Annotated in this window: 47 protein-coding genes and 1 tRNA gene (2 of these 48 running past the window's edge); 22 read left to right on the top strand and 26 right to left on the bottom strand. The window is 36.2% G+C overall.

What is annotated here, in order from left to right; all coding sequences use genetic code 11:
* Together ACU8DI_RS12950 and ACU8DI_RS12945 are read right to left on the bottom strand one after the other, a co-directional pair.
* On the bottom strand, positions 1–398 hold the beginning of the coding sequence (locus ACU8DI_RS12950) for a tetratricopeptide repeat-containing sensor histidine kinase (protein WP_447113206.1). 1,588 nt of this gene lie to the left of the window's left edge; the window shows 398 of its 1,986 coding nt (coding positions 1–398); the start codon lies at positions 396–398; the stop codon falls past the left edge of the window.
* Positions 398–1,132 carry a LytR/AlgR family response regulator transcription factor gene (locus ACU8DI_RS12945; RefSeq protein WP_447113205.1) on the bottom strand — a complete coding sequence of 245 codons (735 nt, stop codon included), beginning with the start codon at positions 1,130–1,132 and terminating at the stop codon, positions 398–400. The genes ACU8DI_RS12950 and ACU8DI_RS12945 overlap by 1 nt, the downstream gene beginning before the upstream one ends.
* A gap of 708 nt (positions 1,133–1,840) precedes the next feature.
* On the opposite strand from ACU8DI_RS12945, the gene ACU8DI_RS12940 reads away from it, so the two are divergent.
* The 3 genes from ACU8DI_RS12940 to ACU8DI_RS12930 all read left to right on the top strand — a co-directional run bounded on the left by ACU8DI_RS12940 (position 1,841) and on the right by ACU8DI_RS12930 (position 6,141).
* Positions 1,841–2,830 (top strand): ribonucleotide-diphosphate reductase subunit beta, encoded by a 990-nt coding sequence (locus ACU8DI_RS12940; protein WP_447113204.1) that lies wholly within the window; start codon positions 1,841–1,843, stop codon positions 2,828–2,830.
* 210 nt (positions 2,831–3,040) lie between these two features.
* Positions 3,041–5,518, top strand: a complete 2,478-nt coding sequence (locus ACU8DI_RS12935; RefSeq protein ID WP_447113203.1) for a ribonucleoside-diphosphate reductase subunit alpha — start codon at positions 3,041–3,043, stop codon at positions 5,516–5,518.
* Positions 5,519–5,628: 110 nt separating this feature from the next.
* A complete protein-coding gene (locus tag ACU8DI_RS12930; protein WP_447113202.1) occupies positions 5,629–6,141 on the top strand; it encodes an RDD family protein in 513 nt (170 codons plus the stop codon).
* Here ACU8DI_RS12930 and ACU8DI_RS12925 read toward each other — a convergent pair.
* Positions 6,131–6,853 carry a DUF6503 family protein gene (locus tag ACU8DI_RS12925; RefSeq protein ID WP_447113201.1) on the bottom strand — a complete coding sequence of 241 codons (723 nt, stop codon included), beginning with the start codon at positions 6,851–6,853 and terminating at the stop codon, positions 6,131–6,133. The two genes, ACU8DI_RS12930 and ACU8DI_RS12925, sit on opposite strands and share 11 nt — an antisense overlap.
* 87 nt (positions 6,854–6,940) lie before the next feature.
* Between ACU8DI_RS12925 and ACU8DI_RS12920 the strand changes: the two genes are divergently transcribed.
* The gene (locus tag ACU8DI_RS12920; RefSeq protein ID WP_447113200.1) at positions 6,941–7,462 is read left to right on the top strand and encodes an RDD family protein; all 522 of its coding nucleotides are present in this window, start codon (positions 6,941–6,943) and stop codon (positions 7,460–7,462) included.
* A gap of 47 nt (positions 7,463–7,509) precedes the next feature.
* Here ACU8DI_RS12920 and ACU8DI_RS12915 read toward each other — a convergent pair whose 3' ends face one another.
* The gene (locus tag ACU8DI_RS12915) at positions 7,510–9,798 is read right to left on the bottom strand and encodes an inorganic phosphate transporter (protein ID WP_447113199.1); all 2,289 of its coding nucleotides are present in this window, start codon (positions 9,796–9,798) and stop codon (positions 7,510–7,512) included.
* 294 nt (positions 9,799–10,092) lie between these two features.
* Between ACU8DI_RS12915 and ACU8DI_RS12910 the strand changes: the two genes are divergently transcribed.
* Positions 10,093–10,449 carry a toxin-antitoxin system YwqK family antitoxin gene (locus tag ACU8DI_RS12910; RefSeq protein WP_447113198.1) on the top strand — a complete coding sequence of 119 codons (357 nt, stop codon included), beginning with the start codon at positions 10,093–10,095 and terminating at the stop codon, positions 10,447–10,449.
* Positions 10,450–10,529: 80 nt separating this feature from the next.
* Here ACU8DI_RS12910 and ACU8DI_RS12905 read toward each other — a convergent pair whose 3' ends face one another.
* Entirely contained in the window at positions 10,530–13,358 is a 2,829-nt protein-coding gene (locus tag ACU8DI_RS12905; RefSeq protein ID WP_447113197.1) for a TonB-dependent receptor domain-containing protein, read from the bottom strand.
* 115 nt (positions 13,359–13,473) lie between these two features.
* Positions 13,474–14,748 (bottom strand): hypothetical protein, encoded by a 1,275-nt coding sequence (locus tag ACU8DI_RS12900; RefSeq protein ID WP_447113196.1) that lies wholly within the window; start codon positions 14,746–14,748, stop codon positions 13,474–13,476.
* Positions 14,749–14,946: 198 nt separating this feature from the next.
* On the opposite strand from ACU8DI_RS12900, the gene ACU8DI_RS12895 reads away from it, so the two are divergent.
* The 3 genes from ACU8DI_RS12895 to ACU8DI_RS12885 all read left to right on the top strand — a co-directional run bounded on the left by ACU8DI_RS12895 (position 14,947) and on the right by ACU8DI_RS12885 (position 19,383).
* Positions 14,947–16,290 carry a deoxyguanosinetriphosphate triphosphohydrolase gene (locus tag ACU8DI_RS12895; protein ID WP_447113195.1) on the top strand — a complete coding sequence of 448 codons (1,344 nt, stop codon included), beginning with the start codon at positions 14,947–14,949 and terminating at the stop codon, positions 16,288–16,290.
* 14 nt (positions 16,291–16,304) lie between these two features.
* Complete coding sequence (locus ACU8DI_RS12890) at positions 16,305–19,073, top strand: T9SS type A sorting domain-containing protein (protein ID WP_447113194.1); 2,769 nt, start codon at positions 16,305–16,307, stop codon at positions 19,071–19,073.
* 130 nt (positions 19,074–19,203) lie between these two features.
* Positions 19,204–19,383: a hypothetical protein gene (locus ACU8DI_RS12885; RefSeq protein WP_447113193.1), complete on the top strand. Its 180-nt coding sequence runs from the start codon at positions 19,204–19,206 to the stop codon at positions 19,381–19,383.
* On the opposite strand, the gene ACU8DI_RS12880 is transcribed toward ACU8DI_RS12885, so the two are convergent.
* Both ACU8DI_RS12880 and ACU8DI_RS12875 read right to left on the bottom strand, forming a co-directional pair.
* Complete coding sequence (locus tag ACU8DI_RS12880; RefSeq protein WP_447113192.1) at positions 19,361–21,139, bottom strand: 1-deoxy-D-xylulose-5-phosphate synthase; 1,779 nt, start codon at positions 21,137–21,139, stop codon at positions 19,361–19,363. The two genes, ACU8DI_RS12885 and ACU8DI_RS12880, sit on opposite strands and share 23 nt — an antisense overlap.
* Before the next feature lie 22 nt (positions 21,140–21,161).
* Positions 21,162–22,073 carry an energy transducer TonB gene (locus ACU8DI_RS12875; RefSeq protein ID WP_447113191.1) on the bottom strand — a complete coding sequence of 304 codons (912 nt, stop codon included), beginning with the start codon at positions 22,071–22,073 and terminating at the stop codon, positions 21,162–21,164.
* 79 nt (positions 22,074–22,152) lie between these two features.
* Here ACU8DI_RS12875 and ACU8DI_RS12870 point away from each other — a divergent pair, with 79 nt between their 5' ends.
* Positions 22,153–22,602: a nucleoside deaminase gene (locus tag ACU8DI_RS12870; RefSeq protein ID WP_447113190.1), complete on the top strand. Its 450-nt coding sequence runs from the start codon at positions 22,153–22,155 to the stop codon at positions 22,600–22,602.
* Between the two features lie 163 nt (positions 22,603–22,765).
* On the opposite strand, the gene ACU8DI_RS12865 is transcribed toward ACU8DI_RS12870, so the two are convergent.
* From ACU8DI_RS12865 to ACU8DI_RS12830, 8 genes are all read right to left on the bottom strand, one after another.
* Positions 22,766–22,957: a cold-shock protein gene (locus ACU8DI_RS12865; RefSeq protein WP_008269621.1), complete on the bottom strand. Its 192-nt coding sequence runs from the start codon at positions 22,955–22,957 to the stop codon at positions 22,766–22,768.
* Positions 22,958–23,109: 152 nt separating this feature from the next.
* Positions 23,110–23,346, bottom strand: coding sequence for a hypothetical protein (locus ACU8DI_RS12860; RefSeq protein ID WP_447113189.1), 237 nt, complete (start codon positions 23,344–23,346; stop codon positions 23,110–23,112).
* A gap of 20 nt (positions 23,347–23,366) precedes the next feature.
* Entirely contained in the window at positions 23,367–25,145 is a 1,779-nt protein-coding gene (locus ACU8DI_RS12855) for a chloride channel protein (RefSeq protein WP_447113188.1), read from the bottom strand.
* A 45-nt stretch (positions 25,146–25,190) separates the two neighbouring features.
* The gene (gene aspS, locus ACU8DI_RS12850) at positions 25,191–26,945 is read right to left on the bottom strand and encodes an aspartate--tRNA ligase (protein WP_447113187.1); all 1,755 of its coding nucleotides are present in this window, start codon (positions 26,943–26,945) and stop codon (positions 25,191–25,193) included.
* A gap of 162 nt (positions 26,946–27,107) precedes the next feature.
* Entirely contained in the window at positions 27,108–30,638 is a 3,531-nt protein-coding gene (locus ACU8DI_RS12845) for an efflux RND transporter permease subunit (protein WP_447113186.1), read from the bottom strand.
* The gene (locus tag ACU8DI_RS12840) at positions 30,628–31,818 is read right to left on the bottom strand and encodes an efflux RND transporter periplasmic adaptor subunit (RefSeq protein WP_447113185.1); all 1,191 of its coding nucleotides are present in this window, start codon (positions 31,816–31,818) and stop codon (positions 30,628–30,630) included. Before ACU8DI_RS12840 ends, ACU8DI_RS12845 begins: the two co-directional genes overlap by 11 nt.
* A gap of 13 nt (positions 31,819–31,831) precedes the next feature.
* The gene (locus tag ACU8DI_RS12835) at positions 31,832–33,250 is read right to left on the bottom strand and encodes a TolC family protein (protein WP_447113184.1); all 1,419 of its coding nucleotides are present in this window, start codon (positions 33,248–33,250) and stop codon (positions 31,832–31,834) included.
* Positions 33,251–33,253: 3 nt separating this feature from the next.
* Positions 33,254–33,859, bottom strand: a complete 606-nt coding sequence (locus ACU8DI_RS12830) for a TetR/AcrR family transcriptional regulator (protein ID WP_447113183.1) — start codon at positions 33,857–33,859, stop codon at positions 33,254–33,256.
* Positions 33,860–33,983: 124 nt separating this feature from the next.
* Here ACU8DI_RS12830 and ACU8DI_RS12825 point away from each other — a divergent pair, with 124 nt between their 5' ends.
* Positions 33,984–34,958 (top strand): polyprenyl synthetase family protein, encoded by a 975-nt coding sequence (locus ACU8DI_RS12825; RefSeq protein WP_447113182.1) that lies wholly within the window; start codon positions 33,984–33,986, stop codon positions 34,956–34,958.
* The gene (locus tag ACU8DI_RS12820) at positions 34,958–35,311 is read left to right on the top strand and encodes a hypothetical protein (RefSeq protein WP_447113181.1); all 354 of its coding nucleotides are present in this window, start codon (positions 34,958–34,960) and stop codon (positions 35,309–35,311) included. The genes ACU8DI_RS12825 and ACU8DI_RS12820 overlap by 1 nt, the downstream gene beginning before the upstream one ends.
* A 9-nt stretch (positions 35,312–35,320) precedes the next feature.
* Here ACU8DI_RS12820 and ACU8DI_RS12815 read toward each other — a convergent pair whose 3' ends face one another.
* Positions 35,321–35,854, bottom strand: a complete 534-nt coding sequence (locus ACU8DI_RS12815; RefSeq protein ID WP_447113180.1) for an alpha-ketoglutarate decarboxylase — start codon at positions 35,852–35,854, stop codon at positions 35,321–35,323.
* A gap of 115 nt (positions 35,855–35,969) precedes the next feature.
* Here ACU8DI_RS12815 and ACU8DI_RS12810 point away from each other — a divergent pair, with 115 nt between their 5' ends.
* On the top strand, positions 35,970–38,726 hold the full coding sequence (locus ACU8DI_RS12810) for a 2-oxoglutarate dehydrogenase E1 component (protein ID WP_447113179.1): 2,757 nt from the start codon (positions 35,970–35,972) through the stop codon (positions 38,724–38,726).
* A gap of 71 nt (positions 38,727–38,797) precedes the next feature.
* Positions 38,798–40,072, top strand: coding sequence for a 2-oxoglutarate dehydrogenase complex dihydrolipoyllysine-residue succinyltransferase (gene odhB / locus ACU8DI_RS12805; protein WP_447113178.1), 1,275 nt, complete (start codon positions 38,798–38,800; stop codon positions 40,070–40,072).
* A 719-nt stretch (positions 40,073–40,791) separates the two neighbouring features.
* On the opposite strand, the gene ACU8DI_RS12800 is transcribed toward odhB, so the two are convergent.
* Positions 40,792–41,427, bottom strand: coding sequence for a response regulator (locus ACU8DI_RS12800; protein ID WP_447113177.1), 636 nt, complete (start codon positions 41,425–41,427; stop codon positions 40,792–40,794).
* A 65-nt stretch (positions 41,428–41,492) separates the two neighbouring features.
* Entirely contained in the window at positions 41,493–41,933 is a 441-nt protein-coding gene (locus tag ACU8DI_RS12795; RefSeq protein WP_447113176.1) for a retropepsin-like aspartic protease, read from the bottom strand.
* A gap of 52 nt (positions 41,934–41,985) precedes the next feature.
* Between ACU8DI_RS12795 and ACU8DI_RS12790 the strand changes: the two genes are divergently transcribed.
* The 8 genes from ACU8DI_RS12790 (at position 41,986) to ACU8DI_RS12755 (ending at position 47,524) form a co-directional block, all read left to right on the top strand.
* Positions 41,986–42,753, top strand: coding sequence for a TatD family hydrolase (locus ACU8DI_RS12790; protein ID WP_447113175.1), 768 nt, complete (start codon positions 41,986–41,988; stop codon positions 42,751–42,753).
* Position 42,754: 1 nt separating this feature from the next.
* Positions 42,755–43,786 carry an asparaginase gene (locus tag ACU8DI_RS12785; RefSeq protein ID WP_447113174.1) on the top strand — a complete coding sequence of 344 codons (1,032 nt, stop codon included), beginning with the start codon at positions 42,755–42,757 and terminating at the stop codon, positions 43,784–43,786.
* A 61-nt stretch (positions 43,787–43,847) separates the two neighbouring features.
* Positions 43,848–43,935: transfer RNA gene (locus ACU8DI_RS12780), tRNA-Ser, on the top strand.
* 412 nt (positions 43,936–44,347) lie between these two features.
* Positions 44,348–45,127, top strand: coding sequence for a MotA/TolQ/ExbB proton channel family protein (locus ACU8DI_RS12775; protein WP_447113173.1), 780 nt, complete (start codon positions 44,348–44,350; stop codon positions 45,125–45,127).
* 27 nt (positions 45,128–45,154) lie between these two features.
* On the top strand, positions 45,155–45,598 hold the full coding sequence (locus tag ACU8DI_RS12770; protein ID WP_447113172.1) for a hypothetical protein: 444 nt from the start codon (positions 45,155–45,157) through the stop codon (positions 45,596–45,598).
* Between the two features lie 8 nt (positions 45,599–45,606).
* A complete protein-coding gene (locus ACU8DI_RS12765; protein ID WP_447113171.1) occupies positions 45,607–46,215 on the top strand; it encodes an ExbD/TolR family protein in 609 nt (202 codons plus the stop codon).
* Positions 46,216–46,235: 20 nt separating this feature from the next.
* Positions 46,236–46,712 (top strand): ExbD/TolR family protein, encoded by a 477-nt coding sequence (locus tag ACU8DI_RS12760; RefSeq protein ID WP_447113170.1) that lies wholly within the window; start codon positions 46,236–46,238, stop codon positions 46,710–46,712.
* Between the two features lie 116 nt (positions 46,713–46,828).
* Positions 46,829–47,524 (top strand): porin family protein, encoded by a 696-nt coding sequence (locus tag ACU8DI_RS12755; RefSeq protein ID WP_447113169.1) that lies wholly within the window; start codon positions 46,829–46,831, stop codon positions 47,522–47,524.
* Positions 47,525–47,528: 4 nt separating this feature from the next.
* Here the strand turns inward: ACU8DI_RS12755 and ACU8DI_RS12750 are convergent, their stop codons facing one another.
* Together ACU8DI_RS12750 and ACU8DI_RS12745 are read right to left on the bottom strand one after the other, a co-directional pair.
* Entirely contained in the window at positions 47,529–48,134 is a 606-nt protein-coding gene (locus tag ACU8DI_RS12750) for a hypothetical protein (protein WP_447113168.1), read from the bottom strand.
* A gap of 11 nt (positions 48,135–48,145) precedes the next feature.
* Positions 48,146–48,475, bottom strand: a complete 330-nt coding sequence (locus ACU8DI_RS12745) for a helix-turn-helix domain-containing protein (RefSeq protein ID WP_447113167.1) — start codon at positions 48,473–48,475, stop codon at positions 48,146–48,148.
* Positions 48,476–48,661: 186 nt separating this feature from the next.
* Between ACU8DI_RS12745 and ACU8DI_RS12740 the strand changes: the two genes are divergently transcribed.
* Positions 48,662–50,254 (top strand): hypothetical protein, encoded by a 1,593-nt coding sequence (locus tag ACU8DI_RS12740; RefSeq protein ID WP_447113166.1) that lies wholly within the window; start codon positions 48,662–48,664, stop codon positions 50,252–50,254.
* 176 nt (positions 50,255–50,430) lie between these two features.
* Here the strand turns inward: ACU8DI_RS12740 and rpoN are convergent, their stop codons facing one another.
* From rpoN to frr, 5 genes are all read right to left on the bottom strand, one after another.
* Positions 50,431–51,891 carry an RNA polymerase factor sigma-54 gene (gene rpoN, locus ACU8DI_RS12735; RefSeq protein ID WP_447113165.1) on the bottom strand — a complete coding sequence of 487 codons (1,461 nt, stop codon included), beginning with the start codon at positions 51,889–51,891 and terminating at the stop codon, positions 50,431–50,433.
* A gap of 137 nt (positions 51,892–52,028) precedes the next feature.
* Positions 52,029–53,459 (bottom strand): asparagine--tRNA ligase, encoded by a 1,431-nt coding sequence (asnS, locus tag ACU8DI_RS12730; protein WP_447113164.1) that lies wholly within the window; start codon positions 53,457–53,459, stop codon positions 52,029–52,031.
* Positions 53,460–53,492: 33 nt separating this feature from the next.
* Positions 53,493–55,898, bottom strand: a complete 2,406-nt coding sequence (locus ACU8DI_RS12725) for an efflux RND transporter permease subunit (protein ID WP_447113163.1) — start codon at positions 55,896–55,898, stop codon at positions 53,493–53,495.
* Positions 55,899–55,968: 70 nt separating this feature from the next.
* Positions 55,969–57,201 (bottom strand): hypothetical protein, encoded by a 1,233-nt coding sequence (locus ACU8DI_RS12720; RefSeq protein WP_447113162.1) that lies wholly within the window; start codon positions 57,199–57,201, stop codon positions 55,969–55,971.
* A gap of 111 nt (positions 57,202–57,312) precedes the next feature.
* Positions 57,313–57,671 carry the 3' portion of a ribosome recycling factor gene (gene frr, locus ACU8DI_RS12715; RefSeq protein ID WP_447113161.1) on the bottom strand. Its footprint extends 199 nt past the window's final position, so only the last 359 of its 558 coding nucleotides appear in the window; its start codon lies beyond the right edge, outside the window — the gene reads right to left on this strand; its stop codon occupies positions 57,313–57,315.

Below are 57,671 nucleotides of genomic sequence, written 5' to 3'. Positions count from 1 at the left end.
TTTAAGCTAATAATTTTAAGCTCTTCATCATTGATCTGATCGGCAATGGTTTTAGCTTGTTCGTGTGTAGCAATAGATTGTTCGTAAAGAGAGACATTTCTGTAAATCACACCCAAAGCATTAAGCGCATAACTTTCAGCAGCTAAAGCATTCATAGTTCTTGACGTGCTTATGAGGGATTTCATTTTAATACTATCTCTATCAAAACGACGAAACAAGGAATCTAATGTTGAAAAACGATTTGGTTTAAATTGTTTTAAATAGCTCATATGAGCTTCAAAATCTGAAGCGTTGTTGGTTTGCGACCAAACAGGTAGCCATAACATGAGACTAATGAGTACTACCAACAATGTTGGCGTTGGGATTTTCTTTTTGTTATGTGATATGGTAGTAGTCACTATAATTTTTCTAGAAAGTCAGACTTGCGTTGTCGAGCAACAGGGATTTTATGATTAGACTCCATGATAACATAACCTTCACTTTTAATAAACTCTTTAATTTTGTTCAAGTTAACGATAAATGAATTATGAATTCTAAAAAAATAGTGATCCGGTAAAATGGCGTCCACTTCTTTGAGTTTTTTGGTAATCACAATGTTTTGATTGTTATTGGTCACTATGGTGCTGTAATTACCATCAGACTCTACAAATAAAATATCTTCTATATTGAGAAAGATAAGTTTACCATCCGTATTGATTGTGATTTTCTTCTTGTCAAACTTTTCATTAAAACTCAAGAGCGCTTCTTCAATTTTTGAGGAATTGATCACTCTTGAATTAAACTTATTAATCTTTAATATGGTGTCTTGAAGATCATCTGAATCAATAGGCTTTAATAAATAATCAATCGCTTCATGTTTTAGTGCTTTAATAGCATACTCGTCATAAGCAGTTGTAATGACAACCGCAAAATCCTTATTCGGTAACTTTTCAAGAAATTGAAACCCGTCCATGGTGGGCATCTGAATATCCAAGAACAAACAATCGGGCGGATTTGTTGTTAAATAGACAATTGCTTCCTCAGGGTTGGAGAAGGTTTCGACAATTTCAATGTCTTTACTAAAATTAGTGAGTTCCCATGATAAGCCTTGGATGGCTTTTGGTTCATCATCTACAATTACTGCTTTAATCATACGATAAATATAGAATTTAATACCATATACTGCTTATAAGTATGTATAATTAGCATCATTTCCTGTGTAGTGTGTTTTAAAGTACGTATGAAATAAGAGCTATAGATTTTTTAAATGCCAGTTATACATTATTTATTACCAACCATACAAATAGGAACGTGTGGGAGCATATAATTTTTGATATTTGAACCGTAGTTAAGATGACCAAATCTTATTAATAGATTAAAAATAAAGTGATCGTGGGGATTCACTAATTTGATTAAATGCTATTAATCAATAAAAAAGTCAGGGTCACACCTGACTTTTTTTAATGGTATTTTAGTTATAGCGACTACATGTTAGCAAATAGTTTTAGTTAGTTAATTATTAGGGATGAAAAGAGAGTGAATTTCGCTCTCTTTTCTTATTTGAAACTATCCCTTTTTTTGAACGAAGAAAGACCTAGTAAAAATCACTTGCGACTGCTTATTTAATAGGATATTACTTACTTTTTTTGAGAAGCACAAAAGTTTTTAAATAATTGAATATCAAGTAATTAAAAATATTTTTAACAATTCTTTAGTTTTTTTGTGAAATCACCAATTGTTAAAAACTTGTTGAAAAGCTTTCGGTTAAATCTTCGAATTATCTCTTACATTTTTCAATCTTTGTTAGTCCCGAATCACACGAAATTTTTCAGCTAATTTTTAAATAAAAAAACCAATTATTATGTCTCAAGTTGTAGAACCAATTTTGCAAGAAAACAAAGATCGATTTGTAATATTCCCAATTCAACATCACGATTTGTGGGAGTGGTATAAGAAATCTGAGGCAAGTATGTGGACTGCAGAAGAGATTGATTTACATCAAGATTTAACAGATTGGACGGATAAATTAAATGATGATGAGCGCTATTTTATCAAGCATGTATTGGCGTTTTTTGCAGCAAGTGATGGCATCGTTAATGAAAATTTAGCTGAAAACTTTGTCAATGAAGTACAATACAGTGAAGCCAAGTTCTTTTATGGTTTTCAAATCATGATGGAGAACATTCATAGTGAAACCTATTCCTTGTTAATTGACACTTATGTAAAAGACGAAAAGGAAAAAAATAAGTTATTCCATGCCATTGAAACATTTCCTGCAATTAAGAAAAAAGCAGAATGGGCATTGAAATGGATAGAATCACCAAGCTTTGCAGAACGATTGATTGCTTTTGCAGCAGTGGAAGGAATCTTCTTTTCAGGGTCGTTTTGTTCTATCTTCTGGCTGAAGAAACGTGGTTTAATGCCAGGACTTACCTTCTCGAATGAGTTAATTTCACGTGATGAAGGGATGCATTGTGACTTTGCCGTGCACCTGCATGAAAATCACTTAGTGAATAAAGTGTCGAAAGAACGTATTAAGGAAATTATCATAGATGCTTTAAATATTGAAAGAGAGTTTATTACCGAATCACTTCCAGTGAGTTTAATTGGAATGAATGCGAAGCTAATGTCACAATATCTAGAGTTTGTAACAGATGGTTTGCTCGCTGATTTAGGTTGTGAAAAGGTATACAACACAGCAAATCCTTTTGATTTCATGGATATGATATCATTGCAAGGAAAAACAAACTTCTTCGAAAAACGTGTTTCCGAATACCAAAAAGCAGGTGTTCTTAATAAGGAAGAAGAAGAAAACAAATACGACTTTGGTTCAGATAGTTTCGATTTCTAACACCAAAGCAACCAAGACAAAATTATTTTAATTGACGTGTTTGCTAAAGTGGTCTTTGCACTATAGACAAAGTGTTGACCGTCAATTTTAATTTCAGAATAAACCTAATAATTAATCCTTTGTTAATCAGATGTCTATTTGATTAACGATAACTAACTAACCCTTTTTCTGAAAGGTAGCTTCAGAAAAAAACTAAAAAATGTGTAACGTATGTATGTATTAAAAAGAGATGGAAGAAAAGAGCCGATAATGTTTGACAAAATTACGGCTAGAGTTCGTAAACTATGCTATGGTCTTAATGAACTTGTAGACCCAATTAAAGTGGCCATGCGAGTTATTGATGGTCTATACGATGGTGTTACCACCAGCGAATTGGATAATTTAGCAGCCGAACAGGCAGCAACCATGACGACTGCGCATCCCGATTATGCGCGTTTGGCAGCTCGTATATCGGTATCGAACTTACATAAAAATACAAAGAAGACCTTTAGTGAGGTCATGACTGATCTCTATACATACGTCAACCCAAGAACAGGGAAGAAAGCACCTCTATTGAGCGATGAGGTTTATAAAGTCATTACCGATAATAAAGATAAACTGGACTCCGCGATTATTTATAATCGTGATTTTGGATATGACTATTTTGGATTTAAAACCTTAGAGAGATCTTACCTTTTGAAATTGAATGGTAAAATTGCGGAACGCCCTCAGCACATGTTGATGAGAGTTTCTATTGGGATTCACTTAAATGATTTGGACGCTGCTATTGAGACTTATGAATTGATGTCCAAGAAATATTTTACACACGCTACACCTACATTATTTAACTCTGGAACACCAAAACCTCAAATGTCATCTTGTTTCTTATTAACCATGAAAGATGACAGTATTGATGGGATTTACGATACACTAAAACAAACAGCAAAGATTTCGCAATCGGCTGGTGGTATAGGATTGTCTATCCACAATATTCGTGCAACAGGGAGTTATATCGCTGGAACCAATGGTACGAGTAACGGTATTGTGCCAATGTTAAAAGTATTTAATGATACAGCGCGATATGTAGATCAAGGAGGTGGAAAGCGAAAAGGAAGCTTTGCGATGTATATTGAACCATGGCATGCAGATATCATGAGTTTCTTAGATTTGAAAAAGAATCATGGTGCCGAAGAATTGCGTGCGCGTGACTTGTTCTATGCGATGTGGATGCCAGACTTATTCATGAAACGCGTTCAGGAAAATGGTGAATGGACACTCATGTGCCCTAACGAATGTCCTGGTTTATGTGATGTGCATAGTGAAGAATTCGAGACGTTATATACTAAATATGAATCTGAAGGAAGAGGCCGAAAAACCATTAAGGCACGTGAGCTTTGGGAAAAAATATTAGAGTCACAAATTGAAACGGGTACGCCATACATGCTTTACAAAGATGCTGCTAACCGTAAATCAAACCAGAAAAACTTAGGAACTATTCGTTCTTCGAATTTATGTACTGAGATTATGGAGTACACATCTCCAGATGAGGTGGCTGTGTGTAACTTGGCTTCTATTGCTTTACCAATGTTCGTAAAGAATGGTGAGTTTGATCACAAGGAATTATTTAGGATTACAAAACGTGTGACTAAAAACTTGAACAGAGTCATCGATAGAAATTATTATCCGGTTAAAGAAGCTGAAAACTCCAACTTCCGTCATAGACCAGTTGGTTTAGGGGTTCAAGGATTGGCAGATACCTTCATTAAATTGAGAATGCCTTTTACAAGTGATGAAGCTAAAAAATTGAACCAAGATATCTTTGAAACACTTTATTTTGCTGCCGTTACAGCAAGTATGGAAGAAGCTAAAGCAGATGGTCCATACCAGAGTTATGAAGGATCTCCTATCAGTAAAGGAGAATTTCAGCATAACCTTTGGGGTATCAAAGATGAAGAGCTTAGCGGACTTTGGGATTGGGAAAAACTGCGTAAACAAGTATTGAAACACGGTGTTCGTAACTCGCTTTTAGTAGCGCCAATGCCAACAGCTTCTACGTCACAAATCTTAGGAAACAATGAATGTTTTGAGCCTTATACGTCTAATATTTATACAAGACGTGTATTGTCTGGTGAGTTTATTGTGGTTAACAAACATTTATTGGAAGACCTCGTAGATCTTGGACTTTGGGATGAAAACCTTAAAAATGAAATCATGAGAGCTAATGGTTCTGTACAACATATTGATACTATTCCTCAGGATATCAAGGAACTTTACAAAACCGTATGGGAGTTGAGTATGAAAGATATTATTGATATGTCTCGTCATAGAGGTTATTTCATTGATCAATCTCAGTCACTTAACTTATTTATGGAAGGTGCTACTATGGCGAAATTAACGTCTATGCATTTCTATGCTTGGAAGAGTGGTTTAAAGACAGGCATGTATTACTTACGAACTAAGAGTGCGGTAGATGCTAAAAAGGTCACTATTTCTAGAGTTGCAAAAGCTGAACCAGTTGCTCAAGTGCAAGAAGTAGCTGTAGATAATGTGGCTCAAAAACAACAAAAAGCGGCTGAGACAGCTGCGAAATTTGCTAAGAAAACTTCGGAAAAGTTGGAGGTAGAGCCAATGAGTCCAGAAGAAATGAAGGCTTTAATCGCTCAAGCAAAAGAAGCGGAAGGTGACGATTGTTTAATGTGTGGGTCTTAAATCTATAATTTTATAGACTATTTGACTTAAACATTTGTTATTAAGTGTTATAAAAACCATCTTTTTTAAGATGGTTTTTTTATGTTTGAAAGCTTATAAATAATCATCTCATGAATTCCAATTTTCCTATTACCGAAGATTTACTAGCTAGTAAAGGACAGCGTTTGCTGCACCATTTTATAGATTTACTTCCACAATATGCCGTTATGTATGGATTAGCCTACGGCTTTTATTATTTAGGAGAGTTAACAGGAAATTACACTTTGAATGACCTATGGAATGGGATGTCTGATATGGAGGATTTAGTGGTCAGCTACGGTTTTATGTTTTTATATTATTTTTTAATGGAACGCTACACGTTTAGAACCTTAGGGAAATATGCGACTAATACGATGGTAGTCACTATAGAAGGTGATACACCAACCAATAAACATATTTTATATAGAAGTTTAAGTCGGCTTATTCCTTTTGATGCCCTGTCATTTTTAGGGACCAATGGTAAAGGTTGGCATGATTCCATTGCTAAAACTTACGTGGTTAAAGCAGATAAGTTTTTAGAAAAGAAACGTACGATTTTAGAATTAGAACAGATTGGAACTATCGGAGAACCAATTAGTTTTTGAGCGTGTCGGTGCCTAAATATTGATTGTTTTTATTGTAATACCAAGCTCTAACTTTTGGCATTTTTATGGCATTTATTTCTACCAAATCTGTAAGCAAAATATATTCACCAGTATTGGGCTTCATCTGTCCTTTGTCATCAGTTTTAAAGAACTGATACACTTCCATAGCAAACGTATTTGGGTCAAAATAAAAGAACCATATATCGTTTCCTACCGCTTCTTCATAAGTAACTTTTAACACCAAATAGTCTTTTCCTTTAAATGTTTTTCGTGTCACGTCTGGAGCAATAATAGTTCCTGGATCTTTCAGTTTCATAGGTAACCCATACAAATAAGTGTAGTAATTTTTATAAAGCAAGGCTCTTTCGCAATTGAGATTGTTTTCTTCTAATTCTGCTTCGGTAAGATATTTATTACCGTTTAAGGCTATAGTGCATTCACCCTTGTTTAGAGTGTAGGTCGTGGTGGTAGTATCTACAGTCGATTGAACGGAAAAGAAGTCTTCGGGCAAATTAATCAGAATTTTACTCTTACGAGCTGGTTTATTAGGCGTGTTCATGGTTACTCTTAAGTCACCATTAAAGTTTGGCCAATTCTGATAAGGGTCGTGAAACGCGATGGCTTTATGCAATAGGTCTTGTCCTGTGAGTTCTTGACTCATCGCTACCGATGTTGCTACAACGTAAAATAAAATAATCGAAAGATATTTCATGATAAAATAATTGATAACACGAAATTAAACTATTTGATTTTATTTGAAGTAAGCTATATTTGGAGCTACTAACTAATATTTTAACTTATGAATAGTATTAAATACACCGTATCAGACGATGTTTTGGCGAGCAAAGGCCTACGTTTTGCAAATTTCATAATCGATTACATTGTACAGCTAATCCTTGGATTTGTTATAGGTTTTGTCATTATTATGATTTCAGATTTGACAGGAAGTTATGGGCTCTCTGATTTTTTGTTTATGTCTGATAACCGTCTGGTCGACTATATTTTTGCCTGTATTGTTTTATTTATCTATTACACCACGATAGAATCATTAACAGGACGCTCTTTAGGAAAATACATTACGAAGACCAAAGTGGTCTTACATGATGGATCGAAACCAACGTTTAATGAAATTTTAGTAAGATCCTTATCCCGAATGATTCCGTTTGAAGCTTTTTCTTTTTTAGGTGATTTAGGAAAAGGCTGGCATGATACGATATCTAAGACCTATGTGGTAGATATTGCTAAATTTGAAGCCAAGAAGGAGACCTTTGAAGGACTTGACGAAATAGGAAAAATAGGTGTTGATGAGGTGAAATTTTAACGATAACTTCTAATAAAAAAGGCCAGCGTTATAACACTGGCTTTTTTTTATTCCTCTTCCTCTGTTTTAGGCAGCTTTGCGGGTTCAACATTACTGTCGTGAGCCGAATGATACTCTTCCAACAGACTCATTGTTGCTTTTAAAAGATCTTTAGTTTCTAGAAGTAAGCTAAAGTATAAAGTCGTGTTTTTAGGACTCGATTCTTCCGTTCTTGTGCGCTCTACTTGCTTTTGAATTTTATCAGTCACATTCGTTAGAATATCATTCTTCTCATTAAGTACGAGTCCAATATCCTCAAATGAATTTGCATCAAAAGCTTTTTTAGTATCTGAGAATAGCGTTTCCATTAATTCATCAATCTCTTTCAGTTCTTTGATCTGACTAAATTTTAATTTCTTGTGATTGTTATTTATATGCTTATAGCTCACTGTAGATATATAATCTAATGATTGCGCCATATCCTGTAAATAGCCCAAGATATTGATATAGAAATTACTAGCTGAAACACTTGGTTCTTCTAAGTTTTTTATAAAATAGAAGATGTTATCGCGTAACTCGTCAATTTCGTTAGACAATTTGTTGATATTCTTCTTATTCTTTTTGAGCATTTTTAAATTCTGAGTAGCCAGTCCATTAATCGCACTTGTGTAGATTTTGTTTCCACGCTTCACAACGTTAGCAATATTACTTGCGCTTTCTATAATAACGCCTTGGGTAGAGCTACTTTCTGCTTTTTGAAGGCTGTCAACCTCTTTTTGATCTTTAGAATTTTTACGATGGCTTAAGTAATTTTTTATTAGGAGTACTGCCGCAATAACTAATAAACCAGTTAAAGCATACCCTTTGCCATAGTATAATATAAGTGCCATAATGGCTGCTGCTACAAAAGCACTAATCGCTGTAAAAAACCATCCGCCAATCACATTTAAAACACCAGCAACACGATAGACGGCACTTTCACTTCCCCATGCTCGATCTGCTAGAGAGGTTCCCATGGCGACCATAAAGGTCACGTAGGTTGTGGAAAGAGGCAGTTTCATTGAGGTAGCAATTGATATTAAAACACTAGCTACCATTAAATTTACGGCGGCTCTTACCAAATCAAATGCAGGTTTGTCGGCATTTTTAATAATCACTGAAGGCGTGTCTGTTTTCTCAAATTGTTTATCGATATAGGCTTTTGTAGCGTTTGGTATGAGATAATTAAACCCTTCAGAAGCGGCCATACTCATTCTAACAACACTTCTGGAAAGGTAATTAGGTTCAAAACGTTCTTTCACATCATCTTGTCTGGAAAGATCTACAGATGTTTTAACAACCGCTTTAGCCTTACTTGAAAACCAAAGCGTAAGAACCATGATGAGTCCAGCAATGAGAAGGAGATACGGTTGTGTTTGCACCGCTTCCGCTAAACTAGACATCGGGTACTCATTAGCTAATTGCCCGCTTCCAACCCAATCGGTGTAGGCATTGTATGCCGCAATTGGGACGCCAATAAAATTGACTAAATCATTTCCCGCAAAGGCAACGGCCAAGGCAAATGTTCCAATGACAATAATGATTGTGTAAATATTGTGTTTTGTAAATTGTATGATAGCATAAGACAGGAGTGTAAATACTAAGAAGCTGATTACTATTAGTTCTAAAGGGTTGTTGGCAATTAATGCCTTCACGTCCGAACTCATAAAAGTGGCGTTTTTGATCCCCTTTATCAGAATGAAATACAAAATAGAGGTTACAGCCAGACCGCTAAAAATAGCACCATACCAAGGAGGTTTACTTTCAAATTTGAAACTTAATAATAACCGAGAAAAATACTGTATAATAGCACCAACGGAAAATGCTATGACCACAGATAGGAGAATCCCCAAAATGATTTCAATGGCCTTTTCGTTATTGATATACTTGCCTAAATCTAGCAGGCTTTGTTGCGAATTTTCACTATAAATTTTTAATACGGCTACACACACCGAAGCACCGAGTAATTCAAACACAATGGATACGGTGGTAGAGGTAGGAAGTCCTAATGTATTAAAGAAGTCGAGTAATAAAATATCTGTTATCATGACCGCCATAAAAATGATCATGATTTCGTCAAACATAAATTGACTGGGATTAAAAATTCCTTTACGAGCCACTTCCATCATACCACTCGAAGACATGGCGCCTAACGCAACACCTAAACTGGCAACAATAATGATGGTTTTAAAAGATACCGCTTTTGAACCAATGGCGGAATTCAAGAAATTGACAGCATCGTTACTGACGCCTACTACAAGGTCTGCAATGGCCAAGATAGCAAGAGCGACAAGCATGTAGATATAGAGATTTTCCATGTAAGAATACAAAAAAATTAATGTTAACAAATTTCATGTTTTAAATTGAGCACAATGTTACGTTAATGTTATGTTCTATGTAATGTTGACAGATTTTTGCGTGATTGTTTTGGCTTTAGACACTCGTTTTATTGGGTTTTTAAGAATGAATATGAATTGATTGAATTGATTTAAAAACCTAAAAATCAGATAAATAAAATTTTAATGTTAAATTAAAGTTATGTAAACGTTTGAATATTGTAAATAAATATCTATATTTGTTATGTAATTATTAATCAAATACCCAAGTTTAAGATGAAAAAGATATGTACAATTTTACTGATGCTGAGTGTCATGGTAACATTTGCTCAGGAAAAACCAAAAGTGGAAACTCAAAAGGATGGTGATTTAACTGTAGCGACTTATTATCATGATAATGGTGTAGTTGAACAACAGGGTGCTTTTAATAAAGATGGTAATCTGGAGGGTGTTTGGACGAGTTATGACACACAAGGAAAGAAAGTAGCTGTTGGCAGCTATGAGAATGGAAAGAAAGTTGGTAAGTGGTTATTTTGGTCAGGAAATACCTTGAGAGAAGTAGAATATGTAGATTCCAGAATTGCCAGTGTGAGCGAATGGACTGATAAAGTGCAAGTGGCTATTAACAATTAAGACATTTTAAAATAAATTATAAAAAAAGTTCCCAATACCTATTGGGAACTTTTCTTTTTTAGACCAAATCAACTTAAAGTTTAGAACTTATACGTATATCCTAATGAAATCTCTGTACCAGGTTCTCTTAAAGAGAAAATCTGGTTTTGAGCCTCAAATGATTCGTATTCACTCTCTCTTTTACTATTTAAAATATTGGATACTTTGAAGTCGATAGACGATTTTCTGTTTTCTCCAAACGATTTGTTTAAGGTAAAGTTTAAGCTATTAAATGGCTGCGTATACACATCTGGTGTAAGACCAATACCTACAACTTCTAAGGTTTTACCTTGAACGTTGTAAAATAGACCTGTTTGCAATCCCATATCCGAATTGTTATAGTCGAATCCAAAGTTGATTACATACGGTGCCTGACCTTGTAAGTCACGTTCTCTACTTATAGTTTCACCGTCTCTTGCGGCATTTTGACGGCTTGTAAATTCGGCATCAGACATCGTTAATTCCGATTTTGTGTAAGAGATATTCGTTGTAAACTTCAAATCATTCAGACCTTCCGTTAGGAAACCCATACGTTGTCTTAACTCAAATTCTAAACCATATACTCTTGCATTTCCCAAGTTGCCAACCGTAAGTTGCGTTGGTGCTTGTAGGAAGAAGGCTTGCTCAATAGGATCTTTAAAATCTTTGAAAAATCCACTAAAAGCAAACATTTGTCCTTCATCTCCGAAACGTTCATATCTCAAATCAAAATTATTGACATAGGTAGGAACCAAATCGATATTTCCAATAAATAGTCTGTTAGTAATTGGATCAAAGATTCGCGCTACAGATGATTCTTTAAAAGAAGGTCTTGCAGTGGTTCTTGAATATGACGTTCTCAAGTTGGAATTGTCTGTCACGGCATAGATTAAATTGGCAGAAGGAAACACATCTACTTCATCTAATATTTTGTCACGATTAAATTCACGCTCGTTATTTCTTCCAGTGTAAAAGGAAGTAAAGAATTCGGTTCTAACACCCAACACGGTTTTAAGTTTTTCTGACAAATTAAATTCAGCAGAAAAGTAAGTGGCACCAATCGTTTGTTCCCCTTCATAAGCATCAATGGCGTTAAATTGATCACCAAATACTAAAAAGGTTCCGGACTCTGTTGTTGGGTTCCAAATATTTTCAGAAGCCAATAGGTTATCAGCATTACCATCTGCGATAAAAGAATCATCGCCTATCACATTAAATGTGTAATCATCAATACTGAAATCTCTAAACTTATAGGTATAACCTCCACCAAATTTAATTTTGGCTGGCTTACCAAAAAGCTCTACCGTTTTGTCAAAATCTACTTTACCAGCCCAGTTTTCTTCAATCAAGTTTCTCCATAGCTGAATAGGATAAGTCGAGGCTGAAGGACTCACAAAATAGCTGCCGCTTTCAGACAACTGAAACGGTGTGATACGATGCGCTTTGTCCATTACTTTAGAAAACGTTGGTGATAGTTTCCATTCGAAATTTAAAGCGTTATCATCACTGCTTAAACGATGTTTACCATTTAACAATAGATTCGTAATAGAACGCTCTGTATAGGTTAACGAGTTTTTAATCAATGGTTCGATTCCTCCACCAACACCATCTTGAGAGATATCTTGGTCAAAAAAACCAGCTGTAGACTCGCCATTTTGAATGTGAAGCAAGTTAGCTTTAAACTTCGATTTATCCGTTTTATATGTCAATCCAAGCATACCATTCAAGATGATATTATTGATCCCTTCAGAACCTCTCGAATCTAACACCGACTTTAATTCGGTATCTGAAGGATCTTCAAAGTTTTTCACATAAGCACCATCATTTCTATTCTCATAAAAGGTGGTTTCGTTTTTATAAGAAAATGACGCTTGATAGCCTATTTTATCATCACCGATATCATACTGATTTCCTAGTGTAAAACCTAAATCAAAATTCATTTGACTTTGCTCTTGTTTGGCTTGTAATTCCTTTTGAAATCGATTCGTTAATGAGGTTAGTAATAACGAATTTTCAAAAGTTCCAGGAATTGGTTGGTATCTATGAATAGGCAAGTCTCGTGTACCATCATCAAAACCAAAGATATCTGTATCACTACCTGTATAAGTTAAATAGTTGTCATTGAAATGCATATCTGGATTGTAACCAGTACCCAATGATAAGGTATATTCAGCAGAGGTTGGGAAATCCTTGGTCACAATATCAACAATTCCACCAGTGAAATCTGCTGGATATTCGGCTGAGGCAGATTTCATAACAATCACATTGTCTAAGATATTCGTTGGAAATAAATCCATTTGTATGGTATTTCGATCAGGATCCAATCCAGGAATATCAATACCATTCAAAATTGATTTGGTATAACGATCTCCAAGACCACGAACATAAACATATTTACCACCTTGTACAGAAACACCAGGAACACTTTTAACAGCAGCTGCAAGGTTTCCTGCTCCTGAAGCTTTTATAGATTGCGCTGAAAGCCCATCCATAACAACCACCGACTTTTTCTGAAGATTCAATACAGAATTTTCCGTGTTTCGTTTGACCGTTGTCTCTATGATCACCGTATCTAATGAATTGGTGTTTAAGGTCACGTCTAATGTGGTGGTTTCACCAGCTTTTACAACGACATCTGCGACCTCTTGTGTGGTGTAGCCAACAAAAGAGAATACCAAGGTATAAGTGCCAGGATCTAATTCCAATTCGTACTTCCCATCAAAATCAGAGGTGGTTCCAGTGGTAGTGCCTTTTACTAAAACATTAGCAAAAGCCATAGGTTCTACAAATTCACCATCAATTACACTTCCAGCTACAATTCCTTTTTGAGCATTGGCTAATCCAACACTACAAAAAAGAAGTATAAGGAGTGCTAATATGTTTTTTTTCATAATAGTATGTTGTAAAAACAATGCTACTCGTTCAGTTGTTTTTGACGAGTAGCACCGTTTATATTGTTTAGCATTTTCTTGTCATATAATACAGTGATAACTCAAAGGGTTTTATTTAGAACCCTAAGCCACCTGCAGTATTTGAGTAAGTCCAAGCCAATTCAGATGTGGTTGCACCAACGGTATTAGCACCTAGAGTAACAGCCGTTGCTGTTGAACCAAAACCAGTCACGGTAACAGTTTCGGCTTTGTTAGCAAAGATACTAGTCACATCTGTAACACCTTCAGGAAGTACAATTTCCCAAGCACCGAATGTTAATAAACCATCATTGTAGTTCGTGGCAACACCATCGTTATCTAATTCTACATCAGAAGATGCTTTAAATCCGAAAGCATAAATATTATTTGTTGCACCTGTAGCACCACTTCTATAATCAGCATACTCCCCATTTTCTGTAGTTAGGTTTCCAATTATAGTAGCATTTTGAAGTGTAAATGAACCATCAGCAGTTCCTTCTGGACCATCAATTTCAAAAGCGTGATCTGAGAAATCACCTAAAACAACGACCGCATTATCAATAGTACCAGAATAAGCCTGATCGATATCTAAAGCGTCATCTCCTTGTGCCCAAACCAATAGGTTAGAAGCGTTAACTGTTCCACCAAAAAATTCAATACCGTCATCAACATTGGCAACAACCTCAACATTGTTAATAGTTGTTCCATTTCCAACACCACCTAATGTTAGACCGTTAATTTCATTACCTTCTCCGATAAGTGCGCCACCATGACGGATAGAGACATAAGAAATAACACCTGAGTTGTCAGCTGCATCACTTCCGCCGTAAAGGCCAAAGGTGTCATCTGCAGGAATTCCTTCTATTTGCGCTTCCGAAATGTCTCCTGAAAAAGAACATGGTGCATTTCCTAATACTATTAAGCCTCCCCAAAGTCCTCTGTCATTTTCATCTAAATTAGTGCCTGCAGTTTCACCACAAGTAATATTATCACTAGTAGATGTGAAGATTATTGGCGAAGTTGCTGTTCCAACCGCATTGATTTTTGCATCTCTTGCGATAATTAAAGCAGAAGCCAACGATCCTGTTCCTGGAGAACCTTTTATAATCGTTCCCGCTTCAATGGTTAATGTAGCGCCATTGTCAACAACGACTTTTTGGTTTAATTGATAGATAGTATCATTGGTCCAAGTCGTATCTTCAGTAATCGCACCTGTGACCGCTACTACTGGACAGTCATTACCAGAGCCATTTCCATTATTGTTATTTATAATGGTTGTTTCTTCTATAATAATAGGAGTGTCATCGTCTTTGAAACATCCAGTAAACACTAGAGAAGAGGCGATTAAAGCGGATAAAAATAATTTTTTCATGATATTTTTTTTAAATAGTTTTTCGTTATTAAAGTATCGGTGCAAAGAAAAGCGTGTATTGTAAAGTCAAGGTTAATTGGGTATTAAACCTAAATCATAAAACTGTTAATGCAGTGTTACCAAAAATTCAATTTTTTAAGTATTGGAAACATTAAATTAACATTGAAACTGTTATCTTGCTGCTGCTAAATTATTTCTATGAATTGGGAACAGTTACTCTCCTTAAAACGTTATGGAGACGCTCATAAACGATTGCGAAAAGAACAAGATGAAACCCGTTTGGGCTTTGAGGTAGATTACGACCGAATTATTTTTTCTTCAGAATTTAGAAGTCTGCAAGACAAAACACAAGTTGTTCCTTTATCCAAGACAGATTTTGTACATACGCGATTGACCCATAGCCTGGAAGTAAGTGTGGTTGGCCGATCTCTAGGAAGAAAAGTAGGCCAAAAACTATTGCGCAAATATCCACATTTACGCGATGTTCACGGCTATCAAATCAATGATTTTGGTGCTATTGTTGCTGCGGCTGCTTTAGCTCATGATATTGGAAATCCACCTTTTGGACATTCTGGCGAAAAAGCCATTGGAGAGTTTTTTAAATCGGGAGAAGGTCGCTATTTTGAGGATCAACTAACGGCCAAACAATATGAAGATCTCTGTAGCTTTGAAGGAAATGCTAATGGTTTTAAAATTTTAACGGAAAGTAGATTAGGTCGTATTGGAGGATTACGGTTGAGTTACGCAACACTAGGAGCCTTTACGAAATACCCTAAAGAGTCCTTACCAAAAAAACCTACAACTCATATTGCCGATAAGAAATACGGTTTTTTTCAGAACGATAAGGCCTTATTTGAGGAGATTGCTTCTGAATTAGGATTAGCAAAACGCGGAGCTGATGACACCATCAGTTTTAGTAGGCACCCACTCGCTTATTTGGTAGAAGCAGCAGATGATATTTGTTACACAATCATTGATTTTGAAGATGGGATTAATTTAGGCCTGATCCAAGAAGAGTTTGCTCTAGAATACTTAATCAACTTGGTACGAGACGATATTCAAACTAAAACATATCAGGCATTAAGCAGTCCGCAAGATCGCTTAAGCTATTTGCGCTCATTGGCTATTAATACCTTAATCAATGAAGCAGTTGACCTATTCATGACCAATGAGTCATCCATTTTAGCGGGTGAATTCGAAAAAGCCTTGATGGACAACAGTTCTTATGAAGCGCAAATTAATGACATCATAAAATTAAGCGTGTCAAAAGTATATCGTTCATCGGAAGTCATAGATAAAGAGATTGTTGGTTATAAGGTAATTAATGAACTTTTAAATATCTTTACAAAATCGGTCATCAATCATCTTAAGGGTGAATTATCGAATTTCGATAAACTTATTCTGAAAGTTTTAGAGCCACATGTAGACTTAGAGAAAGATACTGTTTATGATAGCTTGTTGTCTGTATGTTTTTATATCTCTAAAATGTCTGATAGTAATGCTATGTTGACCTATCAAAAATTAAAAGGAAACCATCTATAATAAAAATTGAAAAAATGAAAAGAAAATTATTAGTGATATCTACAATGGTTACATTACTTGTAGCGGCTGTAGTCATCTTTACAAGCAACCCAGAAAAAAATTATAGGGTAGAGAAGTTAAGGCAGCAGCATGCTTTAAATTTAGAGAAAAGCCCTTTCAAGGAATCACAAAAATTAAGCCGATCGGAAAGAAAAGCACAAGGGTTGCCGCCCAATGCTTACAATGAGCAATTATGGGAATTAACAATGGATCCTGCTACAGGGCGTCCAATGCCTGAGCGTGTTCTTGAATTACAAGAACAATTAAGAGCGCAAAGAGCCATTGAAAGAGGTGTTGGTGGAGAGAGTACCAACCCATGGATTGATAGAGGTCCAAATAATCAAGGTGGACGTACGCGAGGTATCATGTTTGATCCTAACGATGTAGGTAATGCTAATCCGAGTGACGATTATACACGAGTATTCGCTGGAGGCGTTTCAGGAGGACTATGGGTCAATGATGATATTACAGATCCTAATGCTTCTTGGTCGCTCGTGACAGGATTACAAGCGAATATTTCAGTGATTAAGATAATTGCAGATCCAAATGATAGTAATGTCTTTTACATTGCTTCAGGAGAGTCTTTTACGTTTCAATCCGTTGCTGTTGGTAGAGGCGTTTGGAAGTCTGAAGACGCAGGAGTGACATGGACCAATATTTTTGGTGGGTATGACAGTTTTGCAACCCTTGGCGGACAAGGATTTATCAATGGTATTTTTTATGTAAACGACATTGTAGCAAGAGATAATAATGGTGTTACTGAACTATACGCAGGTATTGTAGGTAAACAATATTTTGATGCAGCGAGTCCTGCAAATTTTCAGGGAATTGCAGAACAAGGTCTTTATAAATCTGTAGATGGTGGTGCTAATTGGAACCGCTTTAATATCACACATCCAGATGGCAGTTTTAAAAATCCAAGTGACATTGAAATTGATATAAATAATAACGTTTGGTTTACGACCACTAGTAATGCGCTGGGCAACTTAGGTGGTGACATCTATGTTTCAAGTGATGGTGTGACATTCAACCTTATTCAGAACATCAGTAACGCAAGAAGAACAGAGATTGAAATATCAAGCACAGATCCAAATAGAATATGGGTAGCTGCAGCTGTTGGTAATGGTGTTGGGTTATTTACAACGACAGACGGATTTGCAATGCCTGCGAACTTCACTGCGATGAATTTACCTGTTGACGCAGATACTGCTACAATTCCTGCTGGTGATTTTACTAGAGGTCAGGCATTTTACGATTTAGTCATAGAGGCCGATGACAACAATAAATTATATGTTGGTGGGATTGATTTATTCACATCAAGTACGAACGGAGCAGTTTGGTCTCAAATTTCCGAGTGGTATAACATTGGTGGTTTAACAGCATCTTTAGTTCATGCCGATCAACATGCCATGGTGTTTAGACCTGGCTCTAATGGCAATGAAGCTGTTTTTGGAAATGATGGTGGTGTTTATTATGCCGCTAATTTAAATGCTGCGGTTAACAATACAAATGTTATTCAGCCAAGAAATAAAGATTACAATACGACCCAGTTTTATTTTGGTGCGATTGATGAGTCCACTCTTGATGATAATTTTGGAGGAGGTCTTCAGGACAACGGGTCTATGTTTATAACAAATGGAGTAGCAGGTGCTAATAGTTTTACTGAAATTAGAGGTGGAGATGGTGCATATACTGAAATTGATGATTCTGGGACTTATGCCATTTTATCCAACCCTGGAAATGATCATTATTTATATGCTTTCCCTAGCTTAACAGGAGGGTTACCGCTTTCAAATAATGGTGGTGGTAGCTTTGTGAACCAAGCGGCACTTGATAAAAACTTAGATATCTTATATGTCAACTCAACTTCAGGTACTGCAAGTATCGAGCGAATAGCTGAGTTTTTACCGGGAGGTGCTGCACAAACAAATACGGCAATTACTAGTCCTTTATTGAATTCATCGCCTAGTGCTATGAAGGTTTCACCGTTTTCTACTGGATCTTCAACCTTATTTGTGGGCTTGAGAAATGGTCGATTGTTGAAATGTGCATTTGCTAATTTTAACCCAATTTTTACAAATATCTCTGGTCCTAGTTTTATTGGAAGTATCTCAGATATTGAGTTTGGAACTAGTGAAAATGAGATTTTTGTAACCATGCATAATTACGGTGTTCAAAGTATTTGGTTTACGGATGATGGTGGCGCTTCTTGGAGAAGTTTAGAAGGTAACTTACCAGATTTACCAGTGAAATGTATATTACAAAATCCTCTTATACCACAAGAATTAATTATTGGAACCGATTTAGGTGTTTGGGCAACTGCGGATTATACAGTAACCAATCCAACTTGGGTACAAGCTTATAATGGGATGAGTGATGTCCAAGTATTGGATTTAGATTTGAGAGCTTTAGATAATACGGTTTTAGCGACTACACATGGTAGAGGTTTATTTACAAGTCAGTTCACAGCACAACCTTTGAGTGTCGTAGAAAGTGAATTTGATGCCAACTTGATATCTTTATTCCCAACAGTATCGGAGGGATTAATCACGATTAAATCTGAAAAAGATCTCGGTGATTCAACAATTAGAGTGTATAACTTAAACGGTCAAAATGTTTTCAATACACAAATGTATTTGTCTTCAAATAATAACGACTTGGACCTAAACCTAAGTGCTGGTATTTACTTTGTTAATATTAGTGTTGATAATTATTCTGAAACCAAGAAAATCATCATTAAATAAATAGCATCTTTGTTAGAAGAAGGGAACTTTAGGGTTCCCTTTTTTATTCGATGTGCATTTCATCGAATAAATTTGTATTTGAACGAGAATTGGCTATATTTGTTTAACCTTAATCATAAAACCTACTCTTATGAAAAAAAATATTCTTGGCGCAGCTGTCATTTTTTTTGTAACATTAGCCTTTCTGTTAATGTTAGATGACATCACTAGCAATGGTCATCAAGAACCTCAAATTAATGTTGAGGTTTACGATTCTAATATCAATGATCAACAACCAAATATGGCTACTACTGATAACGAAGAACAATAGCGTTAAAAACCATAGATAAATTTTCAACATCAATCTTAACGGATTGATGTTGTTGTTTTATAGAGGCATGTTCTACAAAATGATCTTGAACCCCCAAGATTTTAACAGGAATTGTATAGTGGTGTTGTGATGCAAATTCTAAAATAGCACTACCAAAACCGCCAATAATAGTGCCGTCTTCCACTGTAATAATATGTTTATAAGTTTGGAATATCGCATGAAGCAACGCCTCATCAAGGGGTTTGACAAATCGCATATCGTAATGTGCTATTTTATCAGAATCTTGACATTTTAATATGGCCTCTTCAACATTATGTGCGATGGTACCAATGGTAAGTACGGCAATGGTATCACCTTTTCTAATCATAGCACCTTTACCTATTGTAATTTTAGAAAATGGCTGTTGCCAGTCTATGATATGCCCTCTACCGCGAGGGTATCTTATGGCTAATGGAGCGTTTAAACCTAATTGGGCGTTATAGAGTATATTGCGGAGTTCCAATGCATTTCTTGGCGCAAATATGATCATGTTCGGCACACATCGTAAATATGCTAAATCATAAACACCATGATGTGTTGCACCATCCTCACCAACCAGACCTGCACGATCTAAACAAAATATAACGGGTAGTTTTTGTATGGCAACATCATGAATGACTTGGTCGTAAGCGCGTTGAAGGAAGGTTGAATAAATATTGCAATATGGAATTAATCCTTGTGTAGCCATACCTGCTGCTAAGGTCACCGCATGCTGCTCGGCAATACCAACATCAAACGCGCGATCAGGTATTTCCTCCATCATATATTTTAAAGAGCTTCCCGTTGGCATGGCAGGTGTAATTCCAATAATATTTTTATTGGTTTTGGCCAGTTCCACAATGGTATGCCCAAACACATCTTGAAATTTTGGAGGTTCAACCCTGTCTTCTTTCGGTAAAAGATCTCCCGTTTGTGCATTGAACTTACCAGGAGCATGATACCTCACCTGATCAGCTTCGGCTTGTTTTAGTCCTTTTCCTTTGGTAGTAATAACGTGTAAAAACTTTGGTCCTTGGACCGTTTTTAAACGTTCTAATTCTGAAATTAAAGTCTTCAGATCATGACCATCTATGGGTCCTGAATAATCAAAGTTTAGTGCTTCAAATATATTGTCTTGCTTCTCTTTTCCTTTTTTAACGTTGGTTAAATATTGCTTCAAAGCTCCAACACTTGGATCAATACCAATAGCATTATCATTTAACACCACCAATAGGTTGGCATTAGTGACACCTGCATGATTAAGACCTTCAAAAGCCATTCCGCTAGCAATGGAAGCATCACCAATGACGGCAATATGATGTGTCTCTTCACCTTTTAATTGAGAAGCAATCGCCATGCCTAAGGCCGCTGATATAGAAGTTGAGGAGTGTCCAACACCAAACGTATCGTACTTACTCTCATCTCGCTTTGGAAAACCACTAATCCCACCTTTTTGTCTGTTGGTATGAAAATTAGCTTTCCTGCCTGTTATAATTTTATGTCCGTAAGCTTGATGTCCAACATCCCAAATAAGTTGGTCTGTTGGTGTGTTGAATACATAATGAATCGCTAAAGTTAACTCAACCACTCCTAGACTAGCACCTAAATGGCCTTCTTTAGTGGCAACAATATCAATAATGAATTCACGTAACTCTTTGGCGAGTTGTGGAAGTTGCTCTAGATCTAATTTTCGCAGATCTTTTGGGAAATTTATATGGTCTAATAATGAGTTGTGCACATTGCAAAAATACGAGAATTAATTAGTCTTCAATATCAAACATGATGGGTAAATTATACGTCATCTGAACAGGTTTACCATCATTTGTTGCTGGAATAAATTGCGGTAGTAATTCAATCACGCGTTCAGTCTCTTTTTCAAACCATTTATGAGGTGCTCTTACAAGAATATTATTGACATTTCCATTTTCATCAATTGTAAACTGTGTGTGTATTCTTTGTCTTCCTTTAAGCGTAATAGGACCTTGAGATATTTTAAAATTGTCATTAACAAATTGTGATATTTTGTTTTGGAAGCGTTCTCTTTTTTCTTGAATTGTTAAGCCTTGAGGCGTGTCTTTAAACTCAGGAGGTACTTCTACAGCATACCAAGACATAGGTTGCTTAGGATCCACTTCTTCTAAAATCATCATGCCTTCAACCATTACGATATCTCCCATAACTGGAATTGTTGGTGCTTCTATTTTAGGTGTTTTAGCGATAGTACTATCCGCCTTTTTAAGCGTAGTTGCATTAGTCGAAGAATCAACGGCTGGCTCTACTTCAGTTTTTGTTGAGTTTATTCCCTGATCAATAATCTCCACACTATCTATTTTTTTAGGTTGTCCTTTGTTGTCAGAACAGCTTAACAACGATGTTCCCATGGCTAATAAAAGGGCGAGTAAGAACAGTTTATGAAAAGACATGCGCTCCTCAAACACGGTATTATAAATCTGTAAATTAACGGTGTCTAACTGTGATTGTTTGATATGTCCACAAATACGTTGTTGTTTATGATGATGAATAAAATCTTGCACTTCGGAAGCGGTCATCGTCGTGAAATCGATAACCGTTTTTGAACAGGATTGACAAAAACGTCCTTTGTCACTAGGGGTCATATCAGACCAGTTCTCATGACATGGTTTGGGAATGGATAGTGCGTAGCGTGGTTTCATAGTGGAATAGTTTCTTGAATAGCATCAAATGTCTTGCCATCTTTAGAACGAATTCATTAAGAATTGTATTTTTACAACTATGGAAAACCCATTTGATGATACTTATTTTATGAAAAAAGCCTTGCAGGAGGCTGAAGATGCTTTTGACAAAGGTGAAATTCCTGTGGGTGCTGTGATTGTTATTAATGATCGGATTATTGCCAGAGCGCATAATTTGACGGAACTTTTAAATGATGTCACAGCTCATGCTGAAATGCAAGCTATTACTGCAGCTGCTAATTTTTTAGGTGGTAAATACCTTCGGGATTGTACACTTTATGTGACTTTGGAACCGTGCCAGATGTGTGCTGGTGCCTTGTACTGGAGTCAGATTTCTAAAATAGTCTACGGTGCCAGGGATGAGCAACGTGGTTGTATTGCTTTAGCAAGTAAATTGCACCCAAAAACCGTGATGGTAGGCGGTGTACTTGAAGCAGAATCTGCCGAATTACTGAAACGGTTTTTTATTCAAAAACGCAATCTCAACTAATGACTTTTCATTGCGTTAAGGATGGAGGTCTTGTTGGAGCTCTCCCAAAGCATTGGGAAGCGACGACCGAGAGCCTGACCAAACAAGGTTTGGTAACGCCCAAATAGGCACAAAAAAACGCCTAACTTTCGTTAGACGTTGAAACTGTAATAAAGTATATCTCTTAAAGAACTTGCACGTTAGCCGCGACCATTCCTTTTCTTCCTTCTTCTTCTGTGTACTCTACATTATCGCCTTCGCGCAATTCAACACCATTAAGGTTTGATACGTGTACGAAAATGTCTTTTCCTGTTTCTTCGTTGGTAATGAATCCAAATCCTTTTGAATCATTAAAAAATTTAACTGTTCCAGTCATTGTAAAAAAATATAAAAATTAAGTTACAAATGTACATTATAATATGATGCGATGTGTTAATTAATTGTAATTTTTTAAATAATTGAAAATTAACACATTAAATACGGACTTTGTTATGAATTTCTGAAGTTATTAACCATAAAAGGTTAAAATCAATACTTTTTTTCTTTTTGATTTTCACGCATCTTATCTAAGTTTTCTTGGCTGAGCATGTAATCTTTGATGTTTTTATCTTTCCATCGATGGTAACCAAAAAGCGGAAAAACCACAACGAAAAGACCCATAACTCCAAACCCAATCAATTTTTCTGAATAGTTCACTTCAAGAAGGAAGCCACCAAGAATACTTCCTAAGGACAATAATAAACAGATAAGAATGATGTATTTCATAGGTTTAGGGTTTAAGTCATTTAAGATGTAAAATTAATTAATTCACGTCGATAAGCAGTGAGTAATTTTGATTTAGATACAAAGCCAAAATAACTGCCTTTTTTGATGACTGGAAGATTCCATGCACCGCTATCCTGAAATTTGCGCATCACTTCTTTCATGGAATCTGTTTCATAGAAAATATGATCAGGCGGACTATGCATAAACGTTTCTACGGAAGTGGTGTCGTAAAGGGATTGATCAAACATCACGGTTCGAATATCATCTAAAAGGATGATACCTACGAGAAATTTATTTTCATCGACGACAGGAAATAAGTTACGGCTAGATTTTGCGACACCTTGATGCAGCATGTCACCTAGAGACATTTCTGGATGAAGGATGGTGAAATCTTGTTCAATAACAGTATCCAACTTCATAAGCGTCAATACCGATTGGTCTTTGTCGTGTGTTAAAAGAGCTCCTTTTTCAGCAAGTTCTTTGGTGTAAATGGTATGATCAACAGCATTTTTGGTAATGATAAAGGACATGGAAACTGTAATCATCAAAGGCACAAATAATTGATAGCCACCTGTAATTTCTGCGATTAAAAAAATAGCAGTTAAAGGTGCATGTAACACACCTGCAATCAGTCCTGCCATTCCAATGAGGGTAAAATTAGATTCAGACACTTGGAAACCAAAACCTAAATTATTGATAATTTTGGCGACGACATTTCCTAAGGCACTTCCCATCACCATTGTAGGAATGATAATACCACCTGCACCTCCAGCAGCAAAGGTGGTCGTCATAGCAATCGCCTTAAAAATAGTAATACCAAAGAGTAGGGCAATGACCACCCAAATACTATCCAAATAATCATCGAAGGGCGTTTTCCCTAAGGCATGAAGATGGTTGCCATCGAGCAGGTCGTTAATAAAACCAAAACCTTCACCGTATAGTGGAGGAATAAAATACAGCATGACTCCTATAGCTAATCCGCCCACAATTAATTTTTGGCCACTTGTTTTAAAGCGTTCAAAAAACTTATAAACGCCAAAATACATTTTGGAAAAATAGATGGAGGCAATACCAGTTCCAATGCCAAGTACAATAAAAAAAAGGGTGTCTCTCAAAGCAAATGGTTGGGACACGTGATAATTAAATAAAACACCATTACCCAAGAAAAAGTAAGAGGTTAAAACCGATGACACCGAAGCAATCAATAAAGGTAATAGCGAAGCGAAGGTGAGGTCAAGACTAAATACTTCTACAGCAAATATGATAGCAGCGATAGGTGATTGAAAAATAGAGGCAATGGCACCAGCAGCAGCACAGCCAATTAATAAGGTTCGTGTTTTTCTGTCTACATGAAAGAGTTGCCCAATATTGGAGCTCACTGCAGAAGCAGAAGCGATAGCTGGACCGAGTAATCCTACCGAACCACCAAATCCAGCGGTTAGCGGAGCGGTTATTAAGGGGAGGTAGATTTTACTTCGTTTGAGCATGCCATTTTTTTTGGATAGCGAAAATAAAATGCTCGGTATCGCGTGCTCCACTTTTTGTTTAGAAACATATTTGGCAAATAGATACACTAACCAAAGTCCGATAACCGGTAAGATGAAATAAATGCTATTTTGAGAGATAATAATGCCTTTTTCCAAAAACCATTCAATAGCGTAGGTGATGTTTTTAATGGTTACTGATACCAAGCCAGAAAGCAGCCCGATAAGGATAGCCAATAGTAGAATGAAGTTTTTCTGCGAGATATATTTATATCGCAAAATGAGCAAACGCTTTATGAGGTTTTGGTTTGGCATAGATTAAATCTACTAAAAAATCCTGCATGAAGCAGGATTTAATATTTAAGATTTTAAGTTGAGTTTTAAACTTAATTCTTTTAGTTGATCATCATCAATGGGAGCAGGCGCATCAATCATGACATCGCGACCGTTATTATTTTTAGGAAAGGCAATAAAATCCCTGATGGTTTCTTGTCCGCCCAATATGGCTACTAATCGGTCTAAACCAAAGGCAAGTCCACCGTGAGGTGGTGCGCCATATTGAAAGGCATCCATTAAGAATCCAAATTGTGCTTTCGCTTCCTCTTCCGTAAAGCCGAGATAGTCAAACATCAAGGCTTGCGTTTCTTTATCGTGTATACGAATAGAACCTCCACCAATTTCATTTCCGTTGAGCACCAAGTCATAGGCATTCGCTTTTACAGCGCCTGGATCTGTTTTTAATAATTCAATTTGTCCTGGCTTAGGAGCTGTAAATGGGTGGTGCATAGCATGGTAACGCTCGGTTTCTTCATCCCATTCTAAAAGCGGGAAGTCCATAACCCAAAGTGGCGCAAATTCATTTGGTTTGCGCAAGCCTAATCTTTCTGCCATTTCCATTCGGACAGCGCTCAACTGCGTCCTTACTTTATCCCTGTTCCCAGAAAGCACACAAATTAAATCACCAGGTTGTGCGCCAGTGACTTTAGCCCATTTTGCTAAATCCTCTTGATCATAAAATTTATCTACTGAAGACTTGAAAGATCCATCGTCATTATATCTACAATACACCATGCCCAACGCTCCAATCTGAGGTCTTTTGACCCAATCAATGAGTTTGTCAATCTCTTTTCTCGTATAACTATTTCCGCCAGGAACTGCAATACCAACGACTAATTCGGCACTGTTAAATACATTGAAATCTTTATGTTGAGCAACCTCGTTTAATTCACCAAATTGCATACCGAAGCGAATATCAGGTTTGTCATTTCCGTAGAGTCGCATGGCATCGTCATACAATAATCGTGGGAATTTATCCACCTCAATACCATTAATTTCTTTTAATAAATGACGCGTAAGTCCTTCAAAAGCGTTGAGAATATCTTCTTGTTCGATAAAGGCCATTTCACAATCAATTTGCGTAAATTCTGGCTGTCTATCGGCACGTAGATCTTCATCTCTGAAGCATTTTACTATTTGAAAATACTTGTCCATACCGCCTACCATCAACAATTGTTTGAAAGTTTGCGGTGATTGAGGTAAGGCATAAAACTGACCTTCATTCATACGAGATGGCACCACAAAATCGCGAGCACCTTCAGGTGTTGATTTAATTAAATAAGGTGTTTCAACCTCGATAAACCCTTCTTTTGATAGATAGTTTCTTACTTCTTGAGTCACTTTATGTCTAAATATCAAGCTATTTTTTACAGGATTTCTACGGATATCCAAATAGCGATATTTCATTCGCAATTCTTCGCCACCATCGGTTTGGTCTTCAATTGTAAATGGCGGTAACAAGGCTTTGTTTAAAATGGTTAATTCTGAAACGAGGATTTCGATATCACCTGTAGGGATATTTGGATTTTTAGACGCACGTTCAATCACTTTGCCCTTTACTTGAATCACGAATTCACGACCAAGATCCTGCGCTTGAGTCATCATTTCCTTGGAAGTACGCTCTTCGTCAAACACTAATTGTGTAATTCCGTAACGATCTCTAAGATCGACCCAAACAATAAATCCTTTATCTCGTGATTTTTGAACCCAACCAGCTAATGTAATCTCTGTATTGATGTGTGATGCTCTTAGCTCACCACAGTTATGACTTCTATACATATCAAAATTTTAATCCTGCAAATTTAAGGAAGTTAAATGAGTATTGAATAAAAAAGCCTCAACAATTGTCGAGGCTTTTCTGCTATTAATCAAACCTTTTCTAATTCCCTAAAAAGGTTCTTTTCACAATGATGAAACATCCATTGTGTTTTGTTAGAATTGTTATTCAATTCTTTTATCCATGTTAAAAATTTCTTGTTGCAGTAAGTCGTCTTCAAGTGTCTCATTTTTATGAGCACCTTTCATCCACATCTTAAGCCTAGTGGCTAAATAGAATAAAATAGGAACAACTATTAATGTTAGGAAGGTTGCCACGAACAATCCGTAGATAACAGTCCATGCTAATGGTCCCCAAAACACGACGTTATCACCTCCCATATAAATATTTGGATCAAAATCTGAAAACAGTGTAAAGAAGTTGATGTTCAGTCCGATAGCTAATGGGATCAATCCCAAAATGGTAGTGATGGCTGTTAATAGTACAGGTCTTAAACGCGCTTTACCAGCCTTAACAATTGCTTCAAAAAGATCGTCCTTGGTTAAAAATTCATCTTCGTCTAGATCCAGTTCATTCTTTTTTCTATCGATAAGAAGCTGTGCGTAATCTAACAGTACTACACCATTATTCACAACAATACCCGCTAGGGAAATAATACCAACCATGGTCATCATAATCACGAAGGCTTTACCAGTGATAACCAAACCTCCGAATACACCTATCAAACTCAAAAAGATTGCCAACATGATAATAGCAGGTTTGGAAATAGAGTTAAACTGAAATATCAAGATAAAGAAAATCAATCCTAAGCCCGTAAAAAACGCACCCATTAAGAAGGCCATTTGTTTATTCTGCTCTTCTATTTGTCCGGTATAATCAATCTTAATGTCTTCTGGAAGCTCGTCGTAGCTTTTCATTTCATTCTGAATTTGAGCTACAATCGCTCCGGCATCGGTGTAACCTGGTGCTAGTGCTGAATACACGGTAACGACACGCTTGGTGTCTTTGTGCTTGATGGCACTAAAGCCAGAATTATTTTTTTGTTTTGCTACTGCCGACAAAGGAATCTCCTTAATTTGTCCGGTATTATCCCTAAATGTAATATTCTGATTGAACAAGGCGCTCACATTATAACGATTCGACTCATTAAATCGCACATAAATATCGTAGTCATCACCATCTTCTTTATAGATACCAGCTTTTGAACCGAAAATTGAATTACGTAGCTGTTGTCCAACTTGAGAGGCACTAATACCGAGTTCCCCTGCCTTTTCACGATCTACTTGAACGACCATAGTAGGTTTGTCCTTATTGACATCTATTTTAAGTTCGTCGATACCAGCGACATTTCTTGAGTTGATAAATTCCCGCATTTTTTCAGCAGTAGCAATCAATTCATTATAGTCATCACCTTCAATTTCAATATTGATCGGCGCACCAGCTGGTGGTCCGTTAGCATCTTTTTCTACTGAAATTAAAACGCCTGGATAAATACCAACCAAAGCTTCCTGAACTTTTTGGCGTAACAATTCGCTATCTTCACCGCGACGATACTTATATTCACGCATAGAAGCTGTAATCTTTGCTTTATGTGGCATTTCTGCAGCAGAACCACCATCTGTCTGTGGGTTTCCTGCACCTTCTCCAACTTGAGACACAGCACTTTCCACTAAGAAATTTCTACCATCATCCATGTACTGATCTTGATTGATCACCTTATACACGCGTTCTTCGATCTGTTTTGTAATCGCATTTGTTTTCTCGATGGCAGTTCCTTGTGGGTATTCGATATAAACAATAATTTGATTTGGCTTATTATCTGGGAAGAACTCTACTTTGGTTCGTTGCATCCCCAATGACATTCCGAAGGCTACTACGGCTGCGAATAAAAGGAAGAATGTCCCAAACGTTAATAGGTACGGTTTTTTCTTAGACAAGGCCCAGCGCAGTTGATTTTCGTACCAACCTTCTAATCTTACTAGGGCTTTATTCTGGAAACTATTGGCCCAATCTCTAATGAAAAAACGGTAAGCCCATAACATGATGGCTGTAAAAATCATAATGGTTCCGAGTCCTCTGTAGGGTCCGCCAACGAGAAGAATCACGATACCAACAACAGCCACAATACTCGTCGTTTTTATAATTTGTTTGAGAGGCATATCCTTATCTTCAATCGTCATATATCTCGATACTAATACAGAGTTAAAGAAGATAGCTACGAATAAAGATGAACCCAATACAATGGACAGGGTGATTGGTAGAATTTTCATAAACTCACCCATAATTCCAGGCCAAAGTCCTAACGGAACAAAAGCTGCGACCGTAGTTAAGGTAGAGATGATAATTGGAAAGGCGATTTCTCCAATCCCTTTTTTAGCTGCTTCAATGCGGCTCATGCCTTCTTCATCCATCAAGCGGTAAACATTTTCAACGACTACAATCCCATTATCTACTAACATTCCCAATCCCATAATTAGTCCAAATAAGACCATCGTATTCAAACTGTAACCTATAAGATTTAGAATCATCAAGGACATAAACATGGACATAGGAATGGCAAATCCGACGAATAACGCGTTTTTAAAGCCTAAGAAAAACATCAGAACAGTGACTACCAGAATGACACCAAAAATAATGTTATTAACCAAGTCGTCTACCTGTCCGATAGTTACAGAAGATTGGTCATTGGTAATGGATACTTCCAAGTCTTGAGGAAAGACATTTTCAACCGCATTTTGAACAATCACTTGAATTTGCTCTGCTGCAGCTACCATGTTTTTACCAGCTCGTTTTTTAACATCAAGCATGACAACAGGCTCTCCAGATTTTCTTGCAAATGTCGTTTTGTCTTCTTCTTTGAAGGAGACTTCTGCCACATCCTTTAAATAAATGGCATTGCCATTTTCAGATTTTACGACAAAATTTTTCAATTCTGAAGGGTCATCAATTTCACCAAGGATTCGTATGGTACGACGTTGTCCACTGGCTTTTAAATTTCCGGCAGACATCGTCACATTACCTGCGTTTATAGCACCAATCACATCGTTAAAGGTCACTTTAGCAGCCATCATTTTATAGATATCCACAGCAACTTCTACTTCTTTTTCCTGAGCACCTCGAATATCGGCTTTTTTAATTTCCATTAAATCTTCAATTTCATCTTGAAGATATTCGGCATAATCTTTTAATTTTTCTACCGGGTAATCACCAGAGATATTAATATTCAGGATGGGCATTTCTTCAGAAAGGCTAAGTTCAAACACATCAGGTTCGACTTTTGCACCGTTAAAGGTTGGCCAATCTTCACTAGAGGTTTCAGAATCAATTTCATCTTTTACCTTTTGCTTTGCTTGTTCTACCGTAAGATGTTCATCAAATTCAACAATCAACATGGAATAATCTTCTTGCGATGTTGACGTAATTTCTACAACGTTACTCACCGTTTTAAGCTTATCCTCTAGAGGGTCAGTGATGAGTTTTTCGATATCTTCAGCGGTATTTCCTGGGAATACGGAACTTACATAGATCTTCGTTTCATTCACCTCAGGGAAATTCTCTCGAGGCATGCTGAAAAATGCTGTAATTCCCAGATAGAAAAACACCGCAATCAAGACATACATCGTCGTTTTATTGTTAATGGCCCACGACGACAGTCCAAATTCCTTGTCTGTATTTTTTTTCTTTTTAGTTGTCATTCGCTTCGGTTTCATAGTTAATTACTTCAACAGACTGTCCGTCTCTAACACTTCTTGCGCCTTCCATGATAATTTCGGCACCACTGTCAATACCGTTTAAAACTTCAATGACATCGCCTTGGGTTTTTCCGGTTTCCACGATAACACGCGTAGCCGTTCCAATACCTTCAGCATTTTTATTCATGACCACATAAATATATTGTTCTCCTTCAGCATTTTCAGAAATAACGCTTTGTGGAATCAACAAGGCATTCTCATTTGTATAATCGTTAATCTGAAGTCTTGCCGTTAAATTAGGTTTGATACTTTTGTCATTGTTAGGAACACCTATTTCTACCTTAAATGTTCTATTTGCTGGATTAATAACGTCACCAGCTTGTCGGATTTTTGTGTCCAAAGTCTTTCCTAAAACAGGGAGTTCAACCTTCACGTCTTTACCTTTAACGACATCAGAAACATAGCGTTCAGGAACTTCTGTCTCAATGTACATGTCATCTAAATTAACAATGCGCATCAAAGGGGTTTGACCTGCTGCTACAACACTTCCTTGTTCAGTAATTACATCATCAATAGAACCAGAAAATGGCGCTCTAACCGTTGTTTTTGCAATCTGCTGTTGCAATTGACTCACGGCTTTTTGTTGTGATTCGTAAGTAGATTTAGCTTGTAAGTACTGAATTTCACTACCGATATTTTGTTCCCAAAGGCGCTTTTGACGTTCAAAGGTTGTTCGTGCTAATTCTGACTGTATTTCCAATTGTGCTAACTGCTGACTTAATCCACCGTCATCAATTTTAGCTAATATTTGACCTCTACTCACTTTTTGTCCCTCTTTCACATACACGTTTGTTAAGATGCCATTGTATTCGGGTGTAATGACCAAGAGGTTTTTAGTCGTCACGTTTCCTTGTAATTCAAGAACGTGATTAAACACCTCGGTTTTAGCTTTGAAAGTGGTGATTAACGGGATGTGTTTGACCGTATCCAGCGTCTGTATTTTCTCATCCAATAGTTTGATTTGTTCATTCAGCGCTTGTTGCTGATTGACCAGTTCTCCTCTTTTTTTTCTTACGGTTTCTAAATTTTCACTTTCTAGGACATTCTCTACGGAATTTTTCTTTTCACCTCCACAGGAGACCAATAAAAGTGTAAGGGCTATAATTGAATAGATATTTTTCATGATGTCTGATTGATTAGTTTTGTGATGTTATGGTATTGAGAACTGTTTCTAGTTCTGCTTTAGAATTTATCACGTCCAACATGGCCTGTAATAATTCCTGTTGAGCTGTGTATAATTGTGTTTGTGCCTGGCGCAATTCAAAACTAGAGCCAATACCTTCAAAGAACTTGGTCTCATTTTTTTGTTCAATACGCTCTGCCAGTGCCAGATTGTCTTTTTTATTTTGATAATCCTCTATGGCAAATTGATAGTTGCTCTTCGCAGATTCAATTTCCAACTGGAGACGCTGTTCGGTTTCAATAAGATCTGTTTCAGCTTTTTCAAGATTAATTTTTGCGCGTTGAGTCGCTGCACTACGCATTCCAGAACTGAAGATGGGTATATTAAGACTAACGCCAACTAAGGCAGAGCCAAACCACTGTTGATCACTATTTAAAAAGGTAAAGGAATTACTATTGCCGTTGTATCCACCTCTTAAAAATGCGCTTAAGTTTGGAAGTGCTTTACTCTTTTCTAGTTTGACCAAAAGTTCTTTTGAAATTTTATCGTTTTCAGCAATTTGATAGTCTATTGTATTTTGGGCGTTAGTGTCGGCATTTAACAAAGCCATAGACATATTAGCATTAGTTAAAGTTTCCAAGTCATCTGTAATTTCGATAGCATCATACACGTCTAAGCCTAAAGTTATGTTGAGCATTTGATAGGCCAGTTTTTGTAGACGCTTCGTATTATTAAGATTACTTTTAACACTCGACAGCGTAATTTGTAATTGCTCAACACTCTCTTCTTCACCCAAACCATTTTCATAGATTTTTTGAGTTTCGTAGAGGTTTTTTTCAAGGACAGTAATATTGCTTTCAAGGATTCCAACGCTTTCTTTGGCAAGGAGCACATTACCATAGGCATTTATCACGGATTTCCTGACTTCTAAATCGGTTTTAGTTTTGGCGTTTTTTGAAATATCTAAGAATACTTTAGCCGATTGTAATCCAACGAGATACGAGCCATCAAAAATAAGCTGACTCAATGTTGCGGTTGCATTTACGGTTTGTTTTGTTCCGAAAGTCACAGGGATAAAACCTTCTGGTGCTGCGGGAAGTTCTTGTGTTTGTAATGCATCCAAATCATAATAGTCTTCGAGCTGACGAATACCTCCAAAGGGATCAAAAGCAGATGCTGGTAGCAAAGATACTTGCTGTTTTAAAAAGTTTTGATAGTCAATGTTGGCATTTAATTGTGGTAAGCCAGTAGCCGTAGTTTCCCATTTTTGCTGTTTTGCTGCTTCAATATCTCGTGAAGCATTCATAGCGGTTCGATTATTTTCTAGAGCAAAATCTATGGCTTCCTGGAGGGTGAAACTTTTTGGCTCCTGTTGTGAGAACCCAATGGAAGAGCTGATGATTGCCGTGAAAATTATGAGTAGTTTTCTCATAGGTTATGATTGATTATTAGTGGTGTATTGATTGATTTGTTCTATGCCTTTTGTGGTGCAAATACCGCGTAAATGGTATTCTAAATAGTGGTTCATTAAAGTTTGCATGGAGAAGTTGTTTAAAGGAAATAATTCTTTATCCTTCAACGCCATCATGCCTGTAAAATAAATCTTAGAAATAAATTCTGTATTGATGCCTTTCCTGTATAATCCTTGCTCCAATCCACGCTTTAGGTTTTCGATAACACACCCTTGCATGACTTCATATTGTTTGCTTTTTAAGGTTGCGTAAATTTTTGGGTAATATTTTTGAAGCTGGTATTGTGGTGAAGATTTCTCATTTTTCAAATGTTCCATGACGAATTGTTTGATCTCAAAAATTTCCTGTATTGGATTCTTTTTTAGTTCACAAATACAGTCAATACCACAGGAGATGGTTTCAAACATATGCATGGTAGTGGCTTCAACGAGTTTGGTCTTATTCGGGAAATGAACATAAATAGTTTTCTTGGATATACCCATTTCACTGGCTATATCGTCCATGGTCACACTTTTAAAACCTAAGGTTAAAAAAAGCTCTGCCGACTTATGTAATATTTTTTCTCTCATAATTTAGGGGACAAAACTACGACAGGAAACTTTAAAAACAAAAAAAGTTTCCTTAGTTTTAACAATTATTTAATATTGGAAGATGAGGTGCGGTAGATTTCTGCATTTACATTATTTTTGCATCATGCAAAATTTTCAATCCTATCATGATGCTTTTGTAAAGCATTTGGAATCTTATATCGTTCCAAAAGAACCGAAGTCACTCTACGAGCCCATCCATTATATTCTAGAATTAGGAGGTAAACGACTAAGACCTATTCTAACTTTAATGACTGCCGAAATCTTTGGAGGATCGTGTTCAAATGCCTTGGATGCAGCGTTGAGCGTTGAGGTATTTCATAACTTTTCATTGGTACACGATGACATTATGGATGATGCACCAATTCGTAGAGGAAAGGATACAGTTCATGAAAAATGGGATATCAATACGGGGATTTTATCTGGCGATGCCATGTTAATCATGGCTTACCAATTATTTGAAAATTACGAGCCTGCCATTTTTCAAGATTTAGCAAAGTTATTCAGTAAAACAGCCTTAGAAGTTTGTGAGGGTCAGCAATACGACGTAGATTTTGAAACTCGAGATGATGTGACCATTCCAGAATATTTGAAAATGATCGAATATAAAACTGCGGTTTTAGTTGGTGCTGCCATGAAAATGGGAGCCATTGTTGCAAAGGCATCCAATACCTGTCAGACATCTATTTATGATTTTGGTCGTTATCTAGGCATTGCCTTTCAATTACAAGATGATTATCTAGATGCCTTTGGAGATTCAGTAACATTCGGAAAACAAATTGGAGGTGACATCATTGAGAATAAAAAAACATTTTTATACCTCAAGGCTTTAGAATTTTCTGAGCCAGAAGAACAGACCCAATTGAGACATTTATATGGTATTAACCCTTCAGATCCAACGGATAAGATTCATACGGTTAAACAATTATTTGTGTCGAGTGGAGCTGCAGATGCCACCAAGAAAGAAATTGAGCACTACACGAATAAAGCATTTTCAGTTTTAGAGTCGCTTGATATTTCTGAAGCCCATAAAAACGATCTTAAGACTTTTGGTAAAGATTTAATGAATAGAAGTGTTTAATGCAATTGCCTGCAACTTTTAAGGACCTTATTACAGAGGCAGAGGAACTCAACTTGTATGGTAAACTGGTGCAACAGTTGAACAAGGATTTTTTATTGGCTAATATCGATCTCGATTTTGAGGAGGCGATCTTGCCGTTGCGTTTAAAACAGGAACTTCATGATGTCATCTTTCATCTTATACAAGAAAAATTCGCAGAATATCTTAATTTGCTTTACATCATAGATGTATCAGAAGCTAAAGTAAAACAGCTCGATGGTAGTGACACACTGAAGTTGTCAGAGCAAGTGGCTTTTCTGATATTACTGAGAGAATGGCAAAAAGTATGGTTTAAAAACCATTACAAACATTGAATAAATTACTTAGAAAAACACTCTCACAAATGGCATCCACGGATCTGCATAGACACTTTTATTTCTATTGTAGAGTAAATCGTATCGCATGCCAAAAATCACATTGTTAGCGCGATAACCCAATCCAACAAACAGCGCTGGAACCCAGTACCTGTCGTTTTCAAATTGGCTATCATCAAAGCTCGTATTCACATGGAGTTCCTCAAATTCACCAGAAACTTGTAATTCGGGAATCGGATTATAGAGGCCAATGACACTGGCTCCAAAAATCGTCGATTTATAAAATCCTTTTTGTTTATTGTAGGTTCCATTAAGACCAAGTCCTAGAGCAAATCTAGGATTAAATTCGTAAACAGCATTAGGTGCTAAAGTCCCACTAAAAAAACCATCTCCAAAACTTAATCCTACACCACCACCAAACCTCACATGCTTCCAAAATTGATTTTCATTGACGTCATCCTGAGAATGGGATTGATATGACAAAATCACAATCAAGGCCGTTATAATTGCTGTTTTAATTTTTAAGTGACCAGAAATTTTCATAATCCAAAAATTGCGTTAATTATGGTTTATAAATATACCAAAAAGGTATCTATTTTTAGTAAATGTTGTATTTTTGACTAAATTTTGTTGAAGCGAAAACGACTTACACCATATAATGGATAAATATTCCTTTTTAAACGCAGCACATACAGCATACTTTGCTGATTTATACGACCAATACCTGAAAAATCCTGATTCTGTAGAACCTAGTTGGAGAGCCTTTTTTCAAGGTTACGATTTTGGAAGCGAAAGCTTTGGTACGGATGGCGAAGTTGTTGAAGGTGTTTCCACTCAAATCCCTGAGCATGTCCAAAAAGAATTTCAAGTAGTGAAACTTATAGATGGTTATCGAAGCCGTGGACATTTATTTACTAGAACTAATCCGGTTCGTGAGAGACGTAAGTATGCACCAACCTTAGACATTGAGAATTTCGGGTTGGCTCAAGACGATATGGATACCATGTTTTCTGCTGGTGAAATCTTGGGTATAGGAAGAGCCTCTCTAAAAAATATCATCAGCCACCTCGAACGCATTTATTGCGATTCGATTGGCGTTGAATACATGTATATCAGAAAACCCGAGGAGATTCAATGGATTCAAAATAAATTGAATGTCAACGACAATCAACCGCAATTTTCTGCAGATGAAAAAAAACACATACTAAGAAAATTAAATGAAGCGGTCTCTTTTGAAAGCTTTTTGCATACAAAATATGTAGGGCAAAAGCGATTCTCTTTGGAAGGTAATGAATCTCTGATTCCAGCTTTAGATTCTTTAATTGAAAATGCGTCTGAGCATGGCGTTAAAGAATTTGTGATGGGAATGGCACACCGTGGGCGTTTGAGTACTTTAACCAATATTTTTGGAAAATCAGCCAAAGATATTTTTAGTGAGTTTGATGGTAAAGATTACGAGCAAGAAGTGTTTGATGGTGATGTAAAATACCATTTAGGATGGACGAGTAACCGTGTGACCGATCGTGGTAAAAAAATTAACCTCAATATTGCGCCTAACCCGTCTCACTTAGAAACTGTTGGTGCGGTAGTTGAAGGAATCGCAAGAGCGAAACAAGATGATAAATACCGTGATAATCCATCACAAGTATTGCCAATTATAGTGCATGGTGATGCTGCTATTTCTGGACAAGGACTCGTATATGAATTAGTCCAAATGGCACAATTAGACGGTTACAAAACTAATGGAACCATCCATATTGTTGTAAATAATCAAATTGGATTTACGACTAATTATTTAGACGGAAGGTCTAGTACTTATTGTACAGACGTAGGAAAAGTGACCTTATCGCCAGTGCTTCATGTGAATGCAGATGACGCTGAAGCCGTGGTTCATGCAATGCTGTTTGCACTTCATTTTAGAATGAAATTCAAGCGCGACGTCTTTATTGATTTGTTGGGTTACCGAAAGTATGGTCATAACGAAGGCGATGAACCTCGATTTACGCAACCAAAATTGTATAAAGCAATTTCAAAGCACAAAAACCCGAGAGACATCTACGCAGAAAAACTTAAGAAGGAAGGTGTCATTGATGCGGATTATGTGGCTCAATTGGAAAAGGATTATAAAGATAAACTCGAAGAAAATTTAGAAGATTCTAGAAAAATAGATAAAACGGTCATTACGCCTTTTATGCAAGATGAGTGGGTCGATTTCCATACTGTGATTGAAGATAAAATGATTCAGGATATTGATACGACTTATCCTAAGGATGGTTTGGCAAAAATCACGAAGGTCATCTCCAACTTACCTGAAAACAAGAAATTTATTCGCAAAATTGAGCGTTTAGTGCAGTCACGTCAAACCATGTTTGATGAGAATGAATTGGACTGGGCAATGGCGGAGCATTTAGCGTATGGAACTTTGTTAGAAGAAGGATACGACGTGCGAATTTCCGGTCAGGATGTGGAACGTGGAACGTTCTCGCATCGACATGCCGTTGTGAAAGTAGAGGATAGCGAGGAAGAAATTTTATTGTTGAATCAAATTAGTGATGAGCAAGGTACTTTCTATATATATAACTCATTATTATCAGAGTATGGGGTTGTTGGTTTTGATTATGGGTATGCCATGGCAAGTCCAAAAACGCTGACCATTTGGGAAGCGCAGTTTGGTGATTTCAGCAATGGTGCCCAAATTATGATTGATCAATATATTTCGGCAGCTGAAGATAAGTGGAAACTTCAAAATGGTTTAGTAATGTTGTTGCCACATGGTTATGAAGGTCAAGGTGCTGAGCATTCTTCAGCAAGAATGGAACGCTATTTACAATTGTGTGCAAAGGACAATATGTTTGTTGCCGATTGTACAACGCCTGCCAACATGTTTCACTTGTTACGTAAGCAGATGAAGGCCGAATTTAGAAAACCGCTTATTGTGTTTACCCCTAAGAGTTTATTGAGGGATAAACGTGTGGTTTCAACGGTGGATGAATTTGCCAATGGTAGCTTTAAGATGTTGATTGATGATAATTCTGTAAAGAAGGAAAAGGTGAAAACCTTGGTGTTTGTTACTGGGAAATTTTATTATGACTTGCATGAAGAACGCGGACAATTGGAGCGAGAGGACGTCGCTTTGATCAGAATTGAACAACTATTCCCGCTACCAGAAAAACAGATTAAAGATATCCTAAAAAAATACAGTAACGCCGAGGATGTGGTTTGGGCGCAAGAAGAACCGAGAAATATGGGTGCTTACAGTCATATGTTAATGCATTTGGATGAAGCCAAAACATTTCGAGCTGCAACACGTAGACCTTATGGTGCGCCAGCAGCAGGAAGTAGTGTGCGTTCAAAGAAACGTCATCAAGAAGTGATTGATTATGTTTTTGATAAGTCAAAAAACAACCAACGCTAATTAAAAGCCTTCATTGTAAGGTAGAATAATAACATAAATTGAGATAACACTTAAAATAAAATTATAACACGATGATTTTAGAAATGAAAGTCCCTTCACCAGGAGAGTCAATCACCGAAGTTGAAATTGCAGAATGGTTAGTGCAAGATGGCGATTATGTAGAGAAAGATCAAGCCATAGCTGAAGTTGATAGTGACAAGGCCACACTAGAATTACCAGCTGAAGCCAGCGGTACTATTACGCTTAAAGCGGAAGAAGGCGATGCTGTAGAAGTTGGCGCTATCGTATGTTTAATTGATACAGCAGCAGAAAAGCCTAGTGGCGAAGCAGCCAAAGATGTTTCAGATACTTACGATAAAGGAGATGAAGGTGGTGATAACAATGCTGAAGAAGATTTAGCTGAAGACCAAAAGGCAACACCAAATTCAGATGATCATAAAAAGGCACCTAATCCTGCTCAAGAGACGTATGCATCTGGTGTAGCGAGTCCAGCGGCTAAGAAAGTATTGGCTGAAAAAGGGATGGACCCATCTACGGTAACTGGTACAGGAAAGGATGGACGCATTACAAAAGATGACGCTGTAAATGCGGTGCCTTCTATGGGTACACCTTCTGGTGGCAATCGTGGTTCTTCGAGAAGTAAAATGTCCATGCTACGTCGCAAGGTGGCAGAACGTTTGGTAGAAGCAAAGAACACAACAGCGATGTTGACGACTTTCAACGAAGTGGACATGTCACCAATTTTCGAATTGAGAAAGCAATACAAAGAAGACTTTAAAGCAAAGCATGGTGTGAGTCTCGGTTTTATGAGTTTCTTTACCTTGGCTGTAGTGCGTGCCTTAAAATTGTATCCTGCTGTTAACTCTATGATTGATGGTAAAGAGATGATTTCTTATGATTTTTGTGATATCAGTATCGCGGTTTCAGGACCGAAAGGATTAATGGTGCCAGTGATTAGAAATGCCGAAAATTTAAGTTTTAGAGGTGTTGAGTCGGAAGTGAAACGTTTAGCATTACGTGCGAGAGATGGGAAAATTACAGTAGATGAAATGACGGGAGGCACATTTACCATATCTAATGGTGGTGTTTTCGGAAGTATGTTGTCTACTCCTATTATTAATCCTCCACAAAGTGGGATTTTGGGAATGCATAATATTGTAGAGCGTCCAGTTGCCATTGATGGTCACGTCGAAATTAGACCAATTATGTATGTGGCTTTATCTTATGATCATAGAATTATTGACGGTAAAGAATCTGTAGGATTTCTGGTTGCGGTAAAAGAAGCTTTAGAAAATCCAACGGAATTACTTATGGATAACGATGTGAAAAGAGCCTTGGAAATGTAATCAAGATCTCTAAGTTAGAAATAAAAAAAAGCGCAATTCCAGTAATGGGTTGCGCTTTTTCTCCCTAATAAAAATAACTAACTAATAACTAAAAAAAATTTACAAGAATATTTATTGATATAATTAAAATGGCACTAAAAATTAAGCCAACTATAAATAGCTTATTGGTTAGACTCTGTTTGTTTTTCATCGTTTCCATTTTATTTGTGTTTTAAAGATTCAATTTCGTTTTTAATAAAGCTCTGGGATTATGAAGATACCCAGAGCCTTATATACCCTAATTAATTAATAGAGTTACCATAAAAAAATCCCTCTATTTCTAATAACTCTGATGTAAAATTCGCCATAATACCTATATCAAACAATACGTAGTTCTACGTATTTTTAAGTTTTAAATGTTAAAATTTCCAATATTGAAGACTTATGATGACATCATCGTATAAAAAAAGCTCTAAACGTTTTAAGGCTTAGAGCTTTAATCCTTTCTTTTCAAAAAGGAAATTGATTAATAGCGATACAAACTTCGGTATATTTAGCGTATCAAACAATACGTAGTTCTACGTATTTTTTGCTTTTTTGAGTGTTTCTTTGTCTTAAAAACCAAAAAAAAACTCTGAATCAAATAATGATCCAGAGTTTCGAGTAATTAAATCCTCCCTATAAGGACTAATAGCTAACACAAATATCAGTATTAAAACCTATAGGAACAATACGTAGTTCTACGTATATTTCGATAAAAATTCTTCATGCTCTTTAGCATACAAAACGATGCTGTTAGCTTTAGACTCTAGTTGAAGTTTTGTTCTTATGTTACTTTTATGTTTTTCCACGGTACGATCAGAAATAAATAATTCACTTGCTATTTCTTTGGCAGTTTTATTTTCAGCGATGTGTTTAAAAACTTTTAATTCTGTATCGGTTAAGTTCTTTAGTGCCTCAGGAGTCTCTTTAATTTCAAGGTATTCTATTAATTCAGGACTGAAGTAAGATTTTTCTTGAAGAACAGATGCTATGCAATGCTCGATTTCGGCAATGGCGAACTCCTTTAAGATATAACCATAAATTCCTAAGGACTTCGCTTGATTGTAAATCTCCTCACTTTTTTCAAATGTGATGATGATAATCTTGGTGTTCAATCCAGATTCTTTACATTTTTCTGCCACTTGTAATCCAGTAAGGATGGGCATTTGAATATCTAAAATAGCGATATCAGGTTGATGTGCACTAATTAAAGTGAATGCTTCCTTTCCGTTTTTGGCACTAGCAATGACATTGAAGTTTTTTTCTATGAGGAAATCATTGAGACCTTTTAGGATAAGTGGATGATCGTCTGCTGTAATAATTGACGTTGCCATGGGACTATTAATCTGAGGGATTGAAGTCTAAAGATAAAGACTTTTTGTAAAACGTCTATGAATTTCTAGATTTTTAGATAGAGATATTTCTTTTCATAATCGATGATTGCCTTCGAATGTTTCAATAAATCGGCTCCAATAATACCATCAACAGGTTTCGCATCGTGACTGGTCAGTGCGGTATTTACATGGGTGAGATTAAAAAGTATTAAAGACACTTTCTCTTTTTTCCATTTACCAATTTTCACCGTATTTTTTTTGGATACTTGAGTAAGCATATCTGTGGCGCCAGCTCCAGCAGCTTTTACTTCAGAATCTTTTGCTTTCAGCGTAAATGTTTCAATGGCTTCAAATCCAACACAGGAATTGGAAGCACCCGTATCTAAAATAAAAAGTCCTTTCACGCCATTAATAGAGGCTTTGATTTCAAAATGATTGGTCTTGGTCAGTTTTAATTTGACCTTTGTGTAGCCTTTACTCAATAGATAATCTTGTAAAGTATCCATAACTTTCCTTTTTCACACAAAGATAGTTTAATAAAACAATTATTTTTGCAGAATGATATTGACAGACACACACACCCATTTATATAGCGAAGCTTTTGATGAAGATAGAAAAGACATGATGACACGTGCCAAAGAGGCCAATGTATCTCGTTTTTTTATTCCAGCTATAGATTCAAATTATACAGAGGCCATGCTTCAATTGGAAGCTGACTACCCTGACCAAGTTTACTTAATGATGGGTTTACATCCAACTTCTGTTAAGGCTAATTATAAAGAAGAATTGAAACATGTCGCTACTTGGCTAGAGAAACGGCATTTTTATGCTGTTGGTGAAATTGGCATCGACTTATATTGGGATACGTCTACTTTAGATATCCAGAAGGAAGCTTTCAAGTACCAGATTGCATTAGCCAAACATTATAATTTACCAATCGTTATTCATTGTCGTGAAGCCTTTGATGAAATTTTTGAGGTTCTGGAAGACGTTAATGATGATAAATTATTCGGGATTTTTCATTGTTTCACAGGGACATTGGAACAGGCTGAAAGAGCCATCACTTTGGGCATGAAATTAGGAATTGGAGGTGTCGTTACATTTAAGAATGGTAAAATTGATCAGTTTCTTTCACAAATCGACTTAAAGCATATTGTCTTGGAAACAGATGCGCCGTATTTAGCCCCAAAACCATATAGAGGAAAACGAAATGAAAGTGCCTACCTCGCAAAGATTTTAGAAAAATTGTCTGAGATTTATTCCGTATCGGAAGAAAAAATTGCCGAAATTACCACCGCAAATTCTAAAGAAATATTCGGAATATAACATGTCAGCATCACAACCACATATTTTAATTATCTACACTGGAGGTACTATTGGGATGATAAAAGATGCTGAAACTGGTGCATTGAAATCATTTGATTTTAAAAACTTGTTGAAACGTATTCCTGAATTAAAGCTCTTAGATTGTCACATTGAAACCATCTCCTTTGAAGAACCTATTGATTCCAGTAATATGAATCCAACCTATTGGGTTCGAATGGCAGAGATGATTGAGGACAACTATGAACAATTTGATGGTTTTGTAGTATTGCACGGCAGTGATACCATGAGTTATTCTGCTTCGGCTACGAGTTTTATGTTTGAAAATTTGGCGAAGCCTATCATTTTTACGGGTTCACAGTTGCCGATAGGCGATTTGCGAACGGATGCCAAGGAGAACTTAATCACCTCCATCCAGATGGCATCATTACAAAAAAGAGGAAAACCAGTGATTCGTGAAGTTGGGTTGTATTTCGAGTATAAGTTATATCGTGGAAATAGAACAACAAAAATTAATGCAGAACATTTTGAAGCGTTCGAATCTCTTAACTATCCACATTTAGCGGAATCAGGTGTTCATTTGAAAGTGTCTTATGAGGATTTATTTCGACCGAATTTGCGGAAAAAATTAGTTGTACATAAGAATTTTGACACCAATATTCTATTGATAAAATTGTTTCCTGGTATTTCCGAATCTGTATTAGCACCACTCTTTGAAATGAGCCATATCAAAGGAATTATTTTAGAAACTTATGGTGCTGGTAATACCACCACAGAAGCATGGTTTATAGCGTTGCTTAAACAGGTTATTTCGAACGGTGTCCCAGTGATCAATGTGACGCAATGTTCAGGAGGTAGTGTGTCAATGGGACAATATGAAACCAGTACGCAATTAAAATCCATTGGCCTTATCTCTGGAAAAGATATTACAACAGAAGCGGCTATTGCCAAGTTAATGTTTATGTTGGGAGAAAACGTGTCTTCAAAAACCTTTAAAACTATTTTTGAGACTTCGCTAAGAGGTGAAATGTCTTAGAAAGTCTTGCAATAAATTTTTTTTAATATAATTTGAGTTGTATGTTTGCACACTCAAAAATAGAGAGGTGGCCGAGTGGTCGAAGGCGCACGCCTGGAAAGTGTGTATACTCCAAAAGGGTATCGAGGGTTCGAATCCCTTCCTCTCTGCGAATACATGAAAACCCAAGTAGAATTTGTCAAAGTTTACTTTAGCAAATTCTACTTGGGTTTTTCATAAGCAAACGCTAGTTTGTTATATTCAACGAATAATTAGGCTAAAAGGCAATCATTGAAAAATGGAAATTAGTTCAATCGACAAAAAAGTGACGATCGCGACAGATGCGCTTCAATTAGTTAACTTCTCAAACCAGTTGCTAATGAGCTTTTTGGCCTTTAATGGCGCAATATTTTTGAGATTAGAGTGAAAAATCCAAAACATTTTATTTAAATTCGTCATTATTAATTACCAAATTGAGTTAAACAACGTTAAACCTCTTGACTCAATAGGGTTTTTTATTTTTTAATTACAATTTTTTTATATCTTTAACACTTTAACTAATAAAAATTAAGAACAAGAACGATGAAAAGACTATTTTCTATCTTAGCCATAGCATGTATCATGGCTTTCGGTACTGTTAATGCAAGTACAAATGCTTACACAGTAGAAGCTGCAACAACAGCAGTTGCCACATCATTTCAAGACGAACCAGCTGAAGACGCAGAAGCTGAAAAATCGTTTACACAAATTGTAAAACAGCGTTTTATTGAAGGTGGTCCATTTTTTATGGGAATTGTATTGCTATGTTTAATTCTAGGATTGGCTATCGCTATTGAAAGAATTATCTATCTCAATCTTGCAACAACGAACACGAAAAAATTAACTCAAAATGTAGAAGATGCTCTTAATTCAGGTGGAATTGAAGCTGCCAAGGAAGTTTGTAGAAACACAAAAGGTCCTGTTGCTTCTATTTTCTATCAAGGATTGGACAGAGCAGATGAAGATATTGATGCCGCTGAAAAAGCAGTTGTTGCTTATGGTGGTGTACAGATGGGACAATTAGAGAAGAATGTCTCTTGGATTTCATTGTTTATCGCTTTGGCACCAATGTTAGGTTTCATGGGTACGGTACTTGGTATGATTGACGCCTTTGATAAAATTGAAGCTGCAGGTGATATGAACCCGTCTTTAGTGGCAGGTGGTATTAAAATTGCCTTATTAACCACAGTATTTGGTCTTATCGTAGCCATTATTTTACAAATCTTTTACAACTACATTATCGCTAAGATAGACAGTATCGTAAATGATATGGAAGATGCTTCCATAACACTTATGGATTTATTGGTAAGACATAAAAAGTAATCACCAAATTATTAAATCAAACATAACATGAATATTCAAAAAATAATCAAAATTGTTGCTTTAGTAATTGGTCTAATTGCAGTGTTCTTTTTAGTAAGAGTTATTATGATAGGTGACGAAGCTATTAAGGCAGATGTGGCAAATCAAGGGATTTTGTCTTCATTTATAACACTAGCTTTGATCGTCTTAGCTATTGCAACAATAGCTGCAGTGGTATTTAGTTTGGTTAATCTGGTAAGTAATCCAGATAAATTAAAGAAATCACTACTGTCTTTTGGTGTTTTTGCATTGATTCTACTTGTGGGTTATTTCCTGTCTTCTGGACAAGAAGTTACCTTAAACGATGGATCAACATTAACAGCAACGCAATCTCAAATGATTGAAGGCGCAATTAAGGCATTCTATATTTTAATTTTGTTAGCGGCAGGTTTAATGCTGTTCTTCGGAGTTAAAAAGATGCTTAGTAAATAATAATAATTATGGCAAAAAGATCAGCACCGGAAGTGAATGCGGGCTCAATGGCCGACATCGCATTCTTACTTCTTATATTTTTCTTGGTAACAACAACAATTCCTAAAGATTCGGGGATTAGTCGTAAGCTTCCTCCAATGGAACCGCCTAACGAAGAAGATGTGGTTATCAAGCAAAAGAACATTTTTACCGTTTTATTAAATGGTAAGGACCAATTATTAGTTGAAGATGAGCTGATGGAATTAAAGGATTTAAGAGCGGCCGCTATTGAATTTTTAGATAACGGAGGCGATGGATCTTGTAGTTATTGTCAAGGGGCTAAAGATCCGAGATCTTCTGATAATCCAGATAAAGCCATTATTTCATTGAAGAATGAGAGAGAAACCTCTTATGCTGCTTATATTTCTGTTCAAAATGAGTTGGTAGCAGCTTATAATGAACTCAGAAACATTAGAGCCTTGGAAGTAGGACCTAAAAGAGGGTTCCCTGATATGAACTTTGTGGAAATGGAAAAGAATTATAAGGACGCTAAGTTTCAAGGGAATAAGGATAAATTGAAGGAGGTTATCGATCAGATTCGAAACGAGTATCCTGAAAAACTCTCTGAAGTCCAATAACACGATAAACATTTAAGACTATGTCTAAATTTAAAAGTAAAAAAGACAATGATTTACCAGCGGTAAATACAGCATCCTTACCGGATATTGTATTTATGCTACTGTTTTTCTTTATGGTAGTAACGGTGATGAGAGAAGATACTCTTAAAATTGAGAACCGATTACCTTTGGCAGATCAAGTTGAAAAATTAGAAAAGAAATATCCAATCAGTTATATTTATGCTGGAAAGCCAGCTAAAGGTTACGAAAGTACTTACGGAACCGAGGCGCGTTTACAGCTCAATGATAAGTTTGCTGATATTAGTGAAATTCAAGCTTTTATTAATTCAGAGAGAGCTGTCTTACGTGAAGAACTTGTAGATTACTTAACCGTATCACTAAAAGTCGATAGAGAGGCTAATATGGGTATTGTAGGTGATATTAAGCAAGAACTCAGAAAGGCCAACGCTCTTAAAATTAATTACAGTGTTGGTACGGGTAGTGCTTTAGATAATTAAGAACGAATTTTATAACATATTAAAAAGCATCCTTAGGGATGCTTTTTTTATACTGATTTACCAAAACTTTTTAAAACGTATTACGTTATATTTGTCATATGAGATACCTATTGTTAATGATATGGTCAATCGTTGCGTTAAATAGCCTTAATGCACAAGATACTGTGGATTTTAGTACCATTTCAGATTCTATCGTCGATCCCAAATATCGCGAAGATCAGTTTTACGTCTCAGTCACCTATAACTTGCTTGCCAATAAGCCAAACGGTGTTTCGCAAAGTGGTTTTTCCAGTGGCTATCATGTTGGATTTATTCGAGACATGCCTTTTAATAAGAGGCGTAACCTAGCCATTGGTTTAGGTTTGGGTTTGTCCTCCAATTCTTTTAATCAAACATTATTAATTTCAGAATCGAGCAACGGTTACAATTACACGGTATTAAACGATGATATTTCGTATACGAAAAACAAATTCACAACTTACCTTATAGAGTTTCCTTTTGAATTTCGATGGCGTACCTCCACTCAAAAGGAGTATGACTTCTGGAGAATCTATACGGGATTTAAATTGGGATATGTCCTCTACAATTCTTCAAAGTTTATTGGACGACCTGATGACATAAAATTGTCTAATGTGAATGATTTTAATGAATGGCAATTGGGCTTGACATTAAGTGCAGGATATTCGAATGTAAATTTTCATTTTTATTATGCACTCAATAATATCTTTGATGCAAATGCCAAGCTAGATGCGAATGCCGTTCCTGTTGATATGACAGCCGTAAAAATAGGCTTGATCTTCTATATTCTTTAACGCACTACATCCAATAATTTAATAATAGCAATTGCGGTAATAGTCCTACAAAACTACCAACGATAAGTTCGATTGGCGTATGTGCTTTTAAATGTAATCTTGAGGTAGCAATGGCACCAAGAATCACACACATTAAGGCAATTGTTCCATTAATATTGATTTTAAAATGAATGGCGACAGCCACCGCGAACATAAAAAATCCAGATGCGGCTATCATGTGTATACTAGCTTTAAATTTAATGACTGCTAGAGCAAAACAGGTAATGGTTGAAATAAGAATACCGATAAAAAAGAAATATAATTCAGGTAATTCATCAATGGGAAGCACTCTAATGAGTATAAGCACAATAATGACACTATTGATAAGTAAAGGAAGTCGACGTTCTTCAACCGATTCAAGATGAAAGGAATCTACTTTATTAATGGTTTTCAATAGATAAAAAAGTAGAATAGGAAGAATAATCGTGAGAATAGCAATAGAAAACAACTTGCCTTTCATTAAAGGTTCTGGAATAAAACGAGGTGTTTTAGAAAAATAAAAAATCACACCCAATAAAGGCATCAGAAGTGGGTGGAATATATATGATATGCTCTTAATTATGTGATTCAAACGACACTGTGTTATTTTTTTAGTAGTTGCATTTTTAGAAATTGGATCATTTCATCTTTCTCCTTTAGCTGACTTTCATATTGTCGTTTTAATTCCAATAACATATGCTGACATGAAAAATCATTCTCTTTATCAACACTTCTAGAGGTTTCGCTGATAATAAACTCAGTAATTTCAACGTCCAAAACAAGGGCAATTTTATACAAACGCTCAAGGTGTACTTTGGATTTGTCATTTTCTAAATCAGAGTAGGCACTTTGAGAAATATTAAGTTGGTCTGCTAGAAACTCCTGAGAATAGCCCTTGAGTTCCCTTATTTTTTTGATTATGCTTCCTATCATAATACCCTTTAAAATTAATAAATATATCGACAAGACCTATAATTAATCTGTAAATCTAATAATACAAATATAGAAAATTTTCTATATTTGAATGAAAGTACTTTTTTGCCGGCTCTAAAAGAATCAAAGTAATCCATTGGATTAGATATTTGATTTACAATTAATTAACCATTTAAATAAGACATTATGAAACATTATTTACAAATGACAATACTATGCTTATTAGCATTAACAAGCTGCCAAAAAGACAACTTGTTTATTGATGAGACAGCCGTTTCAGAAAACGGGAAGTTCCAAATTTCTAGGGTTGAAACACTCGATTATTCGGCTATGACTAATGAACGAATCAAACAAAAAGTAGCGCAACTAAAAATTAAAAAGCGCTCAATGAATTCGCAAGGATTGACAAGGGAAAATTGGGACGAAATAGCGATTGATACATCTTCAGTCCAACTCACGATTACTGAAGATGGCTACGAGTCTTACACCTTCGATGTGTTAAATACGGAAGCTTCCAACTACATAGAAAACATTGTGATTTCTCATTATCCCAATGATAGTTTAAGTGTTGTATTGGCCACCTATTATTTAAATGCGTCACTTGGGGAATTAGGGTTATTTAATATTGAAGAAAGTATTACCCATTCAAAATTTACCTTACTCGATGATACTACCGAAATTATTGAGAGTCAAAATGATATGGAACGTGCAGACGATTGTATCGTTGTTGGTTATTGGGAGCAATTCCCAAAATGTGAAGGTGGCGAAGCTGGCTTGGGATCAGACATGTGTAATGATGAAAATGGTCAACCAATAATGATCTCCGTTTTCGTGGTCATTGCGGACTCTTGCGATTGGGATGATATGGGCTTTGATGGTAATCCCGTTAATGGTAGTGGCGCAAACAGTAATACCAATAATACGGAAGATGACGACACTGAAAATGGTGGAAGTGGCTCTGGTGGGCCTTCCGATACAGACGGGTATGATAACCCATTTAACTATGTTGTGACCGTGCCAAAAATTAATTTTGGAAAAGAACTCATCCATGCGCTGGATTTGGATAAGTATCAAGATGTCTTACTTATCAATTGGATCAATAGTAACTATCAATCCTTTGAAGGAAATCACAGTGCTATTATGGAAGCCTATGCTTATCTGGTAATTAATGAGTTTTCTTCGGAAGCGAAGAGCCTCATATTGGAGCTTCTCGAAATGATAATGAATAATACTGGACTCACATTTTCCAATGCTCTGAATTCATACTTATTAAATTCCTATGCGTCAATTTTACAAGATGGAGATACAATTGCTTACAATCCTAACGTTAATTCTTTAAACGCTTTTTCTTTTGATTCTCTAGAAGATTTTGTAAATTACACAGAAGATGTTGATTTTGAATTAAATACAGGGAATTCCATATTGTCTGGTGGTAGATATTCCACAAAATTTAAAGTCAATATTGAAGGAGGTATATCCTACATGAACATTAGTGTTAATCAGAAACTAAGAGATGATACCACTGGTCAAGCGTATGAAATTATAGAAGTGGTTTCAAGTCATTCGGGTTTTACTTTTGGACTCACTTGGGAGCAAACATCAACTTCAAATGATTATGTGGTTGTTGGAAATACAGCGATAATAAATTTAGAAGGGTTGATGCATTATAACCTGTTTTTTAATGGTATTGGTACAGTATATTCTGAATTTATACATTACGAACTTATAATTAATATAGAAACCGGTGAGGCAATATCCATCACCAAAATAGATAACTAAATGGAACCAAAAACACTAGAAACCACCGAGATATTTCCAACACTATGGTCAATCTTAAATGTCTTATTGTTATTAGCTTTTATCTACTTTATTGTAAGGTGGATTATGCGAAAAAATAAAGGATGATTGACTTTAATTCCAATCTAGAAGGTGAATGCGCCTTTTAGATTGGAATTTTATATTTTCTTACGCAATCGTGCCACAGGAATATCTAATTGTTCCCGGTATTTGGCAACTGTACGACGTGCTATAGGATAGCCTTTTTCTTTGAGAATATTAGCTAATTTTTCGTCTGTCAATGGCTTTTTCTTATTTTCCTCCTCAATAACCGTTTCTAAGATTTTCTTAATTTCTCTTGTAGAGACTTCCTCGCCCTGATCGTTGGTCATGGACTCACTAAAAAACTCCTTGATTAGTTTTGTTCCATAAGGCGTATCTACATATTTACTATTTGCTACGCGTGATACGGTGGATACATCCATATCAATTTCATCGGCAATATCTTTGAGAATCATAGGTTTTAACTTACGCTCATCACCAGTAAGGAAGTATTCTTTTTGATAATGCATAATAGAGCTCATGGTGACAAAAAGTGTCTGTTGCCTTTGTTTGATAGCCTCAATAAACCATTTGGCAGCATCTAGTTTCTGTTTGATGAACATGACCGCGTCCTTTTGGGACTTACTCTTATCCTTGGCAGCTTTATAACCTTTCATCATATCACTATATTCTCTTGAGACATGAAGTTCAGGGGCATTCCTACCGTTAAGCGTTAATTCTAATTCACCATCCACAATTTTTATCGCAAAATCAGGAACAACGTGTTCCACCATTTTATTATTTCCGGCGTAAGAACCACCTGGTTTTGGATTGAGACGTTCAATTTCCTCTATGGCATCTCGTAATTGTACTTCGGTGATATCAAATTTTTGAAGAAGTTTTTTATAATGCTTCTTGGTAAATTGATCAAAAGCCTTATCAATGATATTACATGCAAGCGCTACGTCAGGATGTTTTTCTTTACGATGTAATTGAATACTGAGACACTCTTGAAGGTTTCTTGCGCCCACTCCAGCAGGATCTAACTGATGGACGATTTGTAATACTTTTTCTATCGTATCTTCTGTAGTAAACACATTCTGTGTAAATGCCAAGTCATCCATGATATCACTTAAAGAACGTCGGATATAACCGCTTTCATCCACACTACCTACTAAAAACTCAGCAATTTCTCGTTCTTCATCAGAAAGTCTAAAGGTGTTTAGTTGATTTCTTAAATGTTGTGTAAAAGAGGTGCCAGCCGCATAAGGTACATTCTTCTCCTCGTCATCAGCACTGTAATTGTTCGCTTGCGTTCGGTATTCTGGGATTTCATCATCACTCAGATATTCATCAATGTTAATGTCTTCAGTATTGATTTCATCGTTATCATTGTAGTCATCCTCGGTATTGTCAAACTCATCAAATTTATCCTCTTCTTTAGTCTCTTTACCTGTATCCAATGCCGGATTTTCCTCGAGTTCTTGTTTTACCCGTTGCTCAAATGCTTGTGTAGGCAACTGTATCAATTTCATTAATTGAATTTGTTGCGGCGACAATTTTTGTGATAATTTAAATTGTAAATATTGTTTGAGCATATTCTAAATTTGGTGTAAAGTAAAGTTAAAAAAACTATTCATATATGCTGATAAAATCGCATCCTTTTAAGAATAAATTAAAAGACCCAATCGCATAAAATCGATTGGGTCTTTTGTAAATCTTTATAGAATTATAATTAAAATTCGGCATTTTGCGGTGTTCTTGGATAAGGAATGACATCTCTGATATTACTCATCCCAGTAGCGAACATCACAAGACGCTCAAATCCTAAGCCAAATCCTGAATGTACAGCCGTTCCATATTTTCGAAGATCTAAATACCACCATAATTCTTCTTCATCTATATCCAATTGCTTCATTTTTTCTCTTAAAACGTCTAATCGTTCTTCACGCTGAGAACCACCAACCATTTCTCCTATGCCTGGAAAGAGAATATCCATGGCACGAACGGTTTTTCCGTCTTCATTCAAACGCATATAAAACGCTTTGATATTTGCTGGATAGTCAAATAAAATAACCGGACATTTAAAGTGTTTTTCAACTAAGAAGCGTTCGTGTTCACTTTGTAGATCTGCACCCCATTCTTCAATGATGTAATTGAATTTCTTCTTTTTATTTGGTTTGCTATTTTTTAATATATCAATAGCTTCTGTATAACTAACTCGTTTAAAGTTATTGTCGACGACAAACTTGATTTTTTCAATCAAGCTCATATCAGAACGCTCTGCTTGTGGTTTCGTTTTCTCCTCGTCTAGTAAGCGTTTTTCTAAAAACTCAAGGTCTTCACGATTGTGTTCCAACACGTATCCTAAAACCGATTTCATGAAGTCTTCGGCCAAATCCATATTACCAGCTAAATCCATAAAAGCCACTTCTGGCTCAATCATCCAAAACTCTGCTAAATGCCGTGATGTATTCGAATTCTCTGCTCTAAAGGTTGGACCAAAGGTGTATACTTTCCCTAATGACATCGCATAGGTTTCAGCTTCTAGTTGTCCTGAAACCGTTAAATTGGTTTCCTTGCCAAAGAAATCTTCTTTGTAATTAACCTCTCCGTCGTCAGTGAGTGGTGGATTTTTAGCATCAAGTGCTGACACTCTAAACATTTCTCCAGCGCCTTCAGCATCACTACCTGTAATAATAGGTGTATGCATGTAATAGAAACCATGCTCATTAAAATATTTGTGAATCGCGAATGACAGGGAAGAGCGCAAACGCATAACAGCACTAAACGTGTTCGTTCTTGTACGCAGATGTGCATTTTCTCGCAAGAATTCAAAGGTGTGCTTTTTCGGTTGAATTGGGTAGTCTTCTGGATCCGAATCACCCAATATGTCTATGGATGTCACTTGTATTTCCACCTTTTGACCCTTGCCTTGGCTTTCCACCAATTCTCCTTTAATATGAACGGCAGCACCAGTTGTTATGCGTTTCAAAACAGAATCATCTGTGTTTTCAAAATCAACAACACATTGAATATTATTTATCGTTGAGCCATCATTTAGGGCAATAAATCGGTTCGCTCTAAAAGTTCTAACCCATCCTTTTATTTCAATGGGTTGGAAGCTAATATCCTGTGTTAATAATTGTGCAACTGTATAGCTCATTATGATGAAATTTTATGCAAATATAAATGTTTATTAAATGTTTTCGTCTTCTAGATCATCATCCTCTTCTGGGATAATATTAATAGAGGGTTTACGCATGACTTCCTTATTAGCGATACTGCGCTCTAAGGATAGCAACAAGGATGGTAATAAGAGTAAGTTAGACAACATGGCAAACAATAAGGTCGCTGAAACCAGAGCTCCTAGAGCCACTGTGCCACCAAAACTGGACGTTGTAAAGACTATAAAACCAAAGAATAAAACAATGGACGTATAGAACATACTCACACCAGTTTCTCGTAAAGCCGCATAAACCGATTTTCTTATTTTCCAATGATTGGCTTGTAATTCCTGTCGGTATTTCGCTAAAAAGTGAATGGTGTCATCCACAGAAATACCAAAAGCAATGCTAAACACCAATATTGTTGAAGGTTTTATAGGAACGCCTAAATATCCCATCAATCCAGCAGTAATGACTAAAGGAAGAAGATTAGGTATAAGGGATACCACAATCATTCTGAATGATCGAAACATGTACGCCATAAAGATCGAGATCAAAAGGATGGCTAATGACAATGAAATCGCTAAGTTTTTAACCAAATATTTTGTCCCTTTTTGAAACACTAAAGCTTTACCAGTCATCGTCACATTATAACGGTCTTCTGGTTGAAATACTTTATTGATTTTATTCTGTAAATCTTCTTCAATACGCTCCATTTTATCGGTGCCTATATCCTTCATAAAAGTGGTAATCCTTGCGTATTGACCCGTACTATCCACAAAATTCCTCAAGAGATCAACATCTGAAGATGAGTTTTTGGCGTAGGACAGAATAAAACTATTTTCTTGACTTGTCGGTAGTTGGTAATATTTCGGATTTCCATTGTAATAAGCTTGTTTACTATATTTTACAAGACTAACAACAGAAATAGGTCTAGATAATTCAGGCGTTTCATCAATAAGCTCTTCTATCTGTTCCATTTTTTTGAGCGTACTTAATTTCATCACGCCCTTTTTTCGTTTGGTATCAACCATAATTTCAAGAGGCATGATGCCATTGAATTCTTCTTCAAAAAACCGAATATCTTTGAAAAACGCTTTTTCTTTAGGCATATCTTCGATAAGACTTCCAGAGATTTTAATTTGATAGATGCCAATAATACTGGCTACTACGAGTACGAATGACGAAATATAGATCGCTATTTTTTGTTCTCGAACCATACGCTCAATCCAATCTACAAAACCACCAATCCAACGCTTATTAAGATGCTCCAAATGACGATCTTTGGGATAAGGTAAAAAGGTATATATGATAGGAATCACTAGAAGACATAAAATGAAGATGGCTAAAATGCTCAAGGAAGCGACGATACCAAATTCTTTCAATAGTTTACTCTCTGTAAGTATGAACGTCGCAAACCCTGAAGCCGTTGTTACATTAGTCATCAACGTCGCATTACCAATTTTGGTAATCACGCGTTGTAAAGACTTCACCTTATTCCCATGAAGCTTTACCTCATGCTGGTATTTGTTAATTAAAAAGATACAATTGGGTATTCCTATAACGATGATTAATGGCGGAATTAAGGCTGTAAGTACTGTGATTTCATAATTGAGCAGACCAAGAATACCAAAGGTCCACATAACGCCAACGCATACAACAATCAATGATATGATGGTGGCTCTGAAAGATCTAAAAAATAGGAAAAAGATCAACGAAGTTACCCCAAGTGCCAATCCGATGAATACTTGGATTTCATCTACAATATTCTGGGAATTCAATGTGCGTATGTAAGGCATGCCAGACACTCTAACATCCAAATTATTCGCAGTTTCAAAGGTTTTTATTTTGTCAGCTAGCTTCAGCATGATAAAATCCTTTCTAGCGGCTGTATTGACAATGTCTTTTTTAAGATAAATAGCAGTTCTTATGGTTCGCGTATCCTTGTTAAAAAGGAAATTATCATAAAATGGATATTTCTTAAAGAGCTCCTCTTGTAACGTATCTATTTGCGATAGGGAAGTGATGGAGTCCTTAATGAATGGCACCAAATCAAAACGTTCTTCATCAGTATTTTTTACCAATTTTTGAAGATCATTTATAGACACCACGGTTTCTACTTCATCATAGGCTTTAAAATCTTCGGAGAGTTGATTCCAAGCATTTAATTTTTCAACAGTAAAAAGTGTGGAATCTTTAACGCCAAGTACGATGAGATTACCTTCTTCACCAAATATCTCGAAAAACTCATTATACTTTATATTAACTTCATGATCATCAGGAAGTAAATTGGCTTCTGTGTAAGTGAAGCGCATGTACTTCCATTGGCTACTAAAGAATACAGTGGCAAGAATGATAGCAACCAGAATGCCAATTTTGTTCCGCAATATCAATCGCGCAACAACCTCCCAAAAATCCTTAGTAAATAATTTAAGCATCTGATTTGTAAAAGAAGCGCAAAGTTAGAAAAAACCTAGGGATAAGTCACACTTTTAACGAGATATTATACTACTCTAAATTGACATTAAATGTAAATTTTGCAGCTAAATTATCAGTAAATTCTGGTAAGTGATAAGCGCCATAGCGATAGGCAAAACTCAAACCGAAACCAAACAATAATTTATTGAGCTCAAAACCTGCTTCAGAGTAGCCTTTGGATAAGGTGCCAAATGAAATATTTTCATGGCGATCGATATGGTTCATATCACCGATAGCAAATCTAGAAATAAGGACTAATTGAGGCCTGTAACGTTCTGTAATTTTAAAGGGTTTTACGAAATGCTTTAATTGTAAAGTCGTGAATTGGTCTGAAAAAAACTCATTGAAATACATCGTTTCGAAACTGTTGATACCTGCTACAGAAAAACGCTGAAGGACTGTTTCTTTCGTAATATTGTTGGGATAAGCGTGATATAGATGTGTGAGTGGTGTGTCACCAATAGCAAATCCAGAAGTTAAAGTGGCTTCGGTAAAAACATCATCATTAAAAACAAATCGATGAATGGTTCTAAAATCTGTTTTAAAAAAACTAAAATCACCATTGAGGACGTTTCTGAAACTCTGAGTGAACTGTAAGGTGAATTTTGGAAAACCATTTTTCGTCTGTTCAAGTTCCCCTTCTTTAAGTTCGAATTCATTAAACGGACTCCATTGCAACGAAAATTTTGTCGTACTTATGTCAAAACTTCTGTAAGACATATCATCAATTCTGTAAGCGTAATTATAGGTTGGTGCTATTTTGCTTACGGCGAATTGAGTTTCAGATAGGAGATGATTTGAAAATTTGTGTTCAATAGAAATGTCCTTAGTAATATGTTTATGAAACAAGTCAATGTTCAATAATCTAGGTTCAAAAAAGGAAAAAAAGCGCTTGTCTGTTAAAAAGGTAGAGCTTCCCGTTTCTTGCAAATCATCGGTATAGGAAAGATTGATCCAAGTGTCTGAAGACGCACTCACTCTGAAGCCACCGCCTATTTTGTATTTAAAACGATGGTCCTTAAACCCATAAACAACATAACTGTTAATGCGGTATCGCTTTGAAAAGGCATCATTAGTAACGCCACCTAATCCGGTTCTAAAGCCTTCGTACTGATTAAATTTGACAAGATACCGTAAGTCAATATCTAAAAATTTCGTTGGAAAATAGCCATTACCCAGCTGTTTAAGATATTCAGATTTACCTATAGAATCATTTTCAACCGTCAAACTGTCTTGTTCAGTTTTCGGTGTTTGAGAAAACATAGCACAAGAAAACAGAGTAAGAAAGACTAGGCAAGTGAACTTGTGCATGTCGTGATTGCGTCAAATGGATTAATAAAAAAAAGCGACTTTAAGGTCGTCGCTTTTTGAGGTTTATACAGTCATGATTTCATTTTCTTTGACTTCATAAATGTCGTCAATTTTTTTAACGTACTTATCGGTCATTTGTTGTACGTCGATTTCAGCATTTTTTTGTAGGTCTTCTGAAACGTCCTCTAAATTCTTGATCTCATGGTTGGCATCTTTTCGGGCATTACGCACGCCAATTTTGGCATCTTCTGCTTCAGATTTAGCTTGTTTCGAAAGGTCTCGTCTACGTTCCTCAGTTAATGGTGGAACGTTGATAATAATGGTTTCGCCATTGTTCATAGGGTTAAAACCTAAATTCGCCACCATAATACCGCGTTCAATTTCTTGTAACATATTCTTTTCCCAAGGTTGTACGGTGATTG

This window comes from Psychroserpens sp. BH13MA-6 (genome assembly GCF_052983595.1).
The sequence above is the reverse complement of the archived record's forward strand: the minus strand, read 5'-3'. Positions and strand labels throughout refer to the sequence as shown.

Excerpts from the sequence above, each read along its gene's own strand:
- asnS (WP_447113164.1), bottom strand. The coding sequence starts at position 53,459 with ATGAGCTATACAGTTGCACAATTATTAACACAGGATATTAGCTTCCAA.
- ACU8DI_RS12720 (WP_447113162.1), bottom strand. The coding sequence starts at position 57,201 with ATGTTTTCTCAAACACCGAAAACTGAACAAGACAGTTTGACGGTTGAA.
- ACU8DI_RS12760 (WP_447113170.1), top strand. The coding sequence starts at position 46,236 with ATGTCTAAATTTAAAAGTAAAAAAGACAATGATTTACCAGCGGTAAAT.
- ACU8DI_RS12770 (WP_447113172.1), top strand. The coding sequence starts at position 45,155 with ATGAATATTCAAAAAATAATCAAAATTGTTGCTTTAGTAATTGGTCTA.
- ACU8DI_RS12755 (WP_447113169.1), top strand. The coding sequence starts at position 46,829 with ATGATATGGTCAATCGTTGCGTTAAATAGCCTTAATGCACAAGATACT.
- ACU8DI_RS12790 (WP_447113175.1), top strand. The coding sequence starts at position 41,986 with ATGATATTGACAGACACACACACCCATTTATATAGCGAAGCTTTTGAT.
- ACU8DI_RS12825 (WP_447113182.1), top strand. The coding sequence starts at position 33,984 with ATGCAAAATTTTCAATCCTATCATGATGCTTTTGTAAAGCATTTGGAA.
- ACU8DI_RS12940 (WP_447113204.1), top strand. The coding sequence starts at position 1,841 with ATGTCTCAAGTTGTAGAACCAATTTTGCAAGAAAACAAAGATCGATTT.
- ACU8DI_RS12875 (WP_447113191.1), bottom strand. The coding sequence starts at position 22,073 with ATGAAACCACGCTACGCACTATCCATTCCCAAACCATGTCATGAGAAC.
- ACU8DI_RS12765 (WP_447113171.1), top strand. The coding sequence starts at position 45,607 with ATGGCAAAAAGATCAGCACCGGAAGTGAATGCGGGCTCAATGGCCGAC.
- ACU8DI_RS12740 (WP_447113166.1), top strand. The coding sequence starts at position 48,662 with ATGAAACATTATTTACAAATGACAATACTATGCTTATTAGCATTAACA.
- ACU8DI_RS12885 (WP_447113193.1), top strand. The coding sequence starts at position 19,204 with ATGAAAAAAAATATTCTTGGCGCAGCTGTCATTTTTTTTGTAACATTA.
- ACU8DI_RS12920 (WP_447113200.1), top strand. The coding sequence starts at position 6,941 with ATGAATAGTATTAAATACACCGTATCAGACGATGTTTTGGCGAGCAAA.
- ACU8DI_RS12860 (WP_447113189.1), bottom strand. The coding sequence starts at position 23,346 with ATGAAATACATCATTCTTATCTGTTTATTATTGTCCTTAGGAAGTATT.
- ACU8DI_RS12930 (WP_447113202.1), top strand. The coding sequence starts at position 5,629 with ATGAATTCCAATTTTCCTATTACCGAAGATTTACTAGCTAGTAAAGGA.
- ACU8DI_RS12810 (WP_447113179.1), top strand. The coding sequence starts at position 35,970 with ATGGATAAATATTCCTTTTTAAACGCAGCACATACAGCATACTTTGCT.
- ACU8DI_RS12925 (WP_447113201.1), bottom strand. The coding sequence starts at position 6,853 with ATGAAATATCTTTCGATTATTTTATTTTACGTTGTAGCAACATCGGTA.
- ACU8DI_RS12725 (WP_447113163.1), bottom strand. The coding sequence starts at position 55,898 with ATGCTTAAATTATTTACTAAGGATTTTTGGGAGGTTGTTGCGCGATTG.
- ACU8DI_RS12900 (WP_447113196.1), bottom strand. The coding sequence starts at position 14,748 with ATGAAAAAATTATTTTTATCCGCTTTAATCGCCTCTTCTCTAGTGTTT.
- ACU8DI_RS12890 (WP_447113194.1), top strand. The coding sequence starts at position 16,305 with ATGAAAAGAAAATTATTAGTGATATCTACAATGGTTACATTACTTGTA.
- ACU8DI_RS12800 (WP_447113177.1), bottom strand. The coding sequence starts at position 41,427 with ATGGCAACGTCAATTATTACAGCAGACGATCATCCACTTATCCTAAAA.
- ACU8DI_RS12865 (WP_008269621.1), bottom strand. The coding sequence starts at position 22,957 with ATGACTGGAACAGTTAAATTTTTTAATGATTCAAAAGGATTTGGATTC.
- ACU8DI_RS12910 (WP_447113198.1), top strand. The coding sequence starts at position 10,093 with ATGAAAAAGATATGTACAATTTTACTGATGCTGAGTGTCATGGTAACA.
- ACU8DI_RS12830 (WP_447113183.1), bottom strand. The coding sequence starts at position 33,859 with ATGAGAGAAAAAATATTACATAAGTCGGCAGAGCTTTTTTTAACCTTA.
- ACU8DI_RS12775 (WP_447113173.1), top strand. The coding sequence starts at position 44,348 with ATGAAAAGACTATTTTCTATCTTAGCCATAGCATGTATCATGGCTTTC.
- ACU8DI_RS12905 (WP_447113197.1), bottom strand. The coding sequence starts at position 13,358 with ATGAAAAAAAACATATTAGCACTCCTTATACTTCTTTTTTGTAGTGTT.
- ACU8DI_RS12855 (WP_447113188.1), bottom strand. The coding sequence starts at position 25,145 with ATGCCAAACCAAAACCTCATAAAGCGTTTGCTCATTTTGCGATATAAA.
- ACU8DI_RS12895 (WP_447113195.1), top strand. The coding sequence starts at position 14,947 with ATGAATTGGGAACAGTTACTCTCCTTAAAACGTTATGGAGACGCTCAT.
- ACU8DI_RS12815 (WP_447113180.1), bottom strand. The coding sequence starts at position 35,854 with ATGAAAATTTCTGGTCACTTAAAAATTAAAACAGCAATTATAACGGCC.
- aspS (WP_447113187.1), bottom strand. The coding sequence starts at position 26,945 with ATGTATAGAAGTCATAACTGTGGTGAGCTAAGAGCATCACACATCAAT.
- ACU8DI_RS12915 (WP_447113199.1), bottom strand. The coding sequence starts at position 9,798 with ATGGAAAATCTCTATATCTACATGCTTGTCGCTCTTGCTATCTTGGCC.
- ACU8DI_RS12935 (WP_447113203.1), top strand. The coding sequence starts at position 3,041 with ATGTATGTATTAAAAAGAGATGGAAGAAAAGAGCCGATAATGTTTGAC.
- odhB (WP_447113178.1), top strand. The coding sequence starts at position 38,798 with ATGATTTTAGAAATGAAAGTCCCTTCACCAGGAGAGTCAATCACCGAA.
- ACU8DI_RS12870 (WP_447113190.1), top strand. The coding sequence starts at position 22,153 with ATGGAAAACCCATTTGATGATACTTATTTTATGAAAAAAGCCTTGCAG.
- ACU8DI_RS12845 (WP_447113186.1), bottom strand. The coding sequence starts at position 30,638 with ATGACAACTAAAAAGAAAAAAAATACAGACAAGGAATTTGGACTGTCG.
- ACU8DI_RS12945 (WP_447113205.1), bottom strand. The coding sequence starts at position 1,132 with ATGATTAAAGCAGTAATTGTAGATGATGAACCAAAAGCCATCCAAGGC.
- ACU8DI_RS12785 (WP_447113174.1), top strand. The coding sequence starts at position 42,755 with ATGTCAGCATCACAACCACATATTTTAATTATCTACACTGGAGGTACT.
- rpoN (WP_447113165.1), bottom strand. The coding sequence starts at position 51,891 with ATGCTCAAACAATATTTACAATTTAAATTATCACAAAAATTGTCGCCG.
- ACU8DI_RS12820 (WP_447113181.1), top strand. The coding sequence starts at position 34,958 with ATGCAATTGCCTGCAACTTTTAAGGACCTTATTACAGAGGCAGAGGAA.
- ACU8DI_RS12840 (WP_447113185.1), bottom strand. The coding sequence starts at position 31,818 with ATGAAAAATATCTATTCAATTATAGCCCTTACACTTTTATTGGTCTCC.
- ACU8DI_RS12835 (WP_447113184.1), bottom strand. The coding sequence starts at position 33,250 with ATGAGAAAACTACTCATAATTTTCACGGCAATCATCAGCTCTTCCATT.
- ACU8DI_RS12745 (WP_447113167.1), bottom strand. The coding sequence starts at position 48,475 with ATGATAGGAAGCATAATCAAAAAAATAAGGGAACTCAAGGGCTATTCT.
- ACU8DI_RS12795 (WP_447113176.1), bottom strand. The coding sequence starts at position 41,933 with ATGGATACTTTACAAGATTATCTATTGAGTAAAGGCTACACAAAGGTC.